Raw genomic sequence first — 57,136 nt, 5'->3', positions numbered from 1 at the left:
TTTCGAGTGAGTCAGCCGCTAACCCAGTCTCTTTCGGATTGGGAGTGCAAAAGTACGATTTTATTCTTATAAAGCAAGCGCTTGCATCCTTTTACTATTTTTTGTCATCAGCCAACAAAGGAATGTTTTAAGGAAGATGACTAACCACTGTGCATCTAAGATGATTCCCTTGCAACTTTAATTGACCATAACTATAGCGAAGTTACCTCTACTAAATGGTGAAGGGACTTTCCTTCTCTTCGCTTATCAGGTTCGAATATTTCATATACAATAAGCCAATACTTGCATTTAAGAACTTGCTCTTGCTACCTAGGTAGCTGTAGACTTTGAAGAAGCTAGTATTAGCCGCCTGTTATAGGCAAAAGTTCTTTGGTGGCTATGATTTATGAGCTATTACTGTTATGCGCTACAGTCCAAGAGTTTTACACCCCATACGACTGACTCAACATACAGACCTCAGCTTCTTTAAGCCTATGCGGGATAAGTAGCCATACAGCAACGGTATTACTTAATTACCAATGGCTAGCGTAGACTGGGCCTATATAAGCGTACATTTAGGATATAGTGTAGATAAGTATGGAATGTATAATAGTTCTATTTAACACCCTAAACTATCCAACGTAATTTATGCCTACTTCATTCTACCCTACCAGTATGGCAGGCGGGTTAGCTAGGGCCAGCAAGCGCTCGTCTTGTAGGTGACGGTGCAGGCCGCTTTCTACGCTGGGCAATAAGGTACCATGCACGCTGCCTAGCACACTGTAGCGGGGGCGGCGGGCGGCCCACCCCATGCTGGCGGCCGGGCGTGGCACCACGCACGCCTCATCGAGGCCCGCCAGGCGCAGGGCCAGGCGGGCCAGTTCGGCCCAGGTGTAGGTACCAGCGTTGGCAAGGTGCCAAAGGCCGTAGGCGCGGTCGAGCAGCAAGTCGAGGCTGACGTTGACGAGGTCGGGCACGTAGGTAGGCGAGATGAGCAAGTCGTCGGCCGCCTCAAAGGCCTCGCCGCGGCGAGCGGCGGTGAGGGCGTGGTACACGAAGTTGTGCTCGTCCCAGGCGCTGAAGAAGGCACTAGTGCGCACTACCAGCGCGGTGGGCAGTTGGGTCAGCACCGTTTGTTCGGCCAGCAGCTTGCTATGGCCATACACGCTCAAGGCCTGAGGAGCGCTGTCCTCGCGATAGGGTGTAGCTTGCTGGCCGTCAAATACTAAATCGGACGAGAACGTGAGCAGTTGCACGCCACGTGCGGCGCAGGCCGCGGCCAGCAGACCGGGGCCAGTGGTGTTTTCGCGGTAGCAGCGGTCGGCATCGGCCTCTGCTTCATCTACGCGCACATAGCCTGCGGCATTCACCACAGCCCAGGGTTGATAGCGACCTAGAGCGCGAGCAATGGCAGCCTCATCAGCAATATCGAGGGCGGCGCGGTCGAGGGTGATGGTGTGCAGGCCCCGGATGCGGCATACCCGCTTGAAGGCCAGCCCTAGGGTGCCGCTGCCGCCAGTGATAAGGATGGGCGGGGTAGTTGCGAAAGACATAATTGCGTGCTGAAATACAAAGTACACCAAGCGCCCGTGCCAGGTAGGCGCGTGCGCCAGCAGCGGCTTGCTGCACCAAGCCTAGCCCTGCGGTGGCACGGCGGTTTGTGCGCGGGCGCTTCTGATGTACGCCAAGTGTGGCGCAGAGCAGTAGCCCACCAGCTTTAACCTGGCAGGCTACTGCTTATAGGTGTACTCTACTCGTAAGCACGGGGTTATTGTCGAGCCCTAGTATTTCTTACGGCACTGGCCGATAAGCCCTGCCTTGTTCGGCACCTATGTCCCCCACCCTCAGGCATGACGCAGCCGTCTACCCAGAAGGTATTTATTTTAGGGCTTCTACCGCGGGCTGCCACTCGCGGGCACCGCAATGGGGACAGTTTTGGGCGGGCGCTTGGGAGGCTTCTACCACCTGCCCACAGGGTAAGCAGGCAAATTGCCCCGCTGCTACTGGCTGCAGGTTGCGGAAGTCTTCGTCCCAGCCCGGCACAATAGATAAACCCGGCTTGGGCTCGTCTTCCTCTACTAGGCTAAACGTGCCGTTGGCCTCCATGTACAAGCGGCGCACCTGCCCTAGGTGCTCGAGGCTATCGCCGCGGAGCTGCGAAAACAGCCGCTCGCGCGAGAGCACCACGCGCTCCATGATGGGCAGTTGCATCACCCCATCAACGACTACCGTCGTGACGGTGCCTTGCAGCAAGTGCTCGGCGGTGGGGCGGCTGGCGGCCCACCGCGTCACGAACCGGTGCAGCAGCACCACCGTGGCCACAATGGCCACCGGTGCTAGCACCCCCCGGTCGGGCGAGAGCAGCGGAATACCGATGCTCACGGCTATTGACACCAGACCGGCCAGCTCAGTGCGGCTGATTTGGCCGGCCTGCCGCTTGCCCATCAGGCGCAGGCCCGTTAGCAGCAGCAGGTACATGGCCACTAGGCGCAGGGCACATTCGAGCAGGAAGCTCCAGGGCACATCGCCCATTAGAATGCGCATGTAATCAGTAATATGGGGAGGCGGGGGGGGCGGCATAACAGAACCTGCTAGAAGGAATTATAACGTGGAGTTTACTTTTGAAGGCGTGCTCACCTACCTAACACCTAGAGCATAGACTAGCGCGGCGCGGGTACTCACCAGCTTGTGGGGTCCCCTATTCTTTGCCTTCTTTCCCGGTTTTGACTAGCGAGGCGGGCACCCAGTTTTGGGCTTGGCAGCGCAGGCAGTGCGTGCCTGCATGGTCGGAGGGGGCAGGCACGTGGCCGCAGGTGGCGCACACCTGCTTGTTGTGGGCGGGGCCGCTGATGGCGGCGGGCGGCGCATCTTCCCGCGGCAGCACACTTAGGCCGGGCTGCGGCTCGGGCAGTTTGTAGAGGCTAAGGCGGCCGTTGGCCTCGAAGTACACGCGGCGCAGCTCGCCGAGCTGCGCGATATTCTCATTGCGGAGTTGGCCAAACAGCTGCTCCTGCGAGAGGCCCTGCCGCTGCATGGCGGCCAGGTCTAGGTTGCCATCGCGCACCAGTACCGCCGCGTCGCCTTGCTGCACCAGCTCCATGGGGCGCGACTTGTACGCCAGCCAGTTAGTGAAGCGGTGCATAAATAGCAGCGCTACTAGCACCGACACGCTGGGCAGCAGCCCCGCCGTCGGAATCTGCATGGGGCCGGCAATTACGGCGCCCAGCGTTAGTACCACGGCCAGCTCGGTTACCGACATCTGCCCCTTCATGCGGCGGCCCATCAGACGCATTATCACCACCATGATGAGGAAGATAAAAAACGCCCGCAGGGCCGTTTCGCCCACGAAGGAAGGCGGCGCCTCCCCAAATAGCCAGCGTTGCCAATCGCTGAAGATAATATCTTCCTTTTTCATAACCCGTTACCTAGGTGCCTTGCGTGAAGGAAGCTCAACGGCAGGCTATCGGCTAGGGTTGTGGCTAAATAGCTATCCAACAATACGGAGCACAGCGCAGCCACCTAAGTTAGCTGCACCGTGCTCCGAGCTAGTAGCTTCGTGGGGCTGTGATTAATTGCGCACCGCAATCAGCAGACCCAGCTCCTTATAGCGCATATTAAATTTCTTGGCAATGGCCGCATTAGTCAGCGAGCCCTTGTAGATGTATACCCCCGAGCGGAAATGCTCGTTGGTAAAGAGTGCCTCGTTGATGCCGCCTTGCTGGCTGATTTCCTGTAAGATGGGCGTGAAAATATTACTCAGCGCATTGGTGGCGGTGCGGGGCACGCGCGAGGCAATATTGGGCACGCAGTAGTGCACCACATCATACTTGCGAAACACGGGCTTGCTGTGGCTGGTGAGCTCGCTGGTTTCGAAACACCCGCCCTGGTCGATGCTGATGTCGATGATGATGGAGCCGGCAGCCATGCTGGCCACCATGTTTTCGGGCACCATAAACGGAATGCGCCCCTCTTCCACCGCCAGCGCACCAATAACCACGTCGGCCCGCCGAATCTGCTGGCTCAGGGCGAAGGTATCGAGCGTGCTGGTATAGAGCTGGGCACCTAGGTTGTGCTTAAGGCGGCGCAGCTTATACAGGTGGTTGTCAAACACTTTCACCTCGGCGCCCAGGCCAATAGCAGCACGGGCCGCGTACTCGGCCACCGTGCCTGCCCCCAGAATCACGACCTGCGACGGCGGCACCCCCGTGATGCCACCTAGGATGATGCCCTTGCCCTCGTTGGAGCGGGCCAGGTACTCAGCCGCCACCAGCATCACCGTCGAGCCCGCAATTTCGCTCATGGCGCGCACCACCGGCCGCGCCCCGCTGGGGTCTTTTATCAGCTCGAAACCAATGGCGTTGACCTTCTTACGGGCCAGGGCGTTGACGAACTCGGGCGTCATGGTGCCCATTTGCAGGGCCGAAATCAGCGTTTGGCCGGGACGCATCAACTCGATTTCTTCCAGCGTGGGCGGGGCCACCTTCAGAATGATATCGGCCTTGTAGACCTCCTCCGTGGAGTAGGCGATGGTAGCGCCCGCCTCCGAGTAGTCATGGTCGGAGTACTTGCTGGGCTCGCCGGCCCCACTTTCCAACATCACTTCGTGGCCCTCATTCACAAGGTGCAGCACGGCTTCGGGCGTGAGACCCAGGCGGTTTTCCTGCAAGGAGGTTTCCTTGGGCAGCCCGATAAAGAGCTTGCGCTTGCGCGTTTCCACGGCCAGCATCGACTCCTGGGTGAAGTAGGCGCGGCTGGTGGCCAGCGCACCGAAGCCGGGGGGTAGCTGTTCGGCCATATATTTTTTCAACTAGCAACGAATAAGTATCAATTATCGAAGAAAAATCAGCCCTAGGTGGGGCGTCGCACACCCCGGCAGGCCGGCATTCGATACGTGATGGGTACTGCGTGCTACTTGCTTAGTGATACTTAGTAATGAATAATCGTCTTGACTCTGAGCCCGTTACAACCAATTCAACCTGCAAATGGGCGGCGGGTAATAAACCAGCCACGCGGGCAGGCCATTCCACTAGACAAAGATACCCCGAATCGAAGTACTCAGCTGCACCCAGGCGAACTGCCTCTTCTTCAGAGTCAATGCGGTAAAAATCAAAATGATAAATGGGTTGCCCCTGCCCACTACGGTATTCATTGACCAGGGCAAAGGTGGGGCTGCTCACATCGTCGGCTACGCCCAGCGCGGTCCCTAGGGCCCGGATAAGCGTGGTTTTGCCCGCGCCCATCTCGCCCTCGAAGGCTACCACCGAGTGGCCGCTTTCGGCGATGGCGGCAGCTAGCTGCTGGGCTACGGCAGGCAGGGCCTCTAGGGTAGGAATATCGATTGTAAGAGTAGACATTTTAAATAGCTGACCGAGATGCTTGGTCATGCAGCGCGCAGCGAAGCATCTCGCTCGCACCGTTGTTAAGGTCATTAATTACTGCGCCACGCGAGATGCTTCGCTGCGCGCTGCATGACGACCATACACTAGTGCATGCGGTCGTTGCGCACGGGCAGGTTCACGATAATCTCGCCCTCTAGCTTGAGCAGTTCTTGCAGGCGGACGTCTACCTCGGCGGGGTCGCAGTATTCCTTGGCCAGGTCTACGTAGCTCACAAAGTGGCCGGCCTCGCTGGCCATCAGCTCGTAGTAAAACTGGCTGAGCTCGGGGTCGCGGTCTTGCAGGTGCAGCCATAGTAGCTTGAAGCGCTCGCAGCTGCGCGCCTCGATGAGCGACGACACCAGCAACTGGTCCATGAGCTGGCGCTCGCGGGGGCCGCCCTTGCGCACGTGGGCCATCAGCTGCACCACGTATTCGTCGCGCCGCGGGCGCCCTAGGGGCAGGTTGCGCTTGCGCAGCTCCTTAACCACGCGGTCGAAGTGCTCCCACTCCTCGGCCACCAGGGCCGTGAGCTCGTCCACGAGGCGCTCCTTTTCGGGGTAGTGCACGATGAGCGAAATGCCAGTGCTGGCTGCCTTCTGCTCGCAGTAGGCGTGGTCTACCAGTATCTCTTCGAGGTTTTTGCTGGCAATGTCAACCCAGCGTGGGTCGGTATTGAGCTTGAGCTTAAGGATGGTCTTCACCGCAGATTCGAACGGATTTTTAGGATGTAACGGATACGCCCGGCGGCGCCGGGCTGGCTATGCTTGCAGTGGCTGGAGATAGAAGCTGATTGGTCCACGCAGGCGCCCTAGGTGGTAGTAGTGCGCAAATTTCGGCAAGACCAAGGTATTATGCGTCGTGCGCAGCTCTTACAACACTGCGCGCAACGTTAGTGGCGGCCCGCCGCCGCGTCGTAGCGAGCACTTACACAGACTAAAAGCGTGACTGACCTTTTAAGTTTGGACCCTACTATGCTACGCAAGCTAACCCATACGCTACGGCTACCCAGTCAGCCCGGCGGCGCCGGGCGTATCCGTTACATCCTAAAAATCCGTTCGAATCTGCGGTCTAGGTGAAGAAGCGCCACCGCACGCCGAGCTGCAAACGGCGTGGGTAGCCGATGTAGAAAGGTGACGCGAAATAGCCATCGTGGCCGAGGCCCTGGTTGAGATAGGCCACCTTCAGGAAGATAGTAGCCGCCTTGATATCGGCCGTGAGAAACACGTTGGCTAGGGCGTAGTTGCGGATGGTGAAGCTGTTCTGTATGTAGAATTGCTGCACGCTAGGGCTGTAGCCGTATCCCTTGAAAGCCGACTGGTAATAGAGCTCAGCCCCTAGCTGCGCCAGCAGGGCTTTCTTAAACACGTGCGTCTGGTAGTACACCCGTGACTCGGTAACGAGCGTTGGAATGCGGAGGACGGCACTGTCGGCACTTGCCCCAAGGGTATACGTGCCCTGGTTATCAAAAAATACCTTACCCACTCTAAAGCGATGCCGGGCAGTGGCAATGAGCAGTTGCGTACTATTACCGTTCTTCTGCGCATTACTCCCATCCTGCGTAGGCCCGAGCAAGGAGCTCAGCCGGTTGTATTCGGGGCTAATAGTAGGGTCATAGGTATAATAAACTAGGTCACGAATGTCGGCAAATGAGAAGCTGGCGTCGATGGAATGGTCGGCCAGCAGTGGCAGGCGCTGCTGCAAGCGTCCCGTGAGCTGGGTGACCTTTGTGTTATCGAACCTATTGTCTACATTCAATCTCTCATCCTTTTCATACCGCCACGTGTAGCGGTTGCCCAGCTGCCGCTGCTGCGTAAGCGTGGGAGCGTAAGATGTGGTGAGTAGCTCGGCCGAGAGCGGCCCAGTGCGGATGCGGCCACGCAACCAATACTCACCCAATGGATTATACCCGAAAGGCTTATATTCGCCAGCTACTTCCACCGCATAAATAGTGCGGTAGTTGAAGGATGCCGTGCCACCAAAAAAAATCTGCGAATAGGAATCGCGGAACCCGTCCGTAGGGGCCGGGGTCGTGGGATTGGTAGAGGTGGCTGGAATAGGCAACTGCGTGCTTTGGCTCAGCGAGGCAGCGCGGTAGCGAGCATACACGTCGTAGGCCACGCGGTCGGTACTACCTAGGAAACCCACCGTATTCTCGGCCTGCCGATAGGTTACGCGGTCGGCCGTCAGTGTGGGGTTGCGCAGCGGTGTGCGGCCCTGGTAAAACGCCCCGTCGGTGGTCGTCACTGGCGAGTTGAAAGTCGCCGTGAGGTTATTATCGATGTAGCCGTTGTACTGCCGCTGGATATCGAACACGTGGTAGGCTGTGACCCCACGCCCCAGCAGCCGGTATGTGTGGAAGAGGTGCAGCTGGTCGCGGTCGTCGGTATTGGTGGCGTAGGCCAAGTTGACCTGGGCGCGGTCGTACACGAATAGTCTATTCGGGTTGAGCTTACCCGGATAAAGTGTATCGCTGGCTAGCGGTAGCACGCCGCCCTGCTCTGCGGCACGGTGGCGGGTATCTACAAGGCTCACCATGAGGTGGTAGCGCTCGTCGTCGGTTTGGTAGCGGGCAAAAAACCGGGCGGCGTTGTGCTCCACCAATCCTGCATCGGCGCCGCCACTGGCGCCAGGCCCCACTATTCGGTTAGACGCAATACGCTCGTAGGCGGCCCCAATGCTAAAGTTTTTCTTGAGCGAGCGGCTGTAGCTGATTTCGAAGATTTGCTCGCCTGCCCCACTCTGGATAAAGCGAAAAAACGAGTACGGCGAGCGGCTGTCGTAGTACGGCACCTGACTGGCGTCGCGGGTGTAGCGGTCAAACACGTTGCGCCCTAGGCGGGCCCCCAGCGCTGTATTGGCCTGAAAGAGCAGCGGCCGCGAGGCCGAACCCATGGTGCCGAGCTCTTGCTGAAACGTGCTATCGTGCAGCCAATACTTTGCCTGGGGCCAGCGCACCAGCGAGGTATCGATGAGCACGCCGCGCGTGGAGTCGCGCCGCAAATCGGCCTCGTAGATGACGCGGGTCGTCTTGGGCCCGTAGAGCACCTTGGTCGAGTCGTCCACAATCTGGGCTTGCCCCAGCAGCGGCGCGCCCAGCACTAGCCCAAGCAGCAAGAAAAGCCAGCGGGTGGCGGCGGTCGAAGGAAAAACCATGCGGGGTAACAACAGGCAAATTAGGGCCGGCGCCGAATGGCAGCGCCCGCCTGAACTCATAAAAGTACCGGTGAACTTGGGCTTGCACCCGGCAGCAGCGCCCGCAGCCGGGCCGCGCCGGTGCCCAGCAACGCCACGCGCACCGGAATCGTGTACACCGGCAGGCCCGCCAGCGCCTCATCCAGCGCGGGAGCTAGCAGCCGGGTAGCATCCTTTTCGGTCGTAAAAATAGGCTGCCCGGCCCGCCAGCGCGCACGCACGGCGCCTAGGTCGGCCGGCGCGAAGGCGTGGTGGTCAGGAAAAATAAACTCTTCCGCCAGCTGAAAACCGGCCGCCAGCAGGTGCTCGCGCAGGGGGCCTGGCTGCGCAATACCCGTGAGCAGCAGCGCCGATTGGCCGGCCCTAGGTGCCCCAAGGGCCCGCGCGGCGGCCGTAAGCGGCTGGGGCGCGGTGTAGGCGTAGGCCGAGAACAGTACTGGTGCACCCGGCCGGGCATAGCGCCGCACCTGGGCCGTAGCCTCAGCCTGCGCCTCAGCCATTATATCGGGGGGGCACTTCGTAATAATCACTACATCGGCGCGGGCGGCTCCGGCGCGGGTTTCGCGCAGGCGGCCGGCGGGCAGCACGTAATCGTGGTAAAAAGGCCGGGCCAGCTCGGTGAGCAAGATGTTGAGCGTGGGGCGCACGCGGCGGTGCTGGTAGGCATCGTCGAGCACTACGGTCGTAAGCTCGGGATGATGCTGGCGCAAGAGGTCGAGGCCGAGCTGGCGATTTTCGGCCACCGCCACGGGCACGCCTAGGGTACTGAATTGCTCAAAATACTGCCACGGCTCGTCTCCTACCGTGGCGGCCGAGTCGGTGAGCGTGGCCAAGCGCGGGCCTTGGGTCTGGCGGCCGTAGCCGCGGCTCAGGATGGCCGGGCGCTGGCCCTGGCGCAGCAACTCCTCTACTACCCAAATTACGTGGGGCGTTTTGCCAGTGCCGCCCACCCGCAGGTTGCCTACCCCCACGAGTGGCACCCAGCCGGGGGCCGAGGCCTTCCAGCCGTGGTCGTAGAGCCAGTTGCGCACGGCTAGCACGGCCGCGTAGAGCCACGCAAAAGGCAGCAGGATAGTGCTTAGTGCTTGGTGCTTGGTACTTGGGCGCATGGCGCAAAGGTCGGCAGCAAACAACCAGCCTGCGCCACGGGCGTAAGGAGCTTCTTCATCGCCCAACAGAACCAGCCAGCCCGGCGCAGCTGGGCGTATCCGTTACATCCTAAAAATCTGTTTGAATCCGCGGTCTATGCCCGATTTTGCCACCCGCCTGCTGCACCTACTGCGCACCTTTCCTCTCCCCGATTCGCCCCTGCCGGGCAGCGTAGAAGTCCGCCGCTCGGCCGAAGACTCAGCCGTAGCGGGTATTATCACAGCGTTTGCACAGAAATACTACCGGGGCAATGGGCAGCGCGTGGGCATCTTCGGCATCAACCCCGGCCGCTTTGGCGGCGGGCGCACTGGTGTGGCTTTCACCGACCCGGTAGCGCTCACTGATATCTGCGGCATTGCCCACAGCCTGCCCAAGCAGCGGCGCGAGCTATCAAGCGAGTTCGTGTACAAGTTCATCGCTGAGCTCGGCGGCCCCACGCCCTTTTACGAGCATTTTTTCCTCAGCTCCATCTACCCGCTAGAGCTCACGCACGCCGGCAAAAACTACAACTACTACGACGCATCGGCCATCATTAAAGCTTTGTGGCCCGACATGCGCCTGTCCCTAACCCAGCAGGCCGAGCAGCTCAACCTACGACGCGACGTAGCCGTGAGCCTAGGCCGCCGCAACGGCGAGTTTTTGCGCCAGCTAAATGATGAACTGGGCCTCTTCGACCGCATTGAAGTACTTGACCACCCGCGCTTTCTGATGCAGTACCGCCGCCGGTTTCTGGCCGAAAACGTAGCCCGCTACGTGGAGGTACTGGGCGGGCTGCTGCCCTAGGTTAGCTCTGCGCAGCTCCCGCTACCTTTGCCTGCAACTCGCGTTTGGTACGTCCCCCAGCCCAACGGCTACTCTGAAAAAAGAGAAGCCCCGGCTGTTGGAGCAGCCAGGGCTTCGAGAAGTGTGGGGGTTTTCGCAGAACCCTTTACTTCATTCGGAACAATGGAAAGTAAAAAGGCGAAGCAGGAGTTTGACTTTAAGGTCCGGCTCCGAATGCCCCCTGAGCTAGTTAAATGGCTTGTCGGGGCTATCTTAATGGGTGGCGGCGCGCTTACCGCCGCTACGCATTGGGGTAACTAAGTTGGCAAAGGCCGTGCCGCGAGGTGCGGCCTTTGTTTATGCTGCAAATGTACGTAACCCGCAGAATAAAGTGCTTGGAATACACAGTTTATTCTCCTCGTTAACAACCCCGCTCCTACTCCCGTGCCTACCGTTCAAGACCTAGCGCGCCTCATCGAGGCCGCCGCCCCCCTCGCCTACCAGGAAAGCTACGACAACGCCGGCCTGCAATGCGGTCTGCCTAGCGCCGAAATTACGGGCGTGCTCATTGCCCTCGACTGCACACCCACCGTGGTAGCCGAGGCCGCCCGGCGTGGCTGCAACGTGGTACTGTGCCACCACCCGGTTATTTTTCGGCCGCTCAAGCGCCTTACTGGCAAGGGCTTGGTTGAGCAAACCATTATGGCCGCCCTCAAGGCCGACGTGGCTATCTACGCCGCCCACACCAACCTCGACCACGTGCGCCAGGGCGTAAACGCCAAGCTGGCCGAAAAGCTGGGCTTGGTCAACCTCCGCATTCTGGCCCCTAAAACCGGCACCCTAGGTCGCCTCAGTACCTACGTGCCCGCTACGGCCGCGTACCCTGGCCTGGCCGAGCAAGTGCTGCAAGCCATGTACGCCGCTGGTGCGGGCCAAGTCGGAGATTATAAAGACTGCAGCTTCCAGACGCCGGGCACGGGCACCTTCACGCCCGGCCCGGATGCCCAGCCCACCATCGGGTTGCAGCTGCAGGCCGAAGCTGTGTCCGAAATCAAGCTCGAAGTGCTGCTGCCTTTGCACCGCCAAGATGCCGTGCTGGCGGCCCTGCGCCAGGCGCACCCCTACGAGGAAGTGGCCTACGAGCTTGTGAAGCTCGAAAACCAACACCAAGACGTGGGCGCGGGCATGGTGGGCGAGCTGCCCGAAGCCTTGAGCCCGGCCGATTTTCGCGCCCGCCTCAAGCAGGCCCTAGGGGTGCCGGTGGTGAAATACACGGCCTTTGACCAAGACATTAAGAAGGTGGCCCTATGCGGCGGCGCGGGCAGCTTTCTGACCGGCGCGGCGGTGGGCAGCGGGGCCGATGCCTACGTGACGGGCGACGTGAAATACCACGAGTTTTTTGCTCCCGAAGGCCGACTGATGCTCTGCGATGTGGGCCATTTTGAGAGCGAGCAGTTTACGGGCGAAATCCTCCGCGATTTGCTGCTGGCGGCGTTCGGTCGTACTTTTGCGGTCTTATTCGCTGAAACTCCCACAAATCCCGTTCAATATGACTGCTAACTCCGCCGCCGTGGTCAACCCGGCTGATGCGCCCATTTCGGCCAAGCTCGAAGCGCTGCTCAATCTGCAACGCATTGATTCGCAGCTCGATGAAATCCGGCGTGTGCGCGGCGACCTGCCCGAGGAAGTCCGCGACCTGGAAGACGAGATTGCCGGCTACGAAGCCCGCGTGAAGCGCTTCGATGACGAAATCAGCGGCCTCAACGACCAGATTAAGCAGCGCAAAGCCGCTACCAAAGAAGCCGAAGGCCTCATTAAGCGCTACGAAGAGCAGCAAACCAACGTGCGCAATAACCGTGAGTACGAGGCCATTGCCAAGGAAATCGAGCTTCAGCGCCTGGAAATCCAGATTTCGGACAAGAAAATCAAAGAAGCTCAGTACCAGATTGAGCAGAAAAACACTGAGGCCAACGGCACCCGCCAGCGCCTCGACGAGCGCCGCAAGGACCTCGATACCAAGAAAAGCGAGCTCGACACCATCGTAGCCGAAAACGAGGCCGAGGAAAAAACCCTCATGACCGAGCGCGACGGTGCCACTCAGCCCGTAGAGCCCCGCCTGCTGACGGCCTACGACCGCATCCGCGGCAACATGCGCAACCGCCTGGCGGTAGTGCTCGTGCGCCGCGACGCCTGCGGTGGCTGCTTCAACACAGTGCCCCCGCAGCGCCAGGCCGACATCATCTCGCACAAGAAAATCATCGTGTGCGAGCACTGCGGCCGCATCCTGGCCGACGTAGAAGGCAAGCAGGCTGCCTAGGTCGCTAGTTTTTGTTTTTGAAAAAAGGAACGGCTTTAGTCGTTCCTTTTTTTATATCAGCTTGTTTATGAGTTTTCTCGCAGAGGTTTGCAGAGGGGTACGCAGCGGGGTGCAGCAGGTCGTCGGGCCTTCTGTGCTCTGCTGCGTGCTCTGCTGCGCCCCACTGCGGTCCAATTCTTACCAGCAACCGTCGCCTGCTGAACCAGAATTTGAAAATCAGAAACTAGAAACCCTCTCGCCCGCCGCCCGCCGTGCGTATGCCGAGCTCTTAAAGCTGAAAGTAACTACCTGCCGCCAGCTACTAGCCGCCGAGCCCCCTACTGCGCCCGGCACGCTGCTCGTGGCCGACTGCGCCGATTTTGTGGCGCTCATTATCAGCCAGGATGCCGGCCGCTACGAGGCCACGATGGCTGCCCATGATGCCCGGCTGGCCGCGCTAGATAAGGCACCCGCCAGCGCCCTGCGCGACTACGCCCAGGCCGAAATCAGCCTGCATCAGGCACTCGGCCAAATCGGCTTTCATCATGAAGTGCGCGGCGCCTGGAACCTACGCCGCACGGCCGGCCTCATGCAAGCTGTAGCTGCGCACTACCCGGCGTTTGTGCCAGCCCGCAAGACCCTAGGGCTGTGTCAGTTCGGTATTGGCTCCTTACCCGAGGGCTACCACTGGTTTTTGCGGTTGCTAGGGTTACGCGGCAGCGTGGAGGAAGGCCTGCGTAACCTAAACGCGGCCGCTGTGCAGCCCAATGACTTTCAAACGGAAAGCCAGATTTTACTAGCGCTCATTCGGGAATCGTACTACAAGCAGGGCTCCGAAAGCTTGGCCCTGGCTGGCCGCCTGGCCCGCGAGCAGCCCGACAATCTGTTATTTAATTATCTAGTCGTTAGCCTCAACAAGCGCCAGCACCACGGCGATGAGGCGCTGGCCGCCTACCGCGCCCGGCCGGTGGGGCCGGCGTATTACCCACTGGGCTTCGTGCACCACCTGGCCGGCGACTTGCTGCTATATAAGGGCGACTACGCCGCCTCGCTAGCCGAAAACGAACAGTTTTTGCGCGAGTACCGGGGTGATTATTACCGTAAGGACGCGGCCTTTAAGCTGTACCTAGCCGCCTGGCTGGGCGGCGCGCCAGCCGCCACCCAAGAGCGCTACCGCCAGCAAATCAACCAAGCCGGCCCGCTCACCATTGAGGAAGATATTTACGCTCAGCGCTTTTACCACGATGCACAGTCGCTCAACACCATCCTCACCCGCGCCCGCCTACAAACCGACGGTGGCTATTATGCGCAGGCATTGAGCACGTTGCAGCAGTTCCGGCCCAGCACCACCACACCCACCCGCGACCAGCTCGAAGCGCCATATCGCCGCGCCCGCGTGTGGCAAGGTCTTGGCCGCCTCGATTCGGCCCGCACCGACTACCTGCGCACGCTGCGCCGCTCGGCTGCCCTAGGTGAGCCCGCCTACTACTTCGCGCCCCAGGCGGCCTTACAGCTCGGCTACTTGGCCCAGGCGACCGGGCAAAAGGCGGCGGCCAAGGCGTATTTTGAGCGGGCCGTGGCCTATCCCAAACACGAATACAAAAACAGCACCGACCAAAAAGCCAAGTTGGCCCTGCGCCAGCTGTAACCCGCAGCACGCGTGGGCCCTGCTAGTCCGCATGTGCTGCGCCTTACTTTGCCTACCCCTACGCGGGCCCGCAGGGTCCACGGCATTTTCATGCTCCGCATTCCGCTTTCCGACTTACCTACCGATTTTTGCCACCGCGCCTTGCAGTGGGCGGCGCAATTTCCACATTGTGCTTACTACGAGCACAATGATTTGCAGCAGTCGGCCCCTGGTACCTTTAGCCGGTTGCTGGCTGTGGCCCCAGCCGCGCCCGTGGCCCCGGCTTCGCTGGTCGATTTGGCCGCCTATTTGCGCGCGGAGTCCGAACAGCCAGGACCATACTGCGGCTTTGTGACGTATGAGGTTAAAGATGAAATAGAGGCACTGCACAGCCAGAATTTCGCGGGCTTAGCCTGGCCCGCCCTGCATTTCTTTCGGCCCGAAACCTGGCTGCATTGGCAGGCCGATGCTGTGGAGCTACACGGCCACACGGCCGGCGTGCTGGCGGCCATTCTGGCGACTGAGGTGCCCGCTGTTGCTCTGGCTGCCGTGCCGCCGTTGCGCCCTCGTGTGCCGCGCGCCGACTACCTAGGGGCCGTGGAGGCCGTGCGTGAAGACATTCTAAGCGGCGAAGTGTATGAGTTGAATCTGTGTCAGGAGTTCTACGCCAAAAGAGTGGTGCTCGACCCGGTAGCTACCTTTTGGCAGCTCAATGCGGCTTCGCCAGCGCCCTACGCGGGCTTTCTGCGCCACCACGACCATTACCTACTATGCGCCTCGCCTGAGCAGTTTATCGCTAGCCAACAAGGCATCATCACTTCGCAGCCCATCAAAGGCACGCGGCGGCGCGGCCCTACCCCGGCCGAGGATGAAGCGCAGCGCCTGGCCTTGCTGCACGACGAAAAGGAGCGCGCCGAAAACCTAATGATAGTAGACCTGGTGCGCAACGACCTTGCACGCGTGGCCCGGCCGGGCACCGTGCACGTGCCCGAATTATTTGGTACCTACGGCTTTCGGCACGTGTGGCAGCTGATTTCGACCGTCGCGGCCGAACTGCGCCCTGGCATTGACCTAGGCGATATTCTGCGCGCTACCTTCCCGATGGGCTCCATGACGGGCGCGCCTAAAATTCGGGCCATGCAGCTCATCGAGCAGTACGAGGCTACCCGGCGCGGCCTCTACAGCGGCAGCTTTGGTCTGGTTTGGCCTGATGGCGGGTTCGATTTTAACGTCGTGATTCGCAGCCTACAATACCGCGCCGACACCGGCTATCTCAGCCTGCAAGTGGGCTCGGCTATCACCTACGACTCGGTGCCTGAGCAGGAGTACCAAGAATGTTTGCTCAAGGCGCAAGGCGTGCTGCAGGCGCTTTCAACAAATATCAATGAGCAATGAATAATTATCCGCCCGGCAAGCAGTGACATACCCAACAACGTCAGACTAGCTGAAAACTGCTCATTGATAATTGCTCATTGATAATTGAAAAACTGTCATTCTGTCATTTCCCAACGCTATTTTGTATCTTTGTTATGGCCTGGCTCCTAGCCTAGGGCCTCTTGCCTGCTATGTCTCAACCGCTCATTACCTTAGATTTTCTCGATAAAGCGCCCGTAGCCGACGCCCTGCCCGCCGACGTGCGGGTGAGCGCTGCCACGCGCACTGGCCGCGCCCGCAAGCTCTACATCGAGAGCTACGGCTGCCAGATGAATTTCTCCGACTCCGAAATCGTGTCCAGCATTCTGGCCGACGAGGGGTTTGATACCACCGAGGACCTCGCCGGGGCCGACCTCGTGCTGCTCAACACCTGCTCCATCCGCGAGAAGGCTGAGCAAACGGTGCGCATGCGCCTCAAGCAAATTAACTCGCATAAAAAGCGCAAGCCCGGCATGCTGGTGGGTGTGCTCGGCTGCATGGCCGAGCGCCTAAAGAGCAAGTTCTTAGAGGAAGAGAAAATCGTGGACCTCGTAGTGGGCCCCGACGCCTACCGCGACCTGCCGCAGCTTATCAGCCAGGTTGATGGCGGGCAAAAGGCGGTGAACGTGCTGCTGAGCCGCGAGGAAACCTACGCCGACATCACGCCAGTGCGCCTGAACTCGAACGGCATCACGGCCTTCATCAGCATCATGCGCGGCTGCGACAACATGTGCTCGTTCTGCGTAGTGCCCTTCACCCGCGGGCGCGAGCGCAGCCGCGATGCCCACAGCATTGTGCAGGAAGCCGCTGACCTAGTAGCTGCTGGCTACAAAGAAGTTACCCTCCTAGGTCAGAATGTAGACTCCTATAAATGGGCTAGTGAAGACGGCACTGAGCGCGTCAATTTTGCGCAACTGCTGGAGCGCGTGGCGCTCATCAGCCCTGCGCTGCGTGTACGCTTCTCGACCTCGCACCCCAAGGACATTACCGACGAGGTGCTGCACACCATGGCGCGGCACGAAAACATCTGTAAATACATCCACCTGCCCGCCCAGAGCGGCAACTCGCGGGTGCTGGAACTGATGAACCGCACCTACGACCGCCCCTGGTACGAAGAGCGGGTGCAGGCCATTCGCCGCATCCTAGGTGAGGATTGCGCCATCTCGACTGACATGATTGCCGGCTTCTGCTCCGAAACCGAAGAGGAACACCAGGATAGCCTGAGCCTCATCGACTTCGCGCAGTACGACATGGGCTACAACTTCTTCTACTCAGAGCGCCCCGGCACGCTGGCCGCCCGCAAGCTCGAAGACGACATTCCACTGGAAATTAAAAAGCGTCGCTTGCAGGAAATCATCGACCGCCAGCAGTTGCACGCCCGCGCTCGCTACGCCCGCATGGTAGGCCGCGTGCATAAAGTGCTGGTGGAGAACTTCTCGAAGCGCTCGCAGGAGCACCTGAGCGGTCGCAACAGCCAAAACCAGGTCGTTATTTTCCCCAAGGGTACTTTCCAGAAGGGCGACTACGTTAATGTGTTTGTAACGAGCACGACCGGTGGTGCTCTGCTAGGAGAAGCAGTCAGTTAGTTAGCATTTGTGAAGGCTAAAAAGACTCCGTGGAAAAAGAAGAAGGTTAAGTCTTTCTCTTTTTCTACCCTCTTGGGCAGCCTACTGGTACTAGGTCTTTTGGGGTACTTCGTTTATGTGCTCGGTATAGGAGCTAGCAGGCAGAAGCAGCTAGGAGCTACTACTACCACCACTTATGCAGTAGTCATCGACGAAAAAAACTACTTTGGCAATAGCCCTGTTAGCCACCAATTTTCTTACTCCTTCGAGTTTACAGTAGCTGGCAAAAAATATACTGGTAATACCGGTGACTCTAACTGCCAGGTTGGCGATATTATTAGAATAAAATATGTGCCTGCTAATCCAACTTTTAATGAGAAGTTGGATTCGGAGTAACTCATACAATAGCAAGACATCCAAGCCTTGACAAATCAGGAGATTCAAAGTATAAAGCAGCGCTTCGGCATCATCGGCAACGCGCCGGCGCTGAACTACGCCATTCAGGTGGCCGCGCAAGTCGCGCCGACTGACATGACGGTGCTCATTACCGGTGAAAGCGGGTCGGGTAAGGAGTCGTTTTCCAAGATTATCCACGCCCTGTCGCCGCGCAAGCACGGGCAGTTTATCGCTATTAACTGCGGCGCCATCCCCGAGGGTACCATTGATTCGGAGCTATTTGGGCACGAGAAAGGGGCCTTCACGGGGGCCAACGAGGCTCGCAAAGGCTATTTCGAAGTGACTGATGGCGGCACCATCTTTTTGGATGAAATAGCCGAAATGCCCCTAGGTACCCAGGCGCGCCTGCTGCGCGTGCTAGAGAATGGCGAGTTTATCCGGGTGGGTAGCAGTAAAGTGCAGAAAACCGACGTGCGCGTGGTGGCCGCTACCAATGTAAACTTGCTCGACCGCGTGCAAGCCGGCAAATTCCGCGAGGATTTATACTACCGTCTCAATACGGTGCCTATTATGGTCCCGCCGCTGCGCGAGCGCGGCGACGATATCTACCTGCTGTTTCGCAAGTTCACGGCTGACTTTTCGGAGAAGCACCGTGTAAAACCCATCTCGCTCACGCCCGATGCGGTGCGGTTACTCAACAGGTTTCGCTTCCCAGGCAACATCCGTCAGCTCAAGAACTTGGCCGAGCAGATTTCTGTACTGGAAATTGACCGCGAAGTAGATGCCACCCGACTAGCTACTTACCTACCGGCCACCCAAACCTCGCAGCTACCAGCGCTGCTGCCAGGGCACGGGGCGGGCGGCGCGGGCGGCGATTTCGGCTCATATTCGGAGCGGGATATTTTATACCGCTTGCTGTTCGATATGCGCCGCGACATGACCGACCTCAAGAAGGTGGTGCTGGAATTGGCCAGTGGCACGGGTCCGCGCCCTGCTACTGATGCGCAAGAGCTGCTACGTCAGAATAGCCACCTGTTTACTAACCTAGGCGAGTCGTCGCCCTACCCCGGCCCCGAAGGACCAGCTGAGGCGGGCGGTTACTTGCTCCCTCCCGCTTCGGGCCCGCTGCGCGTGGATGTGGCCACACCCGCCTCCTATAGCGACGAGGATGAAGACGCGCATACCGAAGACATTTCGCACGAAACGGAGGAAGAAACCCTGTCGCTAGATGCTATTGAGAAAGAAATGATTCTCAAAGCTTTGCGCAAGCACCATAACAAACGTAAATACGCTGCTCAAGACCTAGGTATCTCTGAGCGCACGCTGTACCGCAAGCTGAAGCAATATGATTTGGAATCGGCGTAACCGGGTTGCCAATGGTAAATTCTACCACCTAGGCAGGCGCCGCGCGGTGGCCAGCCTAGCCCTGCTAGCGCCTGGGCTACTACTCAGTGGCTGCGGTATTTACTCCTTTAACGGTACGAACATCGACCCGTCCGTTAAAACGATTTCCATCCAGACGTTTCAGAACAACGCGCCGAATGCCCCGGCCGCGCTGAGCCAACGCTTTACAGAAGACATCAAGGACTATTTTCAGCGTAATACCACGCTCAAGCTAGTGCCCCGCGACGGCGATTTACAATTCGAGGGCAACATCGTTGCCTATGACTACGCGCCGGCCGCTATTCAGCAGGCAGGAGCGATAAGCCAAGCAGGTAGCAACCGCCTGACCATTCAGGTACAGCTGCGCTTTACTAACACGAAAGATTCGAAGCAGGACTTCGAGCAGACCTTTCAGAGCCAAGCCGACTTTGCGGCAACGCAGGATATTGCAACGGTAAACAATGACCTGAACGCTATCCGTAATATCACGCGCAACATCATTAGCGACATGTTCAACAAATCGGTGGCCAACTGGTAGCTAGCTGCTAGTGTTATTTTTTTCGCTGCTATTAAGTTGGAAGTGCAAAGTCTTTCGAAGAAAATCCTTGCGAGGAATCCAGTAAAGCTGACCAGCAACTGACCCAATAAGTTAGGCACCAATTGGCTTTCGTACTAGAGCGCTGAGACACTGTTCAGCTTAGGAAAAAGCTCGCTAAGCCACCAATTTTTTCGGGGCTTTCTGAGCTATTTAAATATAAGTTTATTTGATTTTCATCGTTAGGCAGGGCGTGTGTTATTGCACCTGATTTTCAGCCTTTCTGATGAAGCACTTTACTACGCTGGGGTTACTGTGCCTGTTTGGGGCGCCACGCCTACATGCCCAAACTACGGCCCCAGCGGCCCGCCCTGTGGTGGCAGGCACGGGCGAGCTGCGGGGCAACGTGCAAGACGCCGCCACACACCGGCCCGTAGAGTATGCCACGGTATTACTGCTGCCGGCTACTGGCACCTCCCCACTAGCCAGCACTACGTGCGACGAGCAGGGGCGCTTTGTGCTGCGCAAGCTGCTGGCTGGCACCTTTCGGCTGCAAATAAGCTTTGTGGGCTACGCGCCTAACCTGGCGCCCGTGACGGTGACCAACCAAGCCACCGACCTAGGGACGCTGACCCTGGCGGCAGAAGCGCGGAAGCTTGGCGAGGTGAGCGTGACGGGCCAACGGCCACTGGTCGAGACGAAGCCCGACCGCTTGATTTACAACGCAGAGCAGGACGTGACCAGCACCGGCGGCACGGCCGCCGATGTGCTGCGCAAGACGCCCCTGCTGAATGTGGACGTAGATGGCAATGTGCAGCTGCGCGGCACTTCCAACGTGCGCATTCTCATTAATAACAAGCCCTCGGCCATGCTGGCGGGCAACCTGGCCGACGCTCTCAAGCAAATTCCGGCCGACCAGATTAAGGCCATCGAGGTGGTGACGTCGCCTTCGGCGCGGTATGATGCTGAGGGCTCGGGCGGCGTTATTAACATTGTGTTGAAGAAAAACACGTTGCAGGGCACTAATGGCAACGTGGGCGCCAATGCTGGCAACCGCAACCAGAGTCTAAATGGCTCGCTGAACGTACGCCGGGGTAAGCTGGGTATCAACACCCGGCTCAGCGGCTATTATAACACCTACCCCTACCGCTCTTCGCTGAGCCGCACCGATTTTACGCCCGCTGGCGAGGGGCAACTGACCCAGAACACAACCTCTAGCAGCCAAGGCGGCGGCGGCTACGGGCAGGTAGAGCTCACCTACGACCCCTCGCCGCTGCACAGCTTTACGCTTAGCACCAATGGCAACCTTTACCAAAGCAATTCGCCGCAGGCCCTTTTTAACCAATACGCGGGCATACCGGGCCGCGACACGCTGTATACCCGCGACATCCGGCAGCGCTACCTAGGGCGCAACTACGACTTCAACGGCGGCTACACGCGCACCTACGGCCCCGACCACCCGCGGCGCGAGTGGAGTGTGCTGGCCCAGCACACGCGCAGCACCAACACCGGCAACTATAATCTGGCGCAGTACCGCGCCCCTACCATCGAGGACGGACCGCTGGAGTACCAAGAGCGTAGCGACAACCTCGCTCGCAACCTCGAAACCACGCTTCAGACCGACTACATCCGCCCGCTTACGGAGAAAAATACGCTGGAAGTAGGTGCCAAGGCCGTGCTGCGCCAGGTGAGCAGCAACTACAGCCTCGACACCCTGCTGACGGCCCAGCAGCTTGATTTTGCTCACAGCCCCCGCCGCTCTAATGCCTTCAGCTATCACCAAAACGTGGGGGCAGCCTACGGCACCTACAATTTTGCCTGGGGCAAAAAATACGCCCTTAGCCTAGGGGCGCGCCTAGAGACCACATCCATCGAAGGCGAGTTTGCGGGCGAGGAAAGCCGTTTTACCAATTCGTATTTTAACGTGCTGCCCAACGTGAGTGCCACCCGCACTCTCAAAGAGCCGGGCCACACGCTGCGGTTCAGCTTTTCGCGCCGCATCCAGCGGCCCAATATCTACTACCTCAACCCCTACGTTAACCAGAGCAGCGCCAACAGCGTGTACTACGGCAACCCCACGCTCTCACCCGAGCTGGCTAGCTCCTACGACTTCAGCTACAGCACATTTGGCAAAACCAACTCACTCAACCTATCGGCCTACGTGCGCTACACGGGCAACTCGATAGAGCGCTACAACTTGTACAACGAGGCGCTGGCCCGCACCGAATCGACTTATGGCAACCTAGGCTCCAACGCCACCTACGGGCTGAGCGCCTACGGCTCACTCAAGCCCGTGCCAGCCTGGAACGTAAGCGGCAACGCCACCGTCAACTACAACCGCCTGCGCAGCGTGGCCCTGGGCCGCACCGCCAGCCAGGTTGCGGTGAACGTGAGCCTGAACACGTCTTTAAAAATGGGCAAGCTGTACACTGCCCAGGCTTACGGCGGCTACGGCTCGGGCAGCGTACTGCTGCAATCACGCTATTCGGGCTACTACTACTCCTCACTGGGCCTGAAGCGCACGCTGCTTAAAGACAAAGCAGACTTGACATTCAACGCCAGTAACTTCTTCACGCCGGGCCGCGAATTTCGCAGCAGCACTACCACCGACCAGTTTATCAGCGAAAGCGTCAGCTACCAATACCAGCGCACCGTACGGCTCGCGTTCAACTACCGCTTTGGCCAAATCGATGCCAGTGGCTCGCGCCAGCGCCGCTCCGTTCGCAACGACGAAAGGGCGGCAGCTCCGCGCCCTAGGCTGCCACACGCTCAGCAAAGCGGTTTTGTCACTTTGTCAGCGCGCCGTGGCTGGGCTGCCCTAGGTGCCTGGCCACGGCGCCACCAACTCAAGCCCTGCGCCTAGGGGGGTCATTGGGGCGCTGGTGCAGATGCGCGGTACTAGACATTGTATCTTTGGCCCCCTTCACCCTGGGAGGATGCACTAGTAGGAAGGCAGTGAGATGCCCATTTTGCCGCTTGTACGGCACCTAGGCACCTCTCCCAACGACTTGCTGCCCCATGACCCGGACTACCCTGCTTCACCTGCTTGCTCACCCCGCCACCCTGTCCGGGGACGACGTGCGCGAGCTGGAGCAGCTGGCCCAGGCTTTTCCCTACTGCCAAACGGCCCATCTGCTGCTGGCCAAAGCAGCCCACGACCAAGGTTCGATGCTGGCCAGCCAGCGCCTGCGCCGCGCGGCTACCTACGCCACCGACCGCGCTCGCCTGCGCCAGCTTATCGAGCTGGCTCCTAGCCCAGTAGTAGCACCTAGCGTGCCAGAGCCTGAGCTAGCTCCTAGTCCAGTAGCAGAGCCTGACCTCGTAATTGCGGAGCCGGCTGCCGACTACGTAGCTGCACCAGTAGCGGAACCCCTTCCCGAGCCACCTGCCGAAGAGCAGCAGCAAGCCGACGAGCCTGCCGCCGTGCCCATAGAGGTTGAACACTCGCCGCTGCCAGAGCTAGAGCCCGAGCTGCCGACCCCCGAGCCAGAAGCGCCGGCCGAGCCCGAGCTAGAACTTGAACAAACCCCGGCTACCGAAGAAGATTCAGCTATTGAAGAAACGGAAGTAGCTGTCGAAGCCGAAATTGAGGAAGAGCTGCCCGCGCAAGCCCCGCCCATTCGCCCGCCGGCCGAAGCCGAGCTGGCACACGCCGAGTTTGGCCTGGCTGCGCAGGAACCCGCCGAGATTACCGCCTACAGCCTGCCCACGCTGGCCGAAGTCGAACTGCCCCTAGGCATCACTATCGATGTTCTTTCGTCGCCGCTGCCCGCTTTTAAAGGTGACCCCAATGTAGGCTACGCTCCTACCGAAGGCAGCCGCCTCGGGTTTTGCCTACAGGGCCTGACCACCGAATACAGCCTCATGACTGGCCCCGCGGCCCTGCTGCCCAGCACGATACTGCCGCCGACTAGCGAGTTTTTTGCGCCCGATGCGCTGGTGCTGGCGCACCTGGCTACGCACCAGCCCCCGGCCCCAGCACCCGCCGCCAACGACCTTATCGACAGCTTTTTGCGCCGCACGCCGCAGGGTGCGGCACGCCGACGCTCGCTCCCGGCCCACCCCTCATCGGCCGATGAGGAGCAGACCGACCTATCGGGCCCTAGCACCCGCGTAGTACCCGACCTAGCCTCCGAAAACCTGGCGCAAATATTGGTGCGGCAGGGTAAGATTGAGCGGGCCATTGCAATTTATGAACGCCTTATGGTGAAACACCCAGAAAAAATGGCGTACTTTGCGGCTCAAATTGACTCCTTACGCCCCTCGGCGTAGTTATTATTCTCCTCATGTTCATCGCTTTAGTTGTACTTATCCTGATTGTGTGCCTGTTGCTATCGCTGATAGTGCTGGCCCAAAACCCCAAGGGCGGCGGCCTCAGCAGCCAGTTTGGTGCGGGCGGCGCGGCCAACCTCATGGGCGTGAAGCGTACCGGCGACCTGCTCGAAAAGCTCACCTGGGGCTTCGCTATTGGTCTGATTGTACTTTCGCTGGGCACCCACATGATAGGTGGCAGCGAGGGTCCGGCCCGTAGCATCAACCAGCAGCGCGCCCAGCAGGTGAAGCTACCTGCGCCGACTGCCCCCGCAGCCCCGGCTCCTGGCGCTACTGCTCCCGCAACGGCCCCAGCTCCCGCGCCGACTAATACACCGCAGCCCTAATAGCTTCGTGTTTTTAATTACAAAACCAGTGGCGACCGCGAAAATCACGGTCGCCACTGGTTTTTTGTTTGTGGCTGTTTCCAGTATTTTTCCTACCTAGGAGCCTGCGTGGCCTGCCAAAGGCACCTGCCATTATCCTAGCACTTGGGTTTGTTAGACTGATATTGTGCGGCCCTAGGTCCACATTATCGAAACATTTCTGCCAATCCGGCTCTTGCAGCTACACATTCTGTCAGGTTTGGCCGGTTGGCACATTTAGTGTCAGTCGGCGCCGTAGGATTCCAAAGTTTTCCGTTTCCCAAAACATCATTCCCACAATTCAACACATGGCACTGAGCATTAAACCGCTGGCCGACCGCGTAGTCGTTAAAGCCGCCGCCGCCGAAGCCACCACCAAGTCTGGCATCATCATCCCCGACACCGCCAAGGAAAAACCCCAGCGCGGCGAAGTGGTAGCCGTTGGCGAAGGCCGCACGGCTGACAGCGGTACCCTCATTCAGCCCCAGGTGAAAGCTGGCGACCAAGTGCTGTACGGCAAGTGGTCCGGCACGGAAATCACCATCGATGGGGAAGACTACCTCATCATGCAGGAAAAAGACATTCTGGCCGTTCTTTAAGCCGCGTCCGTTTCCGGTAGTTTCCTCCTATACCTTTTCATTCTCTCCTTTTACCCAGCAATGGCTAAGAACATTCAATTCGACGCAGACGGCCGCGACCGTCTAAAGCGTGGTGTCGACAAACTGGCGAACGCCGTTAAAGTAACCCTTGGTCCGAAAGGCCGCAACGTTATTATTGACAAGAAGTTCGGCGCACCGAGCATTACCAAAGACGGTGTAACTGTAGCCAAAGAAATTGAGCTGCGCGACCCCATCGAGAACATGGGCGCCCAGCTCGTGAAGGAAGTGGCTTCGAAGACGGCCGACCAGGCTGGCGACGGCACTACCACGGCTACCGTACTGGCCCAGGCTATCTACGCTGCTGGCTCGAAGAACGTAGCCGCCGGTGCTAACCCGATGGACCTGAAGCGTGGCATCGACAAAGCAGTACAAGCCGTAGTTGCCAACCTGAAGTCGCAGTCGAAAAAGATTGAGAACAACTCGGAAATCGCCCAAGTAGGTACGATTTCAGCCAACAACGACGCGGAAATCGGCAAAATGATTGCCGATGCCATGGATAAGGTTGGTAAAGAAGGTGTTATCACGGTAGAAGAAGCCCGTGGCACCGAAACCGAAGTGAAGACGGTAGAAGGCATGCAGTTCGACCGTGGCTACCTCTCGCCTTACTTCGTAACCAACCCCGAGAAAATGGAGGTTGAGTTCGACAGCCCCTTCGTTCTCATCTACGACAAGAAAGTGAGCACCATGAAGGAGCTGCTGCCCGTATTGGAGCAGGTTCTCCAGACTGGCAAGCCCCTGGTTATCATCTCGGAAGATGTTGATGGCGAAGCCCTCGCTACGCTGGTAGTAAACAAACTGCGCGGTTCGCTGAAAATCGCAGCCGTGAAGGCTCCTGGCTTCGGCGACCGCCGCAAGGCCATGCTGGAAGACATCGCTACCCTCACGGGTGGTACCGTTATCAGCGAAGAGCAGGGCTACAAGCTCGAAAACGCTACCTTGGAGTACCTAGGTACGGCTGAGAAAATCATCATCGACAAAGACAACACCACCATCGTCAACGGCAAAGGTTCGGCTGATGCCATCGCTGCCCGCGTAGGCCAGATTAAGGCCCAGATGGAAACCACTACCTCGGACTACGACAAGGAGAAGCTGCAAGAGCGCCTCGCTAAGTTGAGCGGCGGCGTAGCTATTCTCTACATCGGCGCTAGCACCGAAGTAGAAATGAAAGAGAAGAAAGACCGCGTAGACGATGCCCTGCACGCTACTCGCGCCGCCGTTGAGGAAGGCGTAGTACCCGGCGGTGGCGTGGCCCTCGTGCGTGCTCTCGACTCGCTCGAAGCCATCGACACCCACAACAGCGATGAGCGCACTGGCGTGAACATCATCCGCACGGCTCTCGAAGCTCCCCTGCGCACCATCGTATCCAACGCCGGTGGCGAAGGCTCGGTAGTAGTACAGAAGGTGCGCGAAGGCAGCGCTGATTTCGGCTACAACGCCCGCGAGGACCGCTACGAAAACCTGGTGGCCGCTGGTATCATCGACCCCACCAAAGTAACCCGCCTAGCCCTCGAAAACGCTGCTTCTATCGCCGGCCTGCTGCTGACGACCGATGCCGTTATCTCGGACGAGCCTGAGCAGGAGAAAGCCGGTGGTGCTGGCGATGCTGGCATGGGCGGTATGGGTGGCATGGGCGGCATGATGTAAACCGCAGATTCTAATGAATTAAACTGATTTTATAGATACGCCCGCTTGCAGTGGGTTGGCTTCCAAACTTCAGATTTGATTTGTTAGAAACTACAAAGAGCCCCGCTGGACAATGTCCGGCGGGGCTCTTTTGTGTTGAGAGCAGTGGTACCTACATCAATAAAAAGCCCCGCCGGACATTGTCCAGCGGGGCTTTTGCTTTGCCAGCTTACCAAGGAAGATACCTAGGCAGCAGCGGCTTCGCGGGCGTTCATAATTTTTACCAGCCTGCCGCTGATGAGGAGCAGGATGGCCGCAGCCACGGCCGCCGACACGACGAATACCATAAAGAAGTCGTACAGGTTGGTAATCTGATAGCCCAGTATCACCGGTGCGGGAGCCGTAGACTTGGGGTCGGGGTAAAGGCTACTCATGTAGCCAGCCAAGTAGTTGGCCGCTGCGTTGGCCAGGAACCACACACCCATCAGCAGCGAGGCAAACTTGACGGGAGCCAGCTTATTTACCAGTGACAGGCCGATGGGTGACAAGCACAGCTCGCCGTAGGAGTGGAAGAAGTACAGCGCTACTAGGTAGAACATGCTCACTTTCACGCCCGGCTGCAAGCCCTTCACGCCGAAGCACATCACGAGGTAACCTAGGGCCAGCAAGGCAAGGCCGATGGCCATCTTTACTGGGGAAGGCGGCTCGTTGCCGCGCCGACCTAGGGCCGTCCATACCAGCGCCATGATGGGCGCGCCGCTGATAACAAAGAAAGCATTCAGGTTCTGGAAGATGCTGGGCGGCAGCGTAACGCCAAATAGGGTGCGGTCCATATTCTCCTTGGCGAAGAACGTGAGCGAAGCCGGCGCCTGCTCGAAGGCTGCCCAGAAGAACACCACGAAAAACGACACCACGAAAATGACCAACACACCTTGAATATCCGATTTACTCAGAGATTTATCACTGAAAATCATGTATGTGATGCCCACCACAGCCAAGCCCAGCAGCGGCGCGATGGTCGGAAACTTAGCCGAGTCGAGGTACAGGATACCTAGGGCTAAAACCAGCAGCACGGGCAGCAAGGCATAAATACCGTTTATGCCGCCGGAGTGCGCGGGCGTGATACCGACCTGCTGGCCCTGGGGCGTGTGCAGGTACCGGCCTTTGCCCCAGTTGAAGACCACCGTGCCCAGCGTCATAGCAATGCCGCAGGCGAGGAAGGCCCAGCGAAAGTCGCTGGCGTGGCCCGTATCGCCGATGAGGCTAGTAATGGTGTTGCCGATGAGCGACCCTAGGTTGATGCCCATGTAGAAGATGGTGTAGGCCGCATCCTTACGCTTGTCGGTGGGCGAGTACAGCGTGCCTACCATCGACGAGATATTGGGCTTGAAGAAGCCATTGCCCACAATCATGGCCCCTAGGCCTAAGTAGAGCAGCAAGTGGCTGAGCGGATGGGTGCTGGCCGGCCCGTAGTTGCTGGCCGAGGCAAATAAAATAAACTGCCCCAAAGCCATTAGCAGGCCACCGGTCAGGATAGAACGCCGGTTGCCCCAGTAGCGGTCCGAGATATAAGCTCCGATGAGGGGCGTCAGGTAAATCAGGCTAGTGTAGCCGCCATAGAACTTCGACGCGAAGGCTTTGTCCATGAACATGGCATCGGTCAGGAACAGCACCAGCACGGCGCGCATGCCGTAGTAGCTGAAGCGTTCCCACATCTCCGTGGCAAACAGCAGGTACAGGCCGCGCGGGTGGCTAGAAGAGGTAGCTTCGACATGTTGAGGCGGCTGCTCGTGCAGGTCGACGGGAGTTGGGTGCATGAAAAAGAAATAAAATGTAAAAAATGCGTACCTAGCGCCCGGCCGCGACTAGGCTTGGTAAAGCTAAGGAAACTTTGGGGGATGGGCGCACGCGCGCCGCACAGGGCTAGCGGCCTCGCCTGCGTGCTTAGCAGCCCACTAGGCGCAAAAAAGCCTTGCTGCCGGCACCGGTAGCAAGGCTTTCAAGATGAACTTACTTGGTAGGGATAACGCGCAGGCCTAGTAGCCGAAACGAGCGGCTATCGCGAAACACGGGCATCACGAGATAGCGTCCCGTGCCAGCGCGCAAATGGGCCCGGCCCATAAGGCTGTCTTCGTGGTGGCCCAGCAGCAAGAAGTCGCGCACGCGGCGCGACTGCGCATTGTAGGTAGCCAGCAGCAGCAGGCCTCCGGTACGAAATACTAGCAGCGAGTCGAGCCGGCCCCGTGCCGTGTGGAGCTGCGCGCCGACCTCACTGCTCGCAAACTGCTTGGGCAGCGGCTGCGGCGGACCTAGGCGGTGCCGCAGGGTGTCGATAGGTAAGCCAAGCAGCGCGGGCACATCGGTGGTGGCTGCTACCTGCACGTTCCCCACCCGAGGAACTACCCTAGGTGGCTCGTGCGAGCCCGAGCAGCTCAGTACGCCTAGGCCGCTGCTCAGAGCGGCCACCCACCGCACCGGCCCAGGCCGCTTGCGGCGGGGTGAGAAGGACATTAGCCTAGGTCGTTTTGGCGGGTTTGCCGGCCATTTCGCTCAGGTAGTGGCGCACCACGAGGGCGATGGACGCATACGACTCTTCGATGCGCGCCAGCGCATCTTGAGGCGACATCCAGCGCACCTCCTCAATGTACTCCTCGGTTTGCGGGCGCATCACCGAGTCGTCGAGGCACTTCATCACGTACCAGCTAGTTTTCTTGAGCATTTTATTGCCCTTGTAGGCGTAGGAGTGCCAGGTGCTGGGCAGCTTTTCGCCCAGCTCCACCTTAATGTTGCACTCCTCCTCTACCTCGCGTATGGCGCCGAGGGCCACGTCTTCGTCGCGGTTGAGCTTGCCCTTGGGCAGGTCCCACTTACCTAGGCGGTAAATCATGAGTACCTGGCCGTCTTTCACCACCAGTCCACCGGCGGCTTTGGCAATCTTAAACTGGTCTTTGAGGTGCAGAATCAAGTTTTTCTTTTTGCGCACCAGCAGCGTCAGCGAGTCAAGCTTTTTTAATTTTTTGACTTCCATCAGCCGCAGTAGGCGGTCGAGAAAGGCTGCCGTAGCGTCGCGTACCAGTACATCGCCTACTAGGTCCTTGCTGGTAAACTCGTCGGTGGCTTCAAGCACCAAGTCGTATTTGTGCTTGTACACCTTCTCGCTGAGCTTCTTAATAATCAGCGGCACGTCGTTGATGAAAACGTTCATCGGGAGAAATTCGGGAATGGAAAGCGGAAGCCCGCTACAGCGGGCTCCGGTGTGCCCCCATACGGTGGGGCGCGCTGCAAGATACACGCCGCCCGGTTTTCGCGCCAAGCAAGGCCGCCCGCTGCATCTTTGTGGCCTATGACGCGGATTGGCTTGCTTTCTGATACTCACGGTTACCTCGACGAACGAATTATTCACCACTTACAGGGCGCCGATGAAGTTTGGCACGCGGGCGATTTTGGCTCGGCCGAAGTACTAATGACCCTGGCAGGCGTGGCTCCGGTGTTTCGGGGCGTGTATGGCAATATTGACGGCCCCGAAATTCGCGGCACCGAGCCGCTGGTGCAAGACTTCACCGTAGAAGGGCTGCGGGTGTTCATGACGCACATTGGGGGCTACCCGGGGCGCTACGCGCCGCCGGCCCGCCAGCAGTTGGCTCAGACCCGCCCAGGGCTGTTTGTGGCGGGGCATTCGCACATCCTGCGCGTGATGCCCGATGCCCGCCTCAATCTGCTGCACCTCAATCCCGGCGCGGCGGGCATGCACGGCTTTCACAAAGTGCGCACCCTGCTGCGCTTCGGCATTCACAATGGCCACGTGGTAGATATGCAGGCCGTGGAGCTAGGGCCACGGGCACTGCCGCCCACGGCAAAGCGGCCTGCCTAGGCAAGGGCAAGGGCCGGGCGCGCTAGCCCTAGGTCAACAAAAAAGCCGCTCCTGGTAAGAAGCGGCTTTTTTGTTGACCTAGAAATGGTTGCCTGCCGAGGCTAAACCCTTTGCTTAAGCTTAGAGATGAATTTCGGGCTTGGGGTGCTCGCCTTCCTGGCCATCTTCGTTGACCGGCTTGGTTACAGCCTCGGCCTCGTCAAAACCTTCGGTACCGGTTTGGTTAACCTTGGCTTCTTCGTTTTTGGCGGGCTCAGTTGGCTGGGCTTCGGGCTGCGGCTTTTCGTCGGTGTTCAGCACGTGCTTGGCACCTTCTACTAGGTTGTGGGCAGCCTCCTGCACGGCGGCGGTTGCTTTTTCAACTACACTGTTGTGCGTTACGGCATCAGCCGCGTCGCTGGCTACTTGCTTTACCTTGTCGGCAGCGGCCGAAGCAGCGTGAGCTACTTTGTCGAGCAGGCCCTCAGCCTTTACGTCAGACTCAGGCTTTTTTTTTTCGCCGGCCTCCGCTGCGGGAGCCGACGTGGCAAAGCGTGATTTCAGCTCGTCCAGGTCCACGTTTTTCAGCACGGGCGTACGCAGCAAGTTTTTGATTTTGCGCGTTTCATTGTTGGCACGGGCAATGTTTTTGCGGTGCTTGCGCTTTAGACGGGTAACGGACATGGTTTCCGGGAGATGAGAGTTCTGAGGGGTACTTCTGGCAAATGAGGTGCAAAAATAAGGCGCTAGATTTGGAATTCCAAACCCTGTGCTAATAAGCGGTTGGCTTTTAGGGGGTAGCGGTCAGCGTTCTTTAGCAACGGCCGCTTCAACCCACTAAAAGTCAGCTGTCACCAGCTAAAAGTCCCTAGCTAAATGACTACTATTGACCTGCGCTCCGATACCGTGACGCGCCCCACCCCGGCCATGCTGGCCGCCATGCACGCCGCCGAAGTGGGCGACGATGTATACGATGAAGACCCCACCGTGCGCCGCCTCGAAACCGAGTTGGCCGCGCGCTTTGACATGGAAGCTGGCTTGCTTTGCCCCTCGGGCACCATGACCAACCAGCTCGCCATTATGGCGCACTGCGCGCCGGTGTCGGAGGTTATTTGCGAGGCCACGGCCCACGTGTACCTCTGGGAGGTAGGCGGCATTATGCACCACGCCCGCGCCTCGGTGGCCCTGCTGCCCGGCAATCGGGGCCGGCTATCGGCCAGCCAGCTCCCGGCAGTGCTACGGCCCGCGGGCAACGTACACTACCCCACTACCCGGCTCGTGTGCCTCGAAAATACCCACAACCGCGGCGGCGGCAGCTGCTACCAATGGGCGGACCTGGAAGAAATTGCGGCCTTCACCAAGCAGCACGGCTTGGCCCTACATCTCGACGGAGCCCGCATTTTTAATGCGCTAGTGTCCACTGGGCAGCGTAGCGAAGACTATGGCCGGCTGTTCGATTCTATCTCGGTGTGCCTGAGCAAGGGGCTGGGCGCCCCGGTAGGCTCGGTGCTGCTAGGCTCGCAAGAGTTTATTACCGGCTGCAAGCGGCTACGCAAGCTGTTTGGCGGTGGCTGGCGCCAAGCCGGCTACCTAGCCGCCGCGGGCCTGTACGCGCTGGAAAACAACGTAGTGCGCTTAGCCGACGACCACCACCGCGCCACGCAGTTAGCCGAGGCCCTGCGTCCCCTGCCCTACGTAGCCGAGATTTTGGAGCCCGAGACTAACCTCCTGCTTTTCCGCCTTGATGAAAGCCGCCTCACGGTGGCCGACTTCCTAGGTCGGCTCGAAGCGCAGGGCATCCGGGCCAGTGGCTTTGGGGGTAGCTGGGTGCGCTTCGTTACGCACCTCGACGTAGATGATGATATGGTAACACGCGTGGCAGCAGCCGTGGCCGGGCTGGCAGCCTAGGCTGCACAGTGGCACCTCCTTTCGTAGACGGGGCCAGGTTGACCTGGCCTCGTTTTCTTGGGTTGCTCAGGCCACTACATACTAAGGTATTAGGGAAGTAATGGGCGCCGCCAGAGCTTCGGCCAAAACGATGGCGGCTTGCTAACAGGCGAGCACAGACATTCGTAGTGTGTGCAGTGGTTGGCAAGGGCTAGCGGGTGCTCGCTGTCTATATTTTCCGTGTGCTATGAATTTCTTCGTTATCGCCGACATCCATGGCTGCCTGCATACGTTCCAGGAAATGCTGAGCCACTGGCGCCCGGCTGAAGAAACGCTGGTACAGCTCGGCGACTTGGTAGACCGCGGCAATTACTCACCCGAAACGGTGGCGCTGTGCCAGGAGCTTAGCCAAGATTTGCCGGATAAAACGGTGTTCTTGCAAGGCAACCATGACTGGGGGATGGCCGAGCACCTAGGACCCGAAGGCCCGTTTCCAGACTGGCTATTCTGGGGCGGCCAAGGCACCTTGCGGCAATATCGGCAGTACCCCGAGTGGCTGGCCCCGCACGCCGCTTGGCTGGCTGCCCGGCCGCTGGTGTGGCAAACCGAGCACGTGGTGTTTTCGCATGCGGGCTTTGCCGGGGTGGCCGACCCGTATGACCCGCTCAACCGCGATGGCCTACTGTGGCGGCGCGGCCCGCTGCTCAATACAGGCCCGCTGCAAGTGGTGGGCCATACCCCCACTGCCAACGGCATTTTTCATTACGACCGAGTGGCCAACGCTATTTATCTCGATACCGGGGCGGTTTTTGGGCGCGCGCTCACCGGGCTGCGCCTTAGTGAAACCGGCCTAGTGCTCGACACTGTTGTGGTACCTACCCACCCCGAAGATATCAATCGGGCAGAGGGTCGGCTTTCGATTTAGCCGTTAGTTATTGCCTTTTCATTTTGGAAACCATTCCTTCTACTCCCCACTGGCACGCCGCCGGCCTCGCCCACCTCACGCAGGCTGACCCTATTCTGGCCCAGGCCATTGCCAAGGTCACCACTCCGGTGCGGCCCGCCGCCCACGAAGACTTGTACCTGGCGCTGCTGCGCGCCATTGTCAGCCAGCAGATTTCGACTAAGGCCGCAGCGGCCATTTGGCGGCGCTTTACCGCCCTGTTTCGGCCCGATGGCTACCCCGAGCCCCGCGAGGTGCTGCGCCTCGAAGAAGACGAGTTGCGCGAGGCCGGCCTTTCGCGCCAAAAAATCGGCTACCTCAAGGCCATTGCCGACTACCAGGAGCGCGGCCTGCTCGACTACAAGCACCTAAGCCAACTCGATGAGGAGGCTTTCACCAAGCACCTCACCGCCATCAAGGGTGTGGGGCGCTGGACGGCCCAAATGCTGCAAATGTTTGCCCTCGACCAGCCCGATGTCTTTAGTGAGGGCGACCTAGGTATCCAGAATGCCATGCGTAAGCTCTACGGCCTTGAAGAAACCGGCCGCGCCCTGCACAAGCGCATGCTGGCCCTAGCCGAGCCTTGGCGCCCCTACCGCACGCTGGCTTGCAAGTATTTATGGCGCTCGCTCGACCCCACGCCGCCCATTAATGCCGACCTAGGCTGGGATAGCTAACGCAAGTGTATAGACGTTGCAAGCCATATCCAGCTAGCGGCTTGCCTATGCCCGCGGGCTACAAAGTCCGCGCTGCCGCCGCGCCACGCCAACCCCTCGGCCTATATTTGAGCTTTAAGCCCACGTTACCCACTCTCCCCGCCCTGCCCCAATGGCCGATTCCCACGCCGCCACGCCCACCCTGTCTAAACTCGACCAGCTTGCCGCCAAAAACCAGGAAGCCCTGCTTGGTGGCGGCCAGGCCCGCATCGACGCCCAACACAAAAAAGGCAAGCTCACCGCCCGCGAACGCCTCGATTTATTACTCGACGAAGGCTCGTTTGAGGAAATCGGCAAGTTTGTAATGCATCGCTCCAAGGACTTTGGCCTTGATAAAGAGTATTACCTAGGCGACGGCGTAGTGACGGGCTACGGCACGGTGCACGGCCGCCTGGTATACGTGTTCTCGCAAGATTTCACGGTATTTGGAGGCTCGCTCAGCGAAACGCACGCCGAAAAAATCGTCAAAATCATGGACTTAGCCATGAAGAATGGCGCACCCGTTATCGGCCTCAACGACTCGGGCGGGGCCCGTATTCAGGAGGGGGTAGTGAGCCTAGGTGGCTATGCCGACATCTTTTATAAGAATACGCTGGCCAGCGGCGTGGTGCCGCAGCTTTCGGCCATTATGGGGCCGTGCGCGGGCGGCGCAGTATACTCGCCAGCCATCACCGACTTCATCTTAATGGTCGAAAACACGAGCTACATGTTCGTGACCGGCCCCAACGTGGTGAAGACTGTGACCCACGAAAACGTGACCAGCGAGGAGCTAGGCGGCGCCAGCACCCACTCGGCCAAAAGCGGCGTCACGCACTTTACCGCGGCCAACGAGGTGGTGTGCATTCAGCAGCTTAAGCAGCTACTGAGCTACATGCCCCAAAACTGCGAGGAAACAGCCCCTAGCCTACCCTACCAGCCCCAGGCCGACGAAAGCCGCCCGGTGCTCGATGGCATCGTGCCCGACAATGCTAACCAGCCCTACGACATCCGCGAGGTGATTGAAGGCATCATTGACAGCGGCTCTTTTATGGAAGTGCACCAGAATTTTGCCGAGAATATTGTGGTGGGCTTCGCACGGCTGGCGGGCCGCAGCATCGGCATCGTGGGCAACCAGCCGGCCGTGTTGGCGGGCGTGCTCGACATCAATGCCAGTACCAAAGCCGCGCGGTTCGTGCGCTTCTGCGACTCGTTCAACATCCCGCTGCTGGTGCTCGAAGACGTGCCCGGCTTCCTGCCCGGCACTGACCAGGAGTGGCGCGGCATCATCACCAATGGCGCCAAGCTGCTTTACGCCTTCTGCGAGGCCACCGTGCCGCGCATCACCGTCATCACCCGCAAGGCCTACGGCGGGGCGTATGATGTTATGAACAGCAAGCACATCGGTGCCGACCTCAACTTTGCCTGGCCCACCGCCGAAATCGCCGTAATGGGCGCCAAGGGCGCGGCCGAAATCATCTTCAAGCGTGAAATCGCTCAGGCCGACGACCCTGAGGCCAAGCTACAGGAAAAGGTAGACGACTATCAGCAGAAGTTTGCCACACCTTATCGCGCCGCCCACCGCGGCTTCGTCGATGAGGTTATCCTACCCTCGCAGACGCGGCAAAAGCTGATTCGGGCCTTCAAAATGCTAGAGAATAAGGTAGACACCCTGCCGCGCAAAAAGCACGGCAACATTCCATTGTAATTGACTATGGATAGTGGGCAATGGCAATTAGTCAGTAATCTTTTCCTAGTCCCAGGAATTGTTGGCTTAATCATCGGCACACTACTTCGCTTCGAGGTAGGCCGCTGGCTACTAGGATTCTTACTGATACTGCTGCTCGTTTTTTCACTAGTTGAGGGAACCGGCGATTTACCCAGCATTGGTTCTGATACGCCGCTCCACAAAGTCAGTCGTTTTTTATTAATTGTCGGCGGTTGCTGCGTGCTTTTAGCTTTGCTCATCCGTTCTTTCACTCACCGGTGAATTAATTATTCCCTTACAAGACATGCGCCCTGAATCCTTCAAGTTTCTTGAAAACTACTTAAATAACCCTTCTCCTACCGGCTTCGAAAAAGAAGGCCAGAAGCTGTGGTTGGAGTACATCAAGCCTTATATCGACTCCTATTTTGTCGATACTTACGGCACGGTGGTAGGCGTTATCAATCCCGTCGCCAAATACAAGGTTGTCATTGAGGCGCACGCCGACGAGATTTCGTATTTTGTAAATTACATCACCAAAGAAGGCTACCTGTACCTGCGTCGCAACGGCGGCTCCGATGCCCTAGTGGCACCTAGCAAGCGGGTTAACATCTTCGGAGAGAAGGGTATCGTGAAAGGTATTTTTGGCTGGCCTGCCATCCACGTGCGCAAAATCGAACAGGATAAGGCGCCCACCATCGAAACCATCTTCCTCGACTGCGGCGCCTCCTCGGCCGATGAAGTGGCCGAACTAGGCATCCACGTGGGCTCGGTCGTGACGTTTGAAGACGAGTTTACGGTCCTCAACGACAAGTACTACGTGGGCCGCGCCCTCGATAACCGCGTGGGCGGCTTCATGGTGGCCGAGGTGGCCCGCATGCTGAAAGAAAACAAGAAGACGCTGCCCTTTGGCCTCTACATCGTAAATGCCGTGCAGGAGGAAATCGGCCTGCGCGGGGCCGAAATGATAGCCCACCGCATCAATCCCGATGTGGCCATCATCACAGACGTGACCCACGACAGCCAGTCGCCGATGTACGAGAAAAAAACCGCCGGTGATATCAGCTGCGGCAAAGGCCCGGTTATCACCTACGGCCCGGCCGTGCAAAATAACCTGCGCGACCTCATCATCAACACGGCCAAGGAAGCGGATATCCCGTTTCAGCGCGCTGCCGCCACTCGCGCCACCGGAACCGACACCGACGCCTTTGCCTACTCAGGCTCGGGCGTGGCGTCGGCGCTCATCTCCCTACCCCTCAAATACATGCACACCACCGTGGAAACGGTGCACAAAGACGACGTGCAGAACGTTATCAACCTGATTTACGAAACGGTGCTGCGCATTGAGGACAAGCAGGACTTCCGGTATTTCTCGTAATTATTGATTATTACCTTAAAAAGCGGCTGCACGTACTGTGCAGCCGCTTTTTTTGATTACTTGCGACTGCCATGGCTTACAACTCACACCAGCGCTGGGCTACCACAGTTGACCAAATGGGCCGGGAAGTACGCTTCCCATATCCGCCGTTGCGCATTGTGTCACTGGTGCCCTCCCAAACCGAGCTATTGTTCGACCTAGGCCTGCGCAAGCGGCTAGAGGGCGTTACTAAATTCTGCATTCATCCGCACTACGCACGCCACGCGGCTAGCGTAATTGGGGGCACCAAAAATTTTGACTTTATCAAAATCAGGGCCGCTCAGCCAGATTTAATTATTGGTAACAAGGAGGAAAATTACCAAGAAGGTATCGCGGAGCTGGCGCAGCACTACCCCGTGTGGATGAGCAACATCACCGACTTGCCCGAGGCGCTCGACATGATACGTGGCGTCGGCGCGATTACGGGTACTACTCATTTGGCCGCGCCACTGGCCGCTACCATCCAGAATGGGTTTGACCAACTGCTGGCTCCGGCCTTGGTACCAGCGGCCTATTTTATCTGGCGCAAGCCCTACATGGTAGCGGCCAGCGGCACGTTTATCGACGACATGCTGCGGCGGGCGGGCTTTATCAACGCATTTGCCCACCTAGGGCGCTACCCCGAGGTAACACCCGCGCAACTGGCGAAAGCCGCCCCAGCGCGCATTTTTCTGTCGTCCGAGCCGTATCCGTTTAAGGAAAAGCACTTGGCTGAATTTCAGGAGATTTGCCCACAAGCCCAAATCGAGGTGGTCGATGGCGAGCTCTTCAGCTGGTATGGTAGCCGGCTGCGGCTATCGGCCGCTTATTTCCAAACGCTGCAAACCACACCAGCTGCGGAATAAGCAGACGGGCAATACCTTGCGGCCGTAACCCTGCCCTACCCCTCGCCTCATGGACCAGCGCATCATCAACCTCTTCGACGAGTACACCCACCGCCCCCTATCGCGCAAAGAGTTTCTGGACCGACTGCTGGTGCTGGCCGGCAACGCGGCCCTCGCCGCCACGGCCCTGAACGTACTTGAGCCCGGCTATGCCCACGCCGCCACCGTGCAGCCCCTGGCCGAAAACCTGACCGAAGAAACCGTGACCTGGCCCGGCGACGGGGCTACTGTGAGCGGCTACCTAGTGCACGCCAAGGGTAAGAAAAAACGCGGCGCGGTGGTCGTCATCCACGAAAACCGGGGCCTCACGCCGCACATCAAGGACGTGACGCGGCGGGTGGCACAGGCCGGCTACCTCGCCCTAGGGGTCGATGCGCTGAGCGTGGTGGGCGGCACGCCCACCGACGAGGACCAGGGCCGCACGCTTATCGGGCAGCTCGACCCGGCCAAGAACCTGAACAACTACCTAGGCGCCCTTACCTACCTGCGCGCCCGCCCCGACTGCAACGGCCGCACCGGCTGCGTGGGCTTTTGCTGGGGCGGCGGCCTGGCCAACCAGCTCGCCGTGCACGACCCTACCCTCAACGCTGCCGTGGCTTATTACGGCCAGCAGCCCAAGGCCGAAGAGGTACCTCAAATAAAAGCCAGCATCATGCTGCACTACGGCGGCCTCGACCAGCGCATTAATGCCGGCATTCCAGCCTATGAAGCAGCCCTGAAAGCCGCCCACACACCCTACGAGCTGTTCGTGTACGAAGGCGTCAACCACGCGTTCAATAACGATACCTCGCCCGCCCGCTACAATGCCGAGGCCGCCAAGCTGGCCTGGGAACGCACGCTCCATCTATTTAAAGAGAAGCTGGGGTAAGTATTACTAGAGATGAAGCTTATCAGACCCCTACTATTTCCTCTTATATTTTCAGCGGCTTCATGCTATAAACCTTCTACTTGCCAGGTATATAAGAAAAGATTCTACAGTAAAGAAACTAATATCATTGTCTTAGACAAAGGACCTATTGGGAATGTCTTTATAGTCAAAGGCTTAAATCCCATAACAGGTGAAGAGACAGTTTACACAGACATAGATGGTATTTACAATTACTTATACAATAACTTGGAACTGGGTGACACAATTATCAAGACAAAGAGTAGTGCAACATTTATTATAAAGAAGAAGAAATCAAATATTTTAATTGCATATAATTGTTTGAATAGTGTTCACACGGGAGTCGGCAAACTAGATACTATACCCGAATTCACCTATGGAAAAATGATTATTGATACTATACCAAAAAGTAATTTGCATTAAAATACTAGCTACAGCAGCTTATCCGGCGTAATCGGCAGCTCCCGCACTCGCTTGCCCGTAGCGTGATACACGGCATTGGCAATGGCGGCGCAGAAGCCAACGATGCCGATTTCGCCCAGGCCTTTCGCGCCCATCGGGTCTAGGTGCGTATCGGGCTTGTCGATGAACAGCACGTCGATTTGCGGCGGAATGTCGGCGTTTACCGGCACGTGGTAGTTGGCTAGGTCGTGGTTGGTGATGCGGCCGTGGCGATGGTCGAGCACAGCGTCTTCCATCAGGGCCAGCCCCAGGCCCCAAGTGATGGCGCCGTACACCTGGCTGCGGGCGGTTTGGGGATTCATGATGCGCCCTGCGTCGATGGCCGACACTACGCGGCTCACGCGCACCTCGCCGGTGTGGGCGTGCACCCGCACTTCCACAAAACTAGCCCCGAACGACTTGCTTGATTTCTCCCCTTTCTCGGGCACCTCAGGCGCTTCGCGCACCACCTCGGCGGGCGCGGTGGAGTTGTTTGCTACTTGCTGGCGCAAAGCCGTGCAGGCCGCGTGCACCGCCGCGCCCACCGAGGCCACTGTGTGCGAGCCAAACTGGCCGGGCGCGGGTGGAAAAGCTGCATCGCCGAGCTCGAAACGCACTTTTTCGGGAGTGGTGCCGAAGGCATCGGCGGCTATCTGGGTCATTATGGTGGCGGTGCCGGGGCCCACGTCGGCGGTGGCGCTTTGTACCAGCAGGGTGCCATCGGGCAGCAGACGGGCGCGGGCGCTGGCCTTGGCGCGCACGGCTTTATAAATGCCCATGGCCATGCCCTGGCCCACCAGCCAGTCGCCGTCGCGGGTGGCGGCGGGCGCAGGCTGGCGGGTGGCCCAGCCAAATTTCTCGGCGCCGCGCTCGTAACACTCGCGCAGGTAGTTGGTGCTCCAGGGCCGGTCGCCATTGGGGTCTAGGTCGGCAAAATTCTTGAGGCGTAAAGCCAGCGGGTCCATGTTTAAGGCGTAGGCCAGTTCGTCCATGGCCGACTCCAGGGCAAAGGAGCCCGTGGTTTCGCCGGGGCCACGGGCCCAGCAGGGCGTACTCAGGTCGAGAGGCACGAGGTGGTAAGTCAGCTCGGCGTTGGGACAGCGGTAGCCCGACTTGGTGGGGTGCAGCGTGCGCTCGGTAAACTGCTCGTAGCGCGAGGTAGCCCCAAACACCTCGTGCGACACGCCCACCAGCGTGCCATCGGCCTGCGCCCCTAGGGACACGCGCTGCACCGAGCGGGGCCGATAACCCACCATGTTAAACTCCTTTTCGCGCTCATTCACCACCTTCACCGGCCGCCCCACCACCTTGGCCCCCAAGATGGCCGCCATCTCGGGCGGCCAGATACGCGAAGCGCCCCCAAACGCCCCGCCCACAACCGGCGAGTGCACCCGCACGCTTTCCTTGGGCAGGTTCCAGAGCTGCATCAGGTCCTTTTGAGCCAGGGTGGGCGCCTGGGTTTTGTTCCACACCATCAGCTGGTTGCCTTGCCACTCCGCAATGGCGGCGTGCATTTCCAGGGGGTTGTGTACCTGCAGGGGCGTCTGGTATTCGTGGGCAATTTGCACCGGGGCCGTTTTGTAGGCCTGGGGCTGGCCGCGGGTGTAGTCTTCGCTGCGCTTGGGGGTGTAGCGGTGCCCTAGGTTCTTCGTAATGTCTGTTTGATGCGCGGCCTGCTCGTAGGCCACGCGCACCAGCGCGGCAGCGTGCTGGGCCTGCGCTAGGGTGCTGGCAATGGCCAGGGCCACGGGCTGGTTATTATAATGAATTTCAGCGTCAAAAAACACGCGTAGTTGCTGGCCCTCCACCCGCTCATCGGGCCGGGGATTTTCGTAGCCGGGCACCCTAGGGGAGTTGAGATGCGATACGATGGCTAGCACGCCGGGTGCCTGGGCAGCAGCCTGCGTATCGAGATGCGTGATGCGACCCGCCGCGATAGTGCTGGTTACTAATACCCCATGCACGCAGCCCGGCACGGCGTGCTCGGCGGTGTAGCGGGCCTGGCCGGTTACCTTAAGGCGGCCATCGACGCGGCGGTGGGGCTGGCCAATATAGGGGGCTTGCATAGTGGGGCGAAACAGAATTTGCGGGAATGGAGAGACGGATATTTGCGTTCAGACGTTACGGTGCAGTTTTGCGGCGGTGCTACCTGGTCTGGCCGCCCGCCTGCGCTTTTTATGTGTTATGCCTTCTTTTTCTGCCGCCCAACTTGCACTTACTGAAGTACTGCGCCAACGCCTAGCGGCGGCAGGCTGCCAGCACGGCCGCTTCGACGTGAGCGAGCCAGGCGCCTGCCTTAGCCTTTCGGGGCAAAATACCGAGGGAAAAACGCTTTATTTCTGGGAGTTTAGCAAAAAATTTCACCTGCTCGTAAACGACTATCTCGCAGAGCAGTACGACGAGGACACAGCCCAACTCACTATTCAGCTTGACGTGGCCACGGCGCAGGCGCAGTACCTGCGCACGCCCAAGCCGGCCACCGTGGTGCCCGCCGCGCCCGAGTTGCTCGCCTCCCACGACCACACCCCCTACGGCCTGGCGCTGGCCGCGCAGGTAGCCGCTCGCCTCGACCTAGGCAACACCCTCGCACACAGCTGCCGCGGCTACGGGGGCATGGGCCTGGCCCGCGGCGCAAGCGCCGGGTACCAATACGGCGAAGTATGGGATGGCGCCCTATCGCCCAGCAAGACGTTCCCTACCTGGGCAGCCTTTGTGGCCTGGCTGGCCGCGCAGTCCGATTTTTCGCTGGCCGGACCCGAACCCCAAGGCGCCACCATTACCCAAACCATTACCCGCCAGCGCCTCACCGAACTGGTGCAGCGCGCTTAGGCAAGCGTAAGTAATGAAAGTTTGACTAGCCCAAATGTACTGAGCTAACATAAGAGGCAAGAAAGAGTCCCCGCCGAATCTAGTTCGGCGGGGACTCTTACAGATTATTTCCTAGGTACCTACTGCGGCTTAGCGGGTGTGGGCAGCGGCTTGCGGGGCAGCTTTTGGTCGCGCATGGCGGCGTTGTATACGAAGGAGGCCACTACTACCGAAGCCTGCTTGAGGTCGTCGGCCACGAGGCGGTCGTAGGTGTCTTGGTTGGAGTGGTGGGTGCGGGCAAAGTAGTCGAGCCCATCCTGAATAAACTGGAAGCCGGGCAGGCCCACCGCGTCGAAGGCCACGTGGTCGGTACTGCCAGTATTGCGCGAGGTTACGGTGGTGGCCCCTAGGTCGACAAACGGCTGCAGCCAGGCCGTAAAGATGGGCTTCACGGCCTCGTTGCCCTGGGCGTATATGCCGCGGATTTTACCGGCGCCGTTGTCAAGGTTAAAGTAAGCAGCCAGCTTCTCGTGGTCGGGCTTGAGCTGCATGGTGGCCGGGTCAGCAAAGTGATTTTTTACGTAGTTACGCGAGCCGTGCAGGCCCTGCTCCTCCTCGCCCCACAGCGCAATGCGGATAGTGCGGCGCGGCTTCAAGCCGCTGGCTTTCAAGATGCGCACGGCTTCCATCATCACGGCCACGCCGGCAGCATTGTCAGTGGCGCCAGTGGCCGAGTGCCACGAGTCTAGGTGGCCGCCGAGCATCACTACTTCGCTCTTGAGCTTCTTATCGGTGCCCGGAATTTCGGCTACCACGTTATAGCCCTTCAGGTCCTGGGTCTGGAAACGGGTTTTGGTTTCCATCTCTATCTCGACCGGGATGCCGGCCTCGGCAAGGCGGATGAGGCGTAGCTGGTCTTCGCTCGACATTTCAAGCTCGGGCAGCACGGGTTTGGCGTCGGCGGCGTAGGGCGCACCGTTGGTCGTGAACACAGTGCCATCGGTGCCGCGGCCAGCGCTGAGCACAGCGGCGGCGCCCTCGCTCATGAGCATAGCGCTGATTTTGGTGCGCATTTCACGCTGGGCCCGTAGGGTAGCCATGCGCTCGGCCATGGCGGGGTCGGTGGCCGGGCGGTTAGCGGCCGCGGCGGCTGTCGCGGCGGGGGCATCGGCCAGCTTCTGCAAGTCTTCCGCGGTCAGGCGCTTGGCATCGGGCTCAAAGCTGGGCTGCAAGGGCGCGGCCACGGGCAGCAGCACTATTTTGTCGCGCAGCTGGCCTTTGTATTTGTCTAGGTCAGCGTCGGTGGTGGCTTTTACCACTACCACCTGCTTGCGCAAGCTGCCGGGGGTGCTGGGCGTCCAGGCCTTGGGCACGCCTATCATGGCGTGGTAGTAGGGCGCGGTCATGGCCACGTAGCTCTTGTCAATGTCCCAGCCGCGGCCAAAATCACCCCAGGCCTCTACGTTGGCATTAGTGAGACCGTACTCGGTCAGGCGCTTTTTGGTCCAGGCGTTGGCGCGGGATAGGCCATCGGAGCCGGCCAGGCGCGGCCCGCACACATCGGTGAGATAGAAAGCGGTTTCCATCACCTTAGAGCGGTTCATGCCCTCGTCTTTGATTTTAGCTAAAGCGGCGGGGTCAACTTTCTCGGCCGTTTGGCTGGCGCCGTCTTTCGATTGGGCGAGGACTGGGGTGGCCAGCAGGCCAGCAGCGGCCAGCGCGAGGAAACGTTTCTGCATAAAAAAGTGGGAAGTGAATTGGTGGAGAAAAGCTACGGGTATTCCTAGAATGGAATGGACAAAAAAGCGGGCGCCCCGTTGCGTGGGGCGCCCGCTTTTGCTGGCTTTTCAATAAGCCATGCTTTATAGCTCCATAATGTCCTCATTCCAGAGCGTGGGCTCGGCTTCGATAAACTCCTGCATCATGGCCACGCACTCATCCGAGTCGAGGATGACCACTTCCACGCCGTGGCTTTCCAGAAATTCTTTCGACTCGCCAAAGGTGCGGGCCTCGCCTACTACCACTTTCGGAATCTTGAACTGCACGATGGTGCCGGCACACATATAGCAGGGCATCAGGGTAGTGTAGAGCACCGTATCGCGGTAGGTGCGCTGGCGGCCAGCGTTGCGCAGGGCGTCCATTTCGCCGTGGGCAATGGGGTCTAGCTCCTGCACGCGCTTGTTGTGCCCGCGCGATACCAGCTTGCCGTCGCGCACCAGCACCGAGCCAATGGGAATACCACCTTGCGAGCGCCCTAGGCGGGCTTCGGCGATGGCGGCTTGCATAAATTCATCCATAACATTTTAAGGATTTTGGTTAGAAATAAAGCTACCGTGTATGGTTTAAGCTTTGTTAGCGACTGCCATTTATTTGTGTATGCTCTTCTTAATCATTACGATAAGCAGAATAATTAGCACCATAAGTGCATTGAGCAGCAGTAGTACTGCCCAGGTATAGCGCGTGCGTAGCGGCGCGACTATGGCCCGGGCACTGGTCACGACCCACGCAATCACTACGAAAAGAGGTACTGTCGCTAATGCATGATTGATGACAAAATACGTGTTGTGCATCTGAATATCCAGCGTGCCTTGCCAGATGCTCCAAATGCCAGTTAGTAAGCCATATATCACCATTACCAAGGCGTAGCAACTGAGCAACCATAGCAGCTCAACTCTAATTGCTTTCAGACGCATCGCAAAGCGCTCTAGAAGCTCTGCACAATACTGTTATGCAGGGTACGCGGGCTCCAGTAGCCGCTGGCAATAATGCGCCGAATGGTGAAGAGCGGGTCTGTCTGGTCGCGCTTTTCGGCCAGCGAGAAGGCCGCCACGAAGCCGCGCTGCTTCAGCTCGGGAAAAGCCTGGGTGTTCCAGAGGCCGAAAGGATAGGCGAAGTACTTGATTTTCTTGCCCGTTATTTCCTCTAGCGTTTTGGTGGGCTTGTCGATTTGCGTCACCCAGTCCTGGCCCTGGTATTTTTTCACGTTGTGATGGTCCCAGGTATGCGAGCCGATGAGGTTGCCCTGGTCGGAGAGCTGCTTCACCATGTCCTTGGTCATGTAATGTGGGCGACCCAGGCTCACGGTCATCACGAAGTATACCGCCTTGTAGCCATACTTATCGAGCTCAGGCCGGGCGATGGTGAACTGGTCGAGGTCCGTGTCATCGAAGGTGAGCATGATGGGCTTGCTTGGCAGCTTGGCCCCCGTGGTGAGGTAGGCATAGAGCTGGTCGGGCAGAATGGTATGGTAGCCCGAGTCGGCCAGCATCTTTATCTGCGCCTTAAATGCAGCAATGGGTACGATGTAGTCTTTGGCACTCTTAGAGTCGCGCCCGGTCCAATCCCGAATCTGGTGATAGCACAGGATGGGCACCTGGGGCCGGGCCAGGATAGCGGCCGCGTCGGCCGCCTTAGCGGCCGGGATGGTGCTGGGGTCGGGCGCCGGGGTCGCGTTAGCTTCTTCGGCGGCTACGGCGGCAGCGCCGGAGGTAGGGGCCGTTTCCGGGTTTTTGAGGGCGGCCATCGCTTCGGCCGAAGGAGAAGTGCGGGCTTCGCCGGTGGTGGCGGTTTTGGTGTCGCAGGCAGTGAGGCTCAGCGCGGCCAGCAGGGCGGTGGCCGAAAATAAGTTTTTCAAGGAAATAGAAAAAGCGCCAACAAGAGGTGTGGGCGGTCGAAGTAGTAATTTCGTAACAAAACTAACGACCTCCGCAGCGGATGAACAACCTACACGGCACCGGCGTAGCCCTGGTGACGCCCTTTACCCCCAATTTTCAGGTAGACTATGCCGGCTGGCGCCGCCTGCTCGACCACACCCTGCAAGGCGGCGTGGAGTACCTGGTTATTAATGGCACCACGGGCGAGTCGCCCACCACTACCACGGCCGAAAAAGCCGAGCTGCTGCGCATCGCCAAGGAGCACGTGGCCGGCCGGGTGCCGCTGGTGTACGGCATCGGTAGCAACGACACCGCTGCCGCTGAAGCCATGCTGCACAGCACTGATTTAGAAGGCATCACGGCCATTTTGTCGGCCAGCCCTGCCTACAACAAACCCAGCCAGGCTGGCATCGTAGCGCACTACCAGCGCCTGGCCGATGCCGCGTCCCGGCCCCTGCTGCTCTACAATGTGCCCGGCCGCACCGGCTCTAATATGAGTGCCGACACTACCCTGCGCCTGGCCGAGCACCCCAACATCATCGGCATCAAGGAAGCCAGCGGCAACGTGGAGCAGTGCCTGGCCATCCTGGCTAAGAAGCCCGCCGATTTTCTTTTCTTGAGCGGCGACGACATGCTGACAGTTCCGCTCATCGCGTGCGGTGCTGTGGGCATTATTACCGTCCTAGGTAATGCTTTCCCACAGAAGTTTAGCGATATGACCCGCGCCGCCCTGGCCGGCGACTTCGCCCGGGCGCAGCAGCTGCTCTTCGGCTTCGTGGGCCTCAACCCACTCATGTATGAGGAGGGCAACCCAGTAGGTGTGAAAGCCGCATTGGCCCTGCAAGGCGTGTGCGGCGGTGAGGTGCGCCTGCCGCTGATGGCCGCCAGTGAGGGCCTGACAGCGCGCATCAAGGCGCTGCTATAATAGCCTAGGCAGGTTTTCTACGATTCCCAGCTGTTCGCCTTCGGGCTGAATAGCTGGGAATTCCTATTTTTGCTAACTCTATGAAATTTACCAAACTTACGGATACTATTTTCACTGTCGAAGACTTTCTAACGCGTCAGGAATGTCTCGACATGATTGTCAGAAGCGAAGGCGTAGGCTACGAACTGGCGCAAATTAATACAAGCAGCGGCAGCCGGGTGCGCACCGATATTCGCAACAACAGTCGAGCTTTTTACAAGAGCGAGGAGCTAGCCCAGGAGCTGTGGACGAAGATTCAACCCTTCGTTCTGACGCCACTGGCTGCCAGCACAGCTATTGGGCTCAATGAGCTGTTTCGGTTTTACCGCTACCAGCGCGGGAACCAGTTTAAAGGGCATTTCGACCAGAGTTACATCCGCAACGAACGGGAAGCCAGTTACTTCACCTTTATGGTGTACCTGAATGACAATTTTCAGGGTGGCAACACAACTTTCCAAAAGTTGCGAATACAACCTAAACAAGGTATGGCGCTTCTTTTCCTGCACGACCTCTACCACGAAGGCAGCGAAGTGACGCAAGGTGTAAAATATGTACTGCGGTCAGATATTATGTATCGAACTGACAACGAGCGCTCGACCTTTATCGACAACATCTAGCGGCTTAGCTTAACCAAGCGTAGTTTTCTAGCTAGTTGCCGGCTGATTAGCACCCGCCCGCTGCTCGGGTGCAAATGACTCGGCTTCCACAAAAATGCGCTTAAACTCGGGGTGTATGGCGCGGATGGCTTTTTCGAGCCGGCCCACGGCATCTTCTACCTGCTGGGCCGATAGGTCTTGCCGGAAGCGCACATCGAGCGCCAGAATGGCCTCGGCGGGACCTAGGTACATCGAAAGTGGCGGGCGCAGGCTGCGCACGGCGGGGTCGGCGGTGGCCAGCGCTTGCAGGCTGGCCAGAGTAGCCGCGTCTACACCTTCGCCCACCAGTAGGCCGCGGGTTTCTTTGAGCATGAACACCGCCATGCCGATGAGCAACACGCCAATGGCCACTGAGGCGCTACCGTCAAAGTACGGGTTATTAAGCAGATGGCCGAAGTACACGCCCCCTAGAGCAATGACCAGGCCCACGAGTGCGGCTAGGTCTTCGAGCAAAATGGCATACACGGCTGGGTCGCGGCTGGCGCGCAGGGCCTTCCAAAAGCTGGCGTCACCGCGCGTCTTATTAAACTCGCGGAAAGCTAGCGAGCAGGCAATGCCCTCGAACACAATGGCCAGGCCTAGCACCCAGTAATTCCAGGTGGGGTCGGTGAGCGGGGCAGGGTGCTGCAGGTGCGTGTAGCCCTCGTAGAGCGAGAGGCCGCCACCCACCGCGAAGATGAGCACGGCCACTATCATCGTCCAGAAGTACAGCTCTTTGCCATGCCCAAAGGGGTGCTCGGCATCGGCGGGGCGGGCGCTGCGCGAGAGGCCTAGCAAAATCAAGAGCCCGTTGCCGCTGTCGACGAGCGAGTGAATGCCCTCGGATAGCATAGCCGCACTACCCGTGAAAAACGCCGCCGCGAATTTGGCAATGGCAATGGCTACGTTGGCCGCAATGGCGCCGTACACCACTATTTTAGAAGAACTGCCTGCCATACTACTAGATGAGTTTTAAATGAACCGGTGGTACGCAGGCTACCTCGAAGGGTTATGGAGCGCAGCTGGCCTAGGCTAGCCTAGGTGCCCGCCAACAGACTATAGCGGCTGATACGCACTTCGGGCCCACCCGTCGCTTTGGGCCAATTGGTTTCGCGCAATCATTTTGGGCACTCGCTTGTTGTAGTAGCGCCCTAGGCTAAGGCCAGTGGGCACTTCACGCAACCGCTAGTAGGCGCAGCAATTGGCTTATCGGGCCGGCACAGCGCGTTTTTAGATATGAAAGCAGAATCTCCCTCTCAAGTAGCCTTTTCCGTGCTGGATTTGGCTGCCGTGGCCCAGGGTAATACCCCGGCCGACACATTTCGTAACAGCCTCGACCTGGCCCAACACGTCGAGAAGCTGGGCTACACCCGCTTCTGGCTGAGTGAGCACCACAACATGGCCGGCGTGGCCAGTTCGGCGCCGCCGGTGCTGATAGGCTACATCGCGGGCGGCACCCGCACGCTGCGCGTGGGCTCGGGCGGCATCATGCTGCCCAACCACGCCCCGCTGGTGGTGGCCGAGCAGTTGGGCACACTGGCTTCGCTTTACCCCGGCCGCATCGACCTAGGGCTGGGCCGCGCCCCCGGCACCGACCAAACCACGGCCCGCGCCATTCGGGGCGCGCGCTTCGGCGTCGAGCAAGATTTTCCGCGCGACATCCAGCAGTTGCAAACCTATTTCTCGGCCACCAATAGCACCAGCTCGGTGCGCGCCATTCCGGGCGAGGGGCTTGATATTCCGATTTATATACTGGGCTCCAGCACTGATAGCGCTTACTTGGCCGCGGCTATGGGACTGCCCTATGCCTTTGCCAGCCACTTTGCCCCCGGCCAACTGTTTGCGGCCCTGAAAATCTACCGCGAAAACTTCCGGCCTTCGGCCACGCTGGCCGCGCCGTACGTCATTACCTGCGTAAACGTGATTGCCGCCGACACCGACGACGAGGCCGACTACCTGTCTACCACCCTCAAGCAGATGATGCTAGGCGTGGTTACGGGCCAGCGCCAGCTCATGCAGCCGCCCGTTAAGGACATGAGCCAGCTCTGGTCGCCCGAGGTGGCGCAGTACGTGATGCAAATGCTCGCGGCTTCCTTCATCGGTAGCCCCGCCACGCTGCAAGAGGACCTAGGGGCCTTCCTGGCCCAAACGCAGGCCAACGAGATTATGGCTACCAGCCACATTTTCAGTCACGAAGCCCGCGTACACTCCTACGAGCTGCTGGCCGACACCATGCGCGTGCTCGGCCAGCTGCAAGCCGTAGAGCAGCTGGCTGCTTAACCTTATAAGCATAAGACAAACGACGGTCGGGCCACCCTAGGGTGGCCCGACCGTCGTTTTTTAGCGGGTACCGTTGACTGTGGGGCAGGCTGGCGCAGTACGCTTTCTTTGCGGCGCGGCCTCCACGCCCCAGGCTTTTCCGCTGCCCGCTCATTTATGAAACCCTCTTACTTTTTACCGGCCTTGCTGCTGGCTGCCAGCGCACAGGCCCAAATGCGGGTGAGCCCGCTGGCACCGGCGGCCGTGCCGGCCACTCTCAGGCATAGTGGCCACGTGGTGCAGGCCCTGCGCTATACCGACCGCACAGGTACCTACACCGTGCTGGCCACCGAAATTGGCCCCCGGCCCGACCCTGCCGCCCAAAGCACCGATGGCCAGCGCGCCGACCTCTACGCCTACCAGTACCCGGTCGCCGGCCCGGCGCCCAGCTGGCAGGTGCACGACTTCGTAGACGACTGCCCGCTTGACCTAGAGGCCACCTTTCGGCCCAACGGCCTCACCGTTACTGACCTAGACCAAGATGGCACGGCCGAGGTATGGCTGGTGTACCGCACCGTGTGCCGGGGCGACGTAAGCCCGAGCACCCAGAAAATTATCATGTATGAAGGCCGGCGCAAGTACGCCGTGCGCGGCACCAGCTGCCTCACCGTGGGCGGGCAGCCCGACGGCGGCAGCTACAGCCTCGATGCAGCCTGGCAAGCTGCCCCAGCGGCTTTTCGCCAGCACGCCGCCCAACTCTGGAAGCAGCACCGCGACGAAAAAATGGGCGACCAATAGGGAGAAAAGCCTGGAATACTAACGCTGCCTACCACGCGTTAACTAGCCTCACTTCTAGTACATTGCGCCTCGCTTTTCTATGCGCTCCATCCTTACTTCTGCGCTTCTGCTGGCGGCCCTAGGTGCCTGCCAGCCCGCTATCACCACCGCACCGCGCCAAGTGCACAGCGTGGGCTACGGCCACGTTACAGTATACCCCAACTACGCCGAGCTAACGGTAGATGCCGCCTTCACACGCCCGCGGCTTAAGGATGCCGTAGCCGAGGTGCAGCGCGTAGTAGACCAAGTGCTGGCGGTATCGAAACGCTATGCGCCGGGGCGCGACGATGTGCGCGTCAGCAGCACGTCGTCTAACAAAGAATTTGACTACGTAAAAGGCAAGGAAGTATTCACGGGCTTTAACTCCTCGCAGTCTGTTACGGTGCGCATCAATGACTTACGGCAGCTATCGCCTTACCTAGAGGAGCTGCTGGCCACGCCCATCAGCCGCATCAAGGACCTGAGCTATGGCCACAACCAAGCCGATAGCCTGCGCCGCGAAGCCGATGTGCTAGCGCTAGCCGACGCCATGAAAACTGCCGACAAGATGTGCGCCGCCCTGCACGTCAAGCGCGGTGCGGTGCTAGATATCAGCGACAGTTCTAGCCCCGAAAGCAGCAACGCCCCTGGCTGGGGGCGCCCCTCAGCCGACATTGAGCTCTACAGCAAGGGCTTCGGTGGCCGGGGCTTTAAACTGAGCCCCGAGTTGCTGCGCTTTGACAGCCAATGCCATTTGTCGGCGGCGCTGGAATAGCTGCTTCGTAGCTTGCTAGGGTCGCTTTGCGCAGGGCCTTTAGCTTTTGCAGTTCAGAGAAGCTGAGGCCGGCGGCAGCTTGGGTATGAGCCGTTACCTAGGTTATTAAGCGACTGATACGAGAAGCCAAGCGAGCCACAAGCTTAACACCTAGGCCCACTTCTATAGGAGCAACAAATAGGCTTGCTTAGCTAAACTTAAAAAGACGCCTGCTTTTCGAGCACGTGCACGTGTAGCCGCTTGCGCAGCTGAAAGCCGAGCTTCTGATACAGCGCGTAGGCGGCAGTATTATCCTCATACACGTGTAGAAACGGCGTATGCCCCGCCGCCAGCAACCGGCCTAGTTGGTGGCGCACCAGCAGGCCCGCATAGCCGCGGCCTAGGTGCGCGGGATGAGTGCACACGGCGCTGATTTCGACGTAGGGCACGGGGTGTAACCGCTGCCCGGCCATCGCCACTAGCTGCCCCTCCCGAAAGATGCCGTAGTAGCCGCCGAATAGCAGCGTGCGCGGCAGAAACGGGCCGGGATTGGTAAGCGCCGTGAGGGCCAGCATGGCCGGAATGTCTGACGCGTTCAGGGCTACCAGGCGCTCGTCGGCCACCGTGGGGGCCGTGGGTTGAGGGTACACCAGCTGCAGCAGCTCTTTGTGAAACTGCAGCTGCCAGCCCGCAGGCGGGGCCAGAGGCTCGGCCGTGAACAGCACCGTGGGGGCGCCGGCTGGCGACAGCTCGTGCAGGCGGTGCCAGGCCGCGGGCGAGTACTCGGCCAGCCCGGCAAAGGCGCCAATGTCGCGCGGCAGCACGCGGGCCAGCTCATCGCCAATGGCCAGCGGCTCGTTGCCGGTGCGCAGGGCGTGCCAGATGGGGTTGTCTAGGAGGTGCATCTGCAATCGTTTCTAACCTAAGTACGCTAGTAAGCTGGACTACCAGCCGCTGGCCAGCACATCGGCAATGTGCATGGTCTTAATAGCCAGCTTTTCGCGCCGGATGTACGCCTCTAGGTGCATCAGGCAGCTTACGTCGGTGCTCACTAGGTAGTCGGCGCCCGTAGCCAGGGCGTGCTCTACTTTTTGCTGGGCCATGGCCACCGAAATTGACTCAAACTTGACGGCGAAGGTGCCGCCAAAGCCGCAACAGGTAGTGGTTTCGGCCATTTCGAGGCGCTCCAGGCCCGCCACACCGTCGAGCAACTGGCGCGGAGCCGCCCGGATGCCGCACTCGCGCAGAGCCGAGCACGAGTCGTGGTAGGTATAGCGGCCCGCTAGTTGAGCCTTTGGTATGGCACTGATGCCCAATACATCCACCAAAAACTCCGTCAGTTCGTAGGTGCGCTGCTGCACGGCCCCACAGCGCGGTGCCTCGGGCGTGCCCGCAAACAGGTGCGAGTAGGCATTGCGCACCATGCCCACGCACGAGGCCGAGGGACTAACCACATAGCGCGTCTCGCTGGCCGGCGCCCCAAAATCGGTTAAGAACTTCTCCGCAATGCTGCGGCTTTCGGCCTTGTAGCCAGCATTGTAGGCGGGCTGGCCGCAGCAAGTTTGGGCGGGGTTATAATTGACCTGGCAGCCTACGGCTTCGAGCACTTTCACCATGCTCAGGGCGGTGTGCGGGTAGAGCTGGTCGACGAAGCACGGAATAAAAATATCGACGATAGGGGCAGCCGAGGGCATGGTACTACTAACAAAAACGGCAGAGCCGCGGTGACGAGCTCCACAAATAAAGCGCCTGCCCCGCGGATGCGCTCCCACGCCCAGCACACGGGCCCGGACGCCCGGCCAAGATAAACCCGACCATTACCCGCCTTATCCATAATATTATCAAATATTTTCCATAATATACAATAGAAATTTCCTATATTTACGAACCGGTCAACTGGGCTAGTCCCAGCCTAGGTAGCATCCACTTTTTTATTCCGCCTATTCTTCTGCTAAAGAACACCTTATGACTATCAATCCCGCCCAACGCCCACTTCCCGCCCCTACCTTGCTGGCCATAGACAAGCGTAGCGGGCTGTCGCAACAAGAACTGCTGGCCGAATACGTGCAGCCAGGCCTGCCCGTAGTGCTCACCGACGTGGCGCACCGCTGGGGCGCTATGGGCAAGTTTACTCCTACTTTTTTTAAGGAGCACTATGGGCACCTTACCAAGGTCATCAAGGGCCAGACCTATAGCATGGCCGAGGTGACCGACCTGATATTGACGTCGAGCCCCGCCAACCCCGCGCCTTACCCATTTAACCTCAATATCGAGGAGTTTTTTCCGGAGCTGCTAGCCGACTTGCAGCCGGAGATAGTATTTGGCAAGTCTGACCGCGTGAAGCACCCGCTGCTGCCTAAGCTGATGCTACGCGGCACGCAGGTTTACGAGCTGTTTCTGGGGGGCAATGGGGCGTGCTTTCCCTACCTACACGTCGATGCGCTGTATCTACACACCCAGATTACGCAGCTCTACGGGTCAAAGGAGTTTATTCTCTTTCCACCTAATCAAACGCCCTACCTCTACCCGAGGCCCGATAATGAGAAGGTATCGCAGGTCGATATCTTCAACCCCGACTATGAGAAGTTTCCGCTGTTCAAGCACGCCACACCAGTGCGGGTAATGGTTGAGGAGGGCGAAACCATCCTGTTTCCGACCAAGTGGTGGCACACCACCCAAATTCATGAGCCCTGCATTTCGGTGGGGCGTGTGCACCTGAACGAGTGGAACTGGGCCGATTTCAACCGTGACAATTACGAGCTACGCCGCAAAAAGCACCCGGCCGTGGCCCTGGCCACACTAGCTTACGGCACCGCCCTAGGTCACTTGCTGAAGCTGCAAGACAAGTAAGCGGCGGTCGGAGGCCGGGGCCTCCGACCACTCTCAGTGAGCTAGTCGCGAAACGGCTTGGCGCCAATGGGTAGCTTGTAGAGCTGCACCGGAAACTTCACCGTTTCGACGCCCTTCTGGAAGCCGGCCGTGCGGTTCATCTGGGGCACGGGCATCCAGAGGTTGCCGGCGTGGTCTATCCACATGGCATCGACCCAGATGAGGTCGGGGCTTTGCACCAGCGTGCTGCTTTGGCCGGTGGGCGTCACGCGCAGCACCCGCTTTTCGTTGGCGTCGGCCACGTAAAGATTGCCGTCGGCGTCGATGGTGGTGCCGCCGCAGGTGGGCGAGTTAAAGAAGTACTTCACCTGCTTGGCAATGTCGGCCGATGAGGTGCTGGGGTTGTCCAAGTACTTGGTTTCGACGCGATACATGGGTCCAGCGGCGGTCTGGAAATAAAAATACCGGCCATCGGGCGAGACTTCCATCTGGTCGGCGTGCAGCTTCACGTCGCTGCCGTCGGGCTTCAGCATTTTCTTACCCTCGCCCAGCATGGGGCGGCGGGCGGTGGTGCTGCTGTCGCCGTCGAGCACGCGGCGGCCCTGGCCGGTTTTCTGGCTGAGCAGGATGAGGCCCGGCGCGCCAGCATCGGTCACGTAAATCATGTCGCCGTGGAAGCGCAGGTCGTCCACAAAGCTCTTACGCTTTACCAGCTTCCCTAGGTCGATGGTTTTGACTACCTGATTCTTGGCGATGTCAATGGCTAGCAGCTTGGGGCCGTCGGTAATGGGCGGGGCGTCGCTCTTGGGCGTGCCAGTGTCTACTACCCACAGCAGACCATCAGGGCCGAAGCGCAGCGAATTGGCGCGTACGAAGGCCGTTTTGGCCGGGTCACCTTCTTTTTTCCAGCTGTTCCAGGTGCGGTTAGGGTAAGGCGTTACGACCCCATTTTTCAGCTCGCCGATGCGCGTGCCGGGGTGGCCCTCGTTGTGCGGAAACAGCACGAATACTCGGTCGTCGTCCGACACGGCCACGCCGTTCCAGATGGTATCCGACGTGGCTACCGATACGAGTTGCTTGGCATTGGCGGTGGCGGGCACGGGTGGCGGGGCAGCCACGGCGGTTGTTTTTTCGGTGCCGGGGCCACCGGTGCAGGCGGCCAGCCACACCAGCCCGGCAGGCAGCAGCAGGCGGAGAGAAAGCGATGACATAAATAGATGCAAGTGAAGGGGTACCCGAGCTTTACGCAAGTGCCCTTAGGCTGGGTTTCTAGCCTAAGGGCCACCTAGGAGGCAGGCACCGCGGCACGGCCCTAGGGGCAGCCCGGTCGGGCCGGTGGCTCTCATCTTTGCAGCCCACGTTAGCTGTTTTTGATGAACCGTCGAGCCTTTGTGCAGGGCGCGGGCCTGCTGGGCGCCTGCTCTTTTTTCAGCCAGCCGAGCCGGGCGGCCGCGGCTGGCTTTCCGGTGGTGCGGCCGGCAGTGGGGCTGCGCCGCTTCCGTAGCCGCGCCGTGGAGGCCGCCATTGCGGAGTTTAACCGTCAGGTGCCCGATGCAGAGTTGGGCTGGCTGTTTGGCAATTGCTTCCCGAATACGCTCGACACTACCGTGACGCCCGGCACCTACCTAGGGCGGCCCGATACTTACGTCAGCACCGGCGACATCGACGCCATGTGGCTGCGCGACTCTTCGGCCCAGGTGTGGCCCTACCTCACGTTTATCAAGCAAGATGCACCTCTGCGCCAGTTGGTGGCGGGTGTCATTCATCGCCAAACGCGCTGCATTTTGCAGGACCCTTACGCGAATGCCTTTTACCAAGACTCCACCAAAGTGGGCGAGTGGCACGCCGACCGCACGGCTATGCAGCCCGGCGTGCACGAGCGCAAGTGGGAAATCGACTCGTTGTGCTACCCCATTCGCTTGGCTTACCACTACTGGAAAACTACCGGCGACGAGCAGCCCTTCGATGCGCAGTGGCGGCAAGCCATTGCCCTGACGGTAAAAACCTTCCAGGAGCAGCAGCGCAAAACCGGGCCGGGGCCCTATCACTTTCAGCGCGCTACGGCCACCGCTACCGATACCCAGCCCCTAGGTGGCTATGGCTACCCCGTGCGGCCGTGTGGGCTCATCGCATCGGCCTTTCGGCCCAGCGACGACGCCACGCTCCTACCCTTTCTGGTGCCTAGCAATTTCTTCGCCGTCAGCAGCCTACGCCAAGCGGCCTTGATGCTCAACGACATTCAGCACGACGGCGCTGCCTACCAAAACCTGATGGCCCTGGCCGATGAGGTAGCCGTTGCCCTGCGCGAGCACGCCATCATCACGCACCCAGTGCACGGCCGCGTGTATGCCTATGAGGTCGATGGCTACGGCGGCCACGCCCTGCTCGACGATGCCAACGTGCCTAGCCTGCTCAGCCTGCCCTACCTAGGCGCGATACCCCTCAACGACCCTGTGTACCAAAACACGCGCCGCCTAGTGCTTTCGGCTGATAACCCCTTCTTCTACAAGGGTAAGGCGGGTGAAGGTGTTGGTGGCCCGCACGTGGGCCAGGATATGGTTTGGCCCATCAGCCTTGTCATGCGCGGCCTTACCAGCACCGACGACGCCGAAATCCGGGCCTGCGTGCAGCTGCTCAAGACCACCCACGCGGGCACTGGCTACATGCACGAGTCGTTTCATAAAGACGACCCCAGCCAGTACACCCGGCCCTGGTTTGCGTGGGCCAATACGTTGTTTGGCGAGTTTCTGTGGAAAGTGTACCAGGAGCGGCCGGCACTGTTGGGGTAGCTTTACAAATCAATAGATGCGCTTTATCTAGCCATTTACTACGGTTAGCTAAGCGCCTTATTCAGTACTAACCTGATGAAACAGGCTAACCTTAGCCTCATTTCTTTCATGGCCTTTGGCCACTCATTTCCCGTTTTCGTTGTTACTACTTACAACGAAATCAATCCGCCTTATTTTGTCCGATACCGTTTCCCCCTACGCCGAGCCCTACGCCATTGAGAAGGAGCTACGCCGCGTGCAGGCCATGCTCAAGTTAGAGCAACAAGAAGACCTAGAGCAGTTTAAGCTAAA

At 59.3% G+C, this 57,136-nt stretch carries 53 protein-coding genes (1 of these 53 running past the window's edge); 32 read left to right on the top strand and 21 right to left on the bottom strand.

Annotation, left to right across the window (positions count from 1 at the left end; translation table 11 throughout):
* Positions 1-641: 641 nt before the first annotated feature.
* From JAO77_RS21620 to lpxK, 8 genes are all read right to left on the bottom strand, one after another.
* Positions 642-1,532: an SDR family oxidoreductase gene (locus JAO77_RS21620; protein ID WP_198992612.1), complete on the bottom strand. Its 891-nt coding sequence runs from the start codon at positions 1,530-1,532 to the stop codon at positions 642-644.
* Positions 1,533-1,857: 325 nt separating this feature from the next.
* Positions 1,858-2,523, bottom strand: coding sequence for a YetF domain-containing protein (locus tag JAO77_RS21615; RefSeq protein WP_198992610.1), 666 nt, complete (start codon positions 2,521-2,523; stop codon positions 1,858-1,860).
* Between the two features lie 154 nt (positions 2,524-2,677).
* On the bottom strand, positions 2,678-3,394 hold the full coding sequence (locus JAO77_RS21610) for a DUF421 domain-containing protein (RefSeq protein WP_198992609.1): 717 nt from the start codon (positions 3,392-3,394) through the stop codon (positions 2,678-2,680).
* A 153-nt stretch (positions 3,395-3,547) separates the two neighbouring features.
* The gene (locus tag JAO77_RS21605; RefSeq protein WP_198992607.1) at positions 3,548-4,774 is read right to left on the bottom strand and encodes an alanine dehydrogenase; all 1,227 of its coding nucleotides are present in this window, start codon (positions 4,772-4,774) and stop codon (positions 3,548-3,550) included.
* A gap of 121 nt (positions 4,775-4,895) precedes the next feature.
* Positions 4,896-5,333: a tRNA (adenosine(37)-N6)-threonylcarbamoyltransferase complex ATPase subunit type 1 TsaE gene (gene tsaE, locus JAO77_RS21600; RefSeq protein WP_198992605.1), complete on the bottom strand. Its 438-nt coding sequence runs from the start codon at positions 5,331-5,333 to the stop codon at positions 4,896-4,898.
* A 128-nt stretch (positions 5,334-5,461) separates the two neighbouring features.
* The gene (locus tag JAO77_RS21595; protein WP_198992595.1) at positions 5,462-6,058 is read right to left on the bottom strand and encodes a MiaE family protein; all 597 of its coding nucleotides are present in this window, start codon (positions 6,056-6,058) and stop codon (positions 5,462-5,464) included.
* 367 nt (positions 6,059-6,425) lie between these two features.
* On the bottom strand, positions 6,426-8,510 hold the full coding sequence (locus JAO77_RS21590) for a putative porin (protein ID WP_198992593.1): 2,085 nt from the start codon (positions 8,508-8,510) through the stop codon (positions 6,426-6,428).
* A 56-nt stretch (positions 8,511-8,566) separates the two neighbouring features.
* Entirely contained in the window at positions 8,567-9,658 is a 1,092-nt protein-coding gene (lpxK, locus tag JAO77_RS21585; protein WP_198992592.1) for a tetraacyldisaccharide 4'-kinase, read from the bottom strand.
* Positions 9,659-9,794: 136 nt separating this feature from the next.
* Between lpxK and JAO77_RS21580 the strand changes: the two genes are divergently transcribed.
* The 14 genes from JAO77_RS21580 to groL all read left to right on the top strand — a co-directional run bounded on the left by JAO77_RS21580 (position 9,795) and on the right by groL (position 26,654).
* Positions 9,795-10,481: a uracil-DNA glycosylase family protein gene (locus tag JAO77_RS21580; RefSeq protein ID WP_198992591.1), complete on the top strand. Its 687-nt coding sequence runs from the start codon at positions 9,795-9,797 to the stop codon at positions 10,479-10,481.
* A gap of 423 nt (positions 10,482-10,904) precedes the next feature.
* Positions 10,905-12,020, top strand: a complete 1,116-nt coding sequence (locus tag JAO77_RS21575; protein ID WP_198992589.1) for a Nif3-like dinuclear metal center hexameric protein — start codon at positions 10,905-10,907, stop codon at positions 12,018-12,020.
* Positions 12,010-12,777 (top strand): zinc ribbon domain-containing protein, encoded by a 768-nt coding sequence (locus JAO77_RS21570; RefSeq protein WP_198992580.1) that lies wholly within the window; start codon positions 12,010-12,012, stop codon positions 12,775-12,777. Before JAO77_RS21575 ends, JAO77_RS21570 begins: the two co-directional genes overlap by 11 nt.
* Before the next feature lie 67 nt (positions 12,778-12,844).
* Complete coding sequence (locus tag JAO77_RS21565) at positions 12,845-14,404, top strand: tetratricopeptide repeat protein (RefSeq protein ID WP_198992579.1); 1,560 nt, start codon at positions 12,845-12,847, stop codon at positions 14,402-14,404.
* 90 nt (positions 14,405-14,494) lie between these two features.
* Entirely contained in the window at positions 14,495-15,778 is a 1,284-nt protein-coding gene (locus tag JAO77_RS21560) for an anthranilate synthase component I family protein (protein WP_198992575.1), read from the top strand.
* Positions 15,779-15,948: 170 nt separating this feature from the next.
* Positions 15,949-17,382 carry a tRNA (N6-isopentenyl adenosine(37)-C2)-methylthiotransferase MiaB gene (gene miaB, locus JAO77_RS21555; protein ID WP_198992573.1) on the top strand — a complete coding sequence of 478 codons (1,434 nt, stop codon included), beginning with the start codon at positions 15,949-15,951 and terminating at the stop codon, positions 17,380-17,382.
* Between the two features lie 9 nt (positions 17,383-17,391).
* Positions 17,392-17,757, top strand: a complete 366-nt coding sequence (locus tag JAO77_RS21550; RefSeq protein ID WP_198992571.1) for a hypothetical protein — start codon at positions 17,392-17,394, stop codon at positions 17,755-17,757.
* A 27-nt stretch (positions 17,758-17,784) separates the two neighbouring features.
* Complete coding sequence (locus tag JAO77_RS21545; protein ID WP_198992570.1) at positions 17,785-19,122, top strand: sigma-54 interaction domain-containing protein; 1,338 nt, start codon at positions 17,785-17,787, stop codon at positions 19,120-19,122.
* Complete coding sequence (locus JAO77_RS21540; protein ID WP_213019461.1) at positions 19,103-19,678, top strand: LptE family protein; 576 nt, start codon at positions 19,103-19,105, stop codon at positions 19,676-19,678. Before JAO77_RS21545 ends, JAO77_RS21540 begins: the two co-directional genes overlap by 20 nt.
* A gap of 283 nt (positions 19,679-19,961) precedes the next feature.
* Complete coding sequence (locus JAO77_RS21535; protein WP_198992566.1) at positions 19,962-22,538, top strand: TonB-dependent receptor; 2,577 nt, start codon at positions 19,962-19,964, stop codon at positions 22,536-22,538.
* A 155-nt stretch (positions 22,539-22,693) separates the two neighbouring features.
* Complete coding sequence (locus JAO77_RS21530; protein ID WP_198992564.1) at positions 22,694-23,947, top strand: DUF8458 domain-containing protein; 1,254 nt, start codon at positions 22,694-22,696, stop codon at positions 23,945-23,947.
* 14 nt (positions 23,948-23,961) lie between these two features.
* Entirely contained in the window at positions 23,962-24,333 is a 372-nt protein-coding gene (secG, locus tag JAO77_RS21525) for a preprotein translocase subunit SecG (protein ID WP_198992562.1), read from the top strand.
* Positions 24,334-24,659: 326 nt separating this feature from the next.
* Entirely contained in the window at positions 24,660-24,950 is a 291-nt protein-coding gene (gene groES / locus JAO77_RS21520) for a co-chaperone GroES (protein WP_198992560.1), read from the top strand.
* Between the two features lie 60 nt (positions 24,951-25,010).
* Positions 25,011-26,654 (top strand): chaperonin GroEL, encoded by a 1,644-nt coding sequence (groL, locus tag JAO77_RS21515; protein ID WP_198992558.1) that lies wholly within the window; start codon positions 25,011-25,013, stop codon positions 26,652-26,654.
* 224 nt (positions 26,655-26,878) lie between these two features.
* Here groL and JAO77_RS21510 read toward each other — a convergent pair whose 3' ends face one another.
* The 3 genes from JAO77_RS21510 to JAO77_RS21500 form a co-directional block, all read right to left on the bottom strand.
* Complete coding sequence (locus JAO77_RS21510) at positions 26,879-28,450, bottom strand: peptide MFS transporter (RefSeq protein ID WP_198992556.1); 1,572 nt, start codon at positions 28,448-28,450, stop codon at positions 26,879-26,881.
* Positions 28,451-28,643: 193 nt separating this feature from the next.
* Entirely contained in the window at positions 28,644-29,144 is a 501-nt protein-coding gene (locus JAO77_RS21505) for a hypothetical protein (RefSeq protein ID WP_198992554.1), read from the bottom strand.
* Between the two features lie 4 nt (positions 29,145-29,148).
* Positions 29,149-29,838, bottom strand: a complete 690-nt coding sequence (locus JAO77_RS21500) for an NUDIX hydrolase (RefSeq protein WP_198992552.1) — start codon at positions 29,836-29,838, stop codon at positions 29,149-29,151.
* 153 nt (positions 29,839-29,991) lie between these two features.
* Here JAO77_RS21500 and JAO77_RS21495 point away from each other — a divergent pair, with 153 nt between their 5' ends.
* Positions 29,992-30,504 carry a metallophosphoesterase family protein gene (locus tag JAO77_RS21495; protein WP_370550322.1) on the top strand — a complete coding sequence of 171 codons (513 nt, stop codon included), beginning with the start codon at positions 29,992-29,994 and terminating at the stop codon, positions 30,502-30,504.
* Positions 30,505-30,624: 120 nt separating this feature from the next.
* Here JAO77_RS21495 and JAO77_RS21490 read toward each other — a convergent pair whose 3' ends face one another.
* Positions 30,625-31,167 (bottom strand): hypothetical protein, encoded by a 543-nt coding sequence (locus JAO77_RS21490; protein WP_198992636.1) that lies wholly within the window; start codon positions 31,165-31,167, stop codon positions 30,625-30,627.
* Between the two features lie 192 nt (positions 31,168-31,359).
* On the opposite strand from JAO77_RS21490, the gene JAO77_RS21485 reads away from it, so the two are divergent.
* The 8 genes from JAO77_RS21485 (at position 31,360) to JAO77_RS21450 (ending at position 39,320) form a co-directional block, all read left to right on the top strand.
* On the top strand, positions 31,360-32,391 hold the full coding sequence (locus tag JAO77_RS21485) for a threonine aldolase family protein (protein ID WP_198992548.1): 1,032 nt from the start codon (positions 31,360-31,362) through the stop codon (positions 32,389-32,391).
* A 226-nt stretch (positions 32,392-32,617) separates the two neighbouring features.
* Positions 32,618-33,295: a metallophosphoesterase gene (locus tag JAO77_RS21480; RefSeq protein WP_198992546.1), complete on the top strand. Its 678-nt coding sequence runs from the start codon at positions 32,618-32,620 to the stop codon at positions 33,293-33,295.
* Between the two features lie 23 nt (positions 33,296-33,318).
* Positions 33,319-33,990 carry a DNA-3-methyladenine glycosylase family protein gene (locus JAO77_RS21475; RefSeq protein ID WP_213019460.1) on the top strand — a complete coding sequence of 224 codons (672 nt, stop codon included), beginning with the start codon at positions 33,319-33,321 and terminating at the stop codon, positions 33,988-33,990.
* 151 nt (positions 33,991-34,141) lie between these two features.
* The gene (locus JAO77_RS21470) at positions 34,142-35,713 is read left to right on the top strand and encodes an acyl-CoA carboxylase subunit beta (protein ID WP_198992545.1); all 1,572 of its coding nucleotides are present in this window, start codon (positions 34,142-34,144) and stop codon (positions 35,711-35,713) included.
* Positions 35,714-36,017: 304 nt separating this feature from the next.
* On the top strand, positions 36,018-37,088 hold the full coding sequence (locus JAO77_RS21465) for a M42 family metallopeptidase (RefSeq protein ID WP_198992543.1): 1,071 nt from the start codon (positions 36,018-36,020) through the stop codon (positions 37,086-37,088).
* 71 nt (positions 37,089-37,159) lie between these two features.
* A complete protein-coding gene (locus JAO77_RS21460) occupies positions 37,160-37,972 on the top strand; it encodes a helical backbone metal receptor (RefSeq protein WP_235998552.1) in 813 nt (270 codons plus the stop codon).
* Positions 37,973-38,021: 49 nt separating this feature from the next.
* Positions 38,022-38,879, top strand: coding sequence for a dienelactone hydrolase family protein (locus tag JAO77_RS21455; RefSeq protein WP_198992541.1), 858 nt, complete (start codon positions 38,022-38,024; stop codon positions 38,877-38,879).
* A gap of 12 nt (positions 38,880-38,891) precedes the next feature.
* Entirely contained in the window at positions 38,892-39,320 is a 429-nt protein-coding gene (locus JAO77_RS21450) for a hypothetical protein (protein WP_198992540.1), read from the top strand.
* An 8-nt stretch (positions 39,321-39,328) separates the two neighbouring features.
* On the opposite strand, the gene JAO77_RS21445 is transcribed toward JAO77_RS21450, so the two are convergent.
* Positions 39,329-41,404, bottom strand: coding sequence for a xanthine dehydrogenase family protein molybdopterin-binding subunit (locus JAO77_RS21445; protein ID WP_198992538.1), 2,076 nt, complete (start codon positions 41,402-41,404; stop codon positions 39,329-39,331).
* 118 nt (positions 41,405-41,522) lie between these two features.
* Here JAO77_RS21445 and JAO77_RS21440 point away from each other — a divergent pair, with 118 nt between their 5' ends.
* On the top strand, positions 41,523-42,167 hold the full coding sequence (locus tag JAO77_RS21440; RefSeq protein ID WP_198992536.1) for a hypothetical protein: 645 nt from the start codon (positions 41,523-41,525) through the stop codon (positions 42,165-42,167).
* Between the two features lie 119 nt (positions 42,168-42,286).
* Here the strand turns inward: JAO77_RS21440 and JAO77_RS21435 are convergent, their stop codons facing one another.
* From JAO77_RS21435 to JAO77_RS21420, 4 genes are all read right to left on the bottom strand, one after another.
* Complete coding sequence (locus JAO77_RS21435) at positions 42,287-43,885, bottom strand: M28 family metallopeptidase (RefSeq protein WP_198992534.1); 1,599 nt, start codon at positions 43,883-43,885, stop codon at positions 42,287-42,289.
* Between the two features lie 123 nt (positions 43,886-44,008).
* Positions 44,009-44,443 (bottom strand): nucleoside deaminase, encoded by a 435-nt coding sequence (locus JAO77_RS21430; RefSeq protein ID WP_198992532.1) that lies wholly within the window; start codon positions 44,441-44,443, stop codon positions 44,009-44,011.
* A 69-nt stretch (positions 44,444-44,512) separates the two neighbouring features.
* Entirely contained in the window at positions 44,513-44,803 is a 291-nt protein-coding gene (locus JAO77_RS21425) for a hypothetical protein (protein ID WP_213019459.1), read from the bottom strand.
* A 47-nt stretch (positions 44,804-44,850) separates the two neighbouring features.
* The gene (locus tag JAO77_RS21420; RefSeq protein WP_235998551.1) at positions 44,851-45,780 is read right to left on the bottom strand and encodes a polysaccharide deacetylase family protein; all 930 of its coding nucleotides are present in this window, start codon (positions 45,778-45,780) and stop codon (positions 44,851-44,853) included.
* 80 nt (positions 45,781-45,860) lie between these two features.
* Here JAO77_RS21420 and dapA point away from each other — a divergent pair, with 80 nt between their 5' ends.
* Positions 45,861-46,724, top strand: coding sequence for a 4-hydroxy-tetrahydrodipicolinate synthase (gene dapA / locus JAO77_RS21415; RefSeq protein ID WP_198992528.1), 864 nt, complete (start codon positions 45,861-45,863; stop codon positions 46,722-46,724).
* A gap of 80 nt (positions 46,725-46,804) precedes the next feature.
* A complete protein-coding gene (locus tag JAO77_RS21410; RefSeq protein WP_198992526.1) occupies positions 46,805-47,380 on the top strand; it encodes a 2OG-Fe(II) oxygenase in 576 nt (191 codons plus the stop codon).
* A gap of 27 nt (positions 47,381-47,407) precedes the next feature.
* On the opposite strand, the gene JAO77_RS21405 is transcribed toward JAO77_RS21410, so the two are convergent.
* A complete protein-coding gene (locus tag JAO77_RS21405; protein ID WP_213019458.1) occupies positions 47,408-48,355 on the bottom strand; it encodes a cation diffusion facilitator family transporter in 948 nt (315 codons plus the stop codon).
* A gap of 279 nt (positions 48,356-48,634) precedes the next feature.
* Between JAO77_RS21405 and JAO77_RS21400 the strand changes: the two genes are divergently transcribed.
* The 3 genes from JAO77_RS21400 (at position 48,635) to JAO77_RS21390 (ending at position 51,248) form a co-directional block, all read left to right on the top strand.
* The gene (locus tag JAO77_RS21400) at positions 48,635-49,678 is read left to right on the top strand and encodes an LLM class flavin-dependent oxidoreductase (protein WP_198992525.1); all 1,044 of its coding nucleotides are present in this window, start codon (positions 48,635-48,637) and stop codon (positions 49,676-49,678) included.
* A gap of 156 nt (positions 49,679-49,834) precedes the next feature.
* Positions 49,835-50,455, top strand: coding sequence for a M949_RS01915 family surface polysaccharide biosynthesis protein (locus tag JAO77_RS21395; protein ID WP_198992523.1), 621 nt, complete (start codon positions 49,835-49,837; stop codon positions 50,453-50,455).
* A 79-nt stretch (positions 50,456-50,534) separates the two neighbouring features.
* Positions 50,535-51,248, top strand: coding sequence for an SIMPL domain-containing protein (locus tag JAO77_RS21390; protein ID WP_198992521.1), 714 nt, complete (start codon positions 50,535-50,537; stop codon positions 51,246-51,248).
* Between the two features lie 197 nt (positions 51,249-51,445).
* On the opposite strand, the gene JAO77_RS21385 is transcribed toward JAO77_RS21390, so the two are convergent.
* Both JAO77_RS21385 and JAO77_RS21380 read right to left on the bottom strand, forming a co-directional pair.
* Complete coding sequence (locus JAO77_RS21385; RefSeq protein WP_198992519.1) at positions 51,446-52,132, bottom strand: GNAT family N-acetyltransferase; 687 nt, start codon at positions 52,130-52,132, stop codon at positions 51,446-51,448.
* A 39-nt stretch (positions 52,133-52,171) separates the two neighbouring features.
* Complete coding sequence (locus tag JAO77_RS21380; protein WP_198992517.1) at positions 52,172-52,921, bottom strand: (Fe-S)-binding protein; 750 nt, start codon at positions 52,919-52,921, stop codon at positions 52,172-52,174.
* Between the two features lie 271 nt (positions 52,922-53,192).
* Between JAO77_RS21380 and JAO77_RS21375 the strand changes: the two genes are divergently transcribed.
* Positions 53,193-54,077 carry a cupin-like domain-containing protein gene (locus JAO77_RS21375; protein WP_198992515.1) on the top strand — a complete coding sequence of 295 codons (885 nt, stop codon included), beginning with the start codon at positions 53,193-53,195 and terminating at the stop codon, positions 54,075-54,077.
* Positions 54,078-54,118: 41 nt separating this feature from the next.
* Here JAO77_RS21375 and JAO77_RS21370 read toward each other — a convergent pair whose 3' ends face one another.
* Positions 54,119-55,267, bottom strand: coding sequence for an L-dopachrome tautomerase-related protein (locus JAO77_RS21370; protein ID WP_198992513.1), 1,149 nt, complete (start codon positions 55,265-55,267; stop codon positions 54,119-54,121).
* A 162-nt stretch (positions 55,268-55,429) separates the two neighbouring features.
* Between JAO77_RS21370 and JAO77_RS21365 the strand changes: the two genes are divergently transcribed.
* Both JAO77_RS21365 and JAO77_RS21360 read left to right on the top strand, forming a co-directional pair.
* Positions 55,430-56,845: a glycoside hydrolase family 125 protein gene (locus tag JAO77_RS21365; RefSeq protein ID WP_198992511.1), complete on the top strand. Its 1,416-nt coding sequence runs from the start codon at positions 55,430-55,432 to the stop codon at positions 56,843-56,845.
* A gap of 175 nt (positions 56,846-57,020) precedes the next feature.
* Positions 57,021-57,136, top strand: the beginning of a protein-coding gene (locus tag JAO77_RS21360) for an AAA domain-containing protein (RefSeq protein WP_370550321.1). Its footprint extends 1,876 nt past the window's final position; the window shows 116 of its 1,992 coding nt (coding positions 1-116); its start codon is at positions 57,021-57,023; its stop codon lies off the right edge, out of view.

The sequence above is a fragment of the Hymenobacter sp. BT559 genome (assembly GCF_016427535.1).
Classification (GTDB): Bacteria; Bacteroidota; Bacteroidia; order Cytophagales; family Hymenobacteraceae; genus Hymenobacter.
The sequence above is the reverse complement of the archived record's forward strand: the minus strand, read 5'-3'. Positions and strand labels throughout refer to the sequence as shown.

What these genes read in the sequence shown, in the direction of transcription:
- JAO77_RS21620 (WP_198992612.1), bottom strand. Translation starts at nt 1,532, where the DNA reads ATGTCTTTCGCAACTACCCCGCCCATCCTTATCACTGGCGGCAGCGGC.
- JAO77_RS21615 (WP_198992610.1), bottom strand. Translation starts at nt 2,523, where the DNA reads ATGCGCATTCTAATGGGCGATGTGCCCTGGAGCTTCCTGCTCGAATGT.
- JAO77_RS21610 (WP_198992609.1), bottom strand. Translation starts at nt 3,394, where the DNA reads ATGAAAAAGGAAGATATTATCTTCAGCGATTGGCAACGCTGGCTATTT.
- JAO77_RS21605 (WP_198992607.1), bottom strand. Translation starts at nt 4,774, where the DNA reads ATGGCCGAACAGCTACCCCCCGGCTTCGGTGCGCTGGCCACCAGCCGC.
- tsaE (WP_198992605.1), bottom strand. Translation starts at nt 5,333, where the DNA reads ATGTCTACTCTTACAATCGATATTCCTACCCTAGAGGCCCTGCCTGCC.
- JAO77_RS21590 (WP_198992593.1), bottom strand. Translation starts at nt 8,510, where the DNA reads ATGGTTTTTCCTTCGACCGCCGCCACCCGCTGGCTTTTCTTGCTGCTT.
- lpxK (WP_198992592.1), bottom strand. Translation starts at nt 9,658, where the DNA reads ATGCGCCCAAGTACCAAGCACCAAGCACTAAGCACTATCCTGCTGCCT.
- JAO77_RS21580 (WP_198992591.1), top strand. Translation starts at nt 9,795, where the DNA reads ATGCCCGATTTTGCCACCCGCCTGCTGCACCTACTGCGCACCTTTCCT.
- JAO77_RS21570 (WP_198992580.1), top strand. Translation starts at nt 12,010, where the DNA reads ATGACTGCTAACTCCGCCGCCGTGGTCAACCCGGCTGATGCGCCCATT.
- JAO77_RS21565 (WP_198992579.1), top strand. Translation starts at nt 12,845, where the DNA reads ATGAGTTTTCTCGCAGAGGTTTGCAGAGGGGTACGCAGCGGGGTGCAG.
- JAO77_RS21560 (WP_198992575.1), top strand. Translation starts at nt 14,495, where the DNA reads ATGCTCCGCATTCCGCTTTCCGACTTACCTACCGATTTTTGCCACCGC.
- miaB (WP_198992573.1), top strand. Translation starts at nt 15,949, where the DNA reads ATGTCTCAACCGCTCATTACCTTAGATTTTCTCGATAAAGCGCCCGTA.
- JAO77_RS21540 (WP_213019461.1), top strand. Translation starts at nt 19,103, where the DNA reads ATGATTTGGAATCGGCGTAACCGGGTTGCCAATGGTAAATTCTACCAC.
- JAO77_RS21535 (WP_198992566.1), top strand. Translation starts at nt 19,962, where the DNA reads ATGAAGCACTTTACTACGCTGGGGTTACTGTGCCTGTTTGGGGCGCCA.
- JAO77_RS21530 (WP_198992564.1), top strand. Translation starts at nt 22,694, where the DNA reads ATGACCCGGACTACCCTGCTTCACCTGCTTGCTCACCCCGCCACCCTG.
- secG (WP_198992562.1), top strand. Translation starts at nt 23,962, where the DNA reads ATGTTCATCGCTTTAGTTGTACTTATCCTGATTGTGTGCCTGTTGCTA.
- groES (WP_198992560.1), top strand. Translation starts at nt 24,660, where the DNA reads ATGGCACTGAGCATTAAACCGCTGGCCGACCGCGTAGTCGTTAAAGCC.
- groL (WP_198992558.1), top strand. Translation starts at nt 25,011, where the DNA reads ATGGCTAAGAACATTCAATTCGACGCAGACGGCCGCGACCGTCTAAAG.
- JAO77_RS21510 (WP_198992556.1), bottom strand. Translation starts at nt 28,450, where the DNA reads ATGCACCCAACTCCCGTCGACCTGCACGAGCAGCCGCCTCAACATGTC.
- JAO77_RS21505 (WP_198992554.1), bottom strand. Translation starts at nt 29,144, where the DNA reads ATGTCCTTCTCACCCCGCCGCAAGCGGCCTGGGCCGGTGCGGTGGGTG.
- JAO77_RS21500 (WP_198992552.1), bottom strand. Translation starts at nt 29,838, where the DNA reads ATGAACGTTTTCATCAACGACGTGCCGCTGATTATTAAGAAGCTCAGC.
- JAO77_RS21490 (WP_198992636.1), bottom strand. Translation starts at nt 31,167, where the DNA reads ATGTCCGTTACCCGTCTAAAGCGCAAGCACCGCAAAAACATTGCCCGT.
- JAO77_RS21485 (WP_198992548.1), top strand. Translation starts at nt 31,360, where the DNA reads ATGACTACTATTGACCTGCGCTCCGATACCGTGACGCGCCCCACCCCG.
- JAO77_RS21480 (WP_198992546.1), top strand. Translation starts at nt 32,618, where the DNA reads ATGAATTTCTTCGTTATCGCCGACATCCATGGCTGCCTGCATACGTTC.
- JAO77_RS21470 (WP_198992545.1), top strand. Translation starts at nt 34,142, where the DNA reads ATGGCCGATTCCCACGCCGCCACGCCCACCCTGTCTAAACTCGACCAG.
- JAO77_RS21465 (WP_198992543.1), top strand. Translation starts at nt 36,018, where the DNA reads ATGCGCCCTGAATCCTTCAAGTTTCTTGAAAACTACTTAAATAACCCT.
- JAO77_RS21460 (WP_235998552.1), top strand. Translation starts at nt 37,160, where the DNA reads ATGGCTTACAACTCACACCAGCGCTGGGCTACCACAGTTGACCAAATG.
- JAO77_RS21455 (WP_198992541.1), top strand. Translation starts at nt 38,022, where the DNA reads ATGGACCAGCGCATCATCAACCTCTTCGACGAGTACACCCACCGCCCC.
- JAO77_RS21450 (WP_198992540.1), top strand. Translation starts at nt 38,892, where the DNA reads ATGAAGCTTATCAGACCCCTACTATTTCCTCTTATATTTTCAGCGGCT.
- JAO77_RS21445 (WP_198992538.1), bottom strand. Translation starts at nt 41,404, where the DNA reads ATGCAAGCCCCCTATATTGGCCAGCCCCACCGCCGCGTCGATGGCCGC.
- JAO77_RS21440 (WP_198992536.1), top strand. Translation starts at nt 41,523, where the DNA reads ATGCCTTCTTTTTCTGCCGCCCAACTTGCACTTACTGAAGTACTGCGC.
- JAO77_RS21435 (WP_198992534.1), bottom strand. Translation starts at nt 43,885, where the DNA reads ATGCAGAAACGTTTCCTCGCGCTGGCCGCTGCTGGCCTGCTGGCCACC.
- JAO77_RS21430 (WP_198992532.1), bottom strand. Translation starts at nt 44,443, where the DNA reads ATGGATGAATTTATGCAAGCCGCCATCGCCGAAGCCCGCCTAGGGCGC.
- dapA (WP_198992528.1), top strand. Translation starts at nt 45,861, where the DNA reads ATGAACAACCTACACGGCACCGGCGTAGCCCTGGTGACGCCCTTTACC.
- JAO77_RS21410 (WP_198992526.1), top strand. Translation starts at nt 46,805, where the DNA reads ATGAAATTTACCAAACTTACGGATACTATTTTCACTGTCGAAGACTTT.
- JAO77_RS21405 (WP_213019458.1), bottom strand. Translation starts at nt 48,355, where the DNA reads ATGGCAGGCAGTTCTTCTAAAATAGTGGTGTACGGCGCCATTGCGGCC.
- JAO77_RS21400 (WP_198992525.1), top strand. Translation starts at nt 48,635, where the DNA reads ATGAAAGCAGAATCTCCCTCTCAAGTAGCCTTTTCCGTGCTGGATTTG.
- JAO77_RS21395 (WP_198992523.1), top strand. Translation starts at nt 49,835, where the DNA reads ATGAAACCCTCTTACTTTTTACCGGCCTTGCTGCTGGCTGCCAGCGCA.
- JAO77_RS21390 (WP_198992521.1), top strand. Translation starts at nt 50,535, where the DNA reads ATGCGCTCCATCCTTACTTCTGCGCTTCTGCTGGCGGCCCTAGGTGCC.
- JAO77_RS21385 (WP_198992519.1), bottom strand. Translation starts at nt 52,132, where the DNA reads ATGCACCTCCTAGACAACCCCATCTGGCACGCCCTGCGCACCGGCAAC.
- JAO77_RS21380 (WP_198992517.1), bottom strand. Translation starts at nt 52,921, where the DNA reads ATGCCCTCGGCTGCCCCTATCGTCGATATTTTTATTCCGTGCTTCGTC.
- JAO77_RS21375 (WP_198992515.1), top strand. Translation starts at nt 53,193, where the DNA reads ATGACTATCAATCCCGCCCAACGCCCACTTCCCGCCCCTACCTTGCTG.
- JAO77_RS21370 (WP_198992513.1), bottom strand. Translation starts at nt 55,267, where the DNA reads ATGTCATCGCTTTCTCTCCGCCTGCTGCTGCCTGCCGGGCTGGTGTGG.
- JAO77_RS21365 (WP_198992511.1), top strand. Translation starts at nt 55,430, where the DNA reads ATGAACCGTCGAGCCTTTGTGCAGGGCGCGGGCCTGCTGGGCGCCTGC.